Annotated in this window: 58 protein-coding genes (2 of these 58 running past the window's edge); 42 read left to right on the forward strand and 16 right to left on the reverse strand. The window is 46.0% G+C overall.

Annotated elements, in window-relative coordinates:
• The 16 genes from DESLBE_RS23775 to DESLBE_RS23850 form a co-directional block, all read left to right on the forward strand.
• Nucleotides 1–150, forward strand: the 3' end of a protein-coding gene (locus tag DESLBE_RS23775) for a DUF177 domain-containing protein (RefSeq protein WP_035214224.1). It extends 360 nt beyond the left edge of the window; 150 of the gene's 510 nt are visible here — the last part of the coding sequence; its start codon lies beyond the left edge, outside the window; the stop codon is at nt 148–150.
• A gap of 30 nt (nt 151–180) precedes the next feature.
• A complete protein-coding gene (gene rpmF, locus DESLBE_RS23780) occupies nt 181–360 on the forward strand; it encodes a 50S ribosomal protein L32 (RefSeq protein ID WP_005813398.1) in 180 nt (59 codons plus the stop codon).
• Between the two features lie 115 nt (nt 361–475).
• Entirely contained in the window at nt 476–760 is a 285-nt protein-coding gene (locus DESLBE_RS23785; protein ID WP_144678406.1) for a helix-turn-helix transcriptional regulator, read from the forward strand.
• A 178-nt stretch (nt 761–938) separates the two neighbouring features.
• Entirely contained in the window at nt 939–1,508 is a 570-nt protein-coding gene (gene fapR / locus DESLBE_RS23790) for a transcription factor FapR (protein WP_005813404.1), read from the forward strand.
• An 18-nt stretch (nt 1,509–1,526) separates the two neighbouring features.
• Nucleotides 1,527–2,531: a phosphate acyltransferase PlsX gene (gene plsX, locus DESLBE_RS23795; RefSeq protein ID WP_172625545.1), complete on the forward strand. Its 1,005-nt coding sequence runs from the start codon at nt 1,527–1,529 to the stop codon at nt 2,529–2,531.
• A gap of 40 nt (nt 2,532–2,571) precedes the next feature.
• Nucleotides 2,572–3,567, forward strand: coding sequence for a beta-ketoacyl-ACP synthase III (locus DESLBE_RS23800; RefSeq protein WP_018307025.1), 996 nt, complete (start codon nt 2,572–2,574; stop codon nt 3,565–3,567).
• 3 nt (nt 3,568–3,570) lie between these two features.
• On the forward strand, nt 3,571–4,518 hold the full coding sequence (gene fabK / locus DESLBE_RS23805; protein ID WP_144678408.1) for an enoyl-[acyl-carrier-protein] reductase FabK: 948 nt from the start codon (nt 3,571–3,573) through the stop codon (nt 4,516–4,518).
• 18 nt (nt 4,519–4,536) lie between these two features.
• Nucleotides 4,537–5,478: an ACP S-malonyltransferase gene (gene fabD, locus DESLBE_RS23810; RefSeq protein ID WP_144678409.1), complete on the forward strand. Its 942-nt coding sequence runs from the start codon at nt 4,537–4,539 to the stop codon at nt 5,476–5,478.
• A gap of 5 nt (nt 5,479–5,483) precedes the next feature.
• Nucleotides 5,484–6,227 (forward strand): 3-oxoacyl-[acyl-carrier-protein] reductase, encoded by a 744-nt coding sequence (gene fabG, locus DESLBE_RS23815; RefSeq protein WP_144678410.1) that lies wholly within the window; start codon nt 5,484–5,486, stop codon nt 6,225–6,227.
• Between the two features lie 38 nt (nt 6,228–6,265).
• Complete coding sequence (gene acpP, locus DESLBE_RS23820; RefSeq protein ID WP_005813415.1) at nt 6,266–6,493, forward strand: acyl carrier protein; 228 nt, start codon at nt 6,266–6,268, stop codon at nt 6,491–6,493.
• Nucleotides 6,494–6,737: 244 nt separating this feature from the next.
• Complete coding sequence (locus DESLBE_RS23825; RefSeq protein WP_144678411.1) at nt 6,738–7,682, forward strand: nitronate monooxygenase; 945 nt, start codon at nt 6,738–6,740, stop codon at nt 7,680–7,682.
• A 48-nt stretch (nt 7,683–7,730) separates the two neighbouring features.
• On the forward strand, nt 7,731–8,969 hold the full coding sequence (gene fabF, locus DESLBE_RS23830) for a beta-ketoacyl-ACP synthase II (protein WP_144678412.1): 1,239 nt from the start codon (nt 7,731–7,733) through the stop codon (nt 8,967–8,969).
• Between the two features lie 20 nt (nt 8,970–8,989).
• Nucleotides 8,990–9,778, forward strand: a complete 789-nt coding sequence (gene rnc / locus DESLBE_RS23835; protein ID WP_144678413.1) for a ribonuclease III — start codon at nt 8,990–8,992, stop codon at nt 9,776–9,778.
• Nucleotides 9,771–13,367, forward strand: a complete 3,597-nt coding sequence (smc, locus tag DESLBE_RS23840) for a chromosome segregation protein SMC (RefSeq protein ID WP_144678414.1) — start codon at nt 9,771–9,773, stop codon at nt 13,365–13,367. Before rnc ends, smc begins: the two co-directional genes overlap by 8 nt.
• 479 nt (nt 13,368–13,846) lie before the next feature.
• Nucleotides 13,847–14,404, forward strand: coding sequence for a sigma-70 family RNA polymerase sigma factor (locus tag DESLBE_RS23845; protein ID WP_011460496.1), 558 nt, complete (start codon nt 13,847–13,849; stop codon nt 14,402–14,404).
• A gap of 83 nt (nt 14,405–14,487) precedes the next feature.
• Nucleotides 14,488–15,357, forward strand: coding sequence for a DUF4367 domain-containing protein (locus DESLBE_RS23850; RefSeq protein WP_011460495.1), 870 nt, complete (start codon nt 14,488–14,490; stop codon nt 15,355–15,357).
• A gap of 113 nt (nt 15,358–15,470) precedes the next feature.
• On the opposite strand, the gene DESLBE_RS23855 is transcribed toward DESLBE_RS23850, so the two are convergent.
• From DESLBE_RS23855 to DESLBE_RS23865, 3 genes are all read right to left on the reverse strand, one after another.
• Nucleotides 15,471–15,905: a hypothetical protein gene (locus tag DESLBE_RS23855; protein ID WP_018307028.1), complete on the reverse strand. Its 435-nt coding sequence runs from the start codon at nt 15,903–15,905 to the stop codon at nt 15,471–15,473.
• A gap of 769 nt (nt 15,906–16,674) precedes the next feature.
• Nucleotides 16,675–16,992, reverse strand: coding sequence for a hypothetical protein (locus DESLBE_RS23860; protein WP_011460494.1), 318 nt, complete (start codon nt 16,990–16,992; stop codon nt 16,675–16,677).
• Between the two features lie 63 nt (nt 16,993–17,055).
• Nucleotides 17,056–17,460 (reverse strand): hypothetical protein, encoded by a 405-nt coding sequence (locus DESLBE_RS23865; protein WP_018307029.1) that lies wholly within the window; start codon nt 17,458–17,460, stop codon nt 17,056–17,058.
• 556 nt (nt 17,461–18,016) lie between these two features.
• On the opposite strand from DESLBE_RS23865, the gene DESLBE_RS23870 reads away from it, so the two are divergent.
• The 13 genes from DESLBE_RS23870 to DESLBE_RS27195 all read left to right on the forward strand — a co-directional run bounded on the left by DESLBE_RS23870 (nt 18,017) and on the right by DESLBE_RS27195 (nt 30,622).
• The gene (locus DESLBE_RS23870; protein WP_011460492.1) at nt 18,017–18,913 is read left to right on the forward strand and encodes a hypothetical protein; all 897 of its coding nucleotides are present in this window, start codon (nt 18,017–18,019) and stop codon (nt 18,911–18,913) included.
• Nucleotides 18,914–19,004: 91 nt separating this feature from the next.
• Entirely contained in the window at nt 19,005–20,279 is a 1,275-nt protein-coding gene (locus tag DESLBE_RS23875; protein WP_011460491.1) for a hypothetical protein, read from the forward strand.
• A 515-nt stretch (nt 20,280–20,794) separates the two neighbouring features.
• Nucleotides 20,795–22,117 carry a cell wall-binding repeat-containing protein gene (locus DESLBE_RS23880; RefSeq protein WP_144678415.1) on the forward strand — a complete coding sequence of 441 codons (1,323 nt, stop codon included), beginning with the start codon at nt 20,795–20,797 and terminating at the stop codon, nt 22,115–22,117.
• Nucleotides 22,118–22,124: 7 nt separating this feature from the next.
• A complete protein-coding gene (locus tag DESLBE_RS23885; protein ID WP_005813096.1) occupies nt 22,125–22,340 on the forward strand; it encodes a hypothetical protein in 216 nt (71 codons plus the stop codon).
• Between the two features lie 706 nt (nt 22,341–23,046).
• Nucleotides 23,047–23,499, forward strand: a complete 453-nt coding sequence (locus tag DESLBE_RS23890; protein WP_144678416.1) for a hypothetical protein — start codon at nt 23,047–23,049, stop codon at nt 23,497–23,499.
• A 37-nt stretch (nt 23,500–23,536) separates the two neighbouring features.
• Nucleotides 23,537–24,226 (forward strand): hypothetical protein, encoded by a 690-nt coding sequence (locus tag DESLBE_RS23895; RefSeq protein WP_005813101.1) that lies wholly within the window; start codon nt 23,537–23,539, stop codon nt 24,224–24,226.
• Nucleotides 24,227–24,269: 43 nt separating this feature from the next.
• A complete protein-coding gene (locus tag DESLBE_RS23900) occupies nt 24,270–24,473 on the forward strand; it encodes a hypothetical protein (RefSeq protein ID WP_282432853.1) in 204 nt (67 codons plus the stop codon).
• A gap of 96 nt (nt 24,474–24,569) precedes the next feature.
• Nucleotides 24,570–25,139: a sigma-70 family RNA polymerase sigma factor gene (locus DESLBE_RS23905; protein ID WP_005813105.1), complete on the forward strand. Its 570-nt coding sequence runs from the start codon at nt 24,570–24,572 to the stop codon at nt 25,137–25,139.
• The gene (locus DESLBE_RS23910; RefSeq protein ID WP_018307033.1) at nt 25,126–25,872 is read left to right on the forward strand and encodes a DUF4367 domain-containing protein; all 747 of its coding nucleotides are present in this window, start codon (nt 25,126–25,128) and stop codon (nt 25,870–25,872) included. The genes DESLBE_RS23905 and DESLBE_RS23910 overlap by 14 nt, the downstream gene beginning before the upstream one ends.
• A 171-nt stretch (nt 25,873–26,043) precedes the next feature.
• Complete coding sequence (locus tag DESLBE_RS23915) at nt 26,044–26,472, forward strand: hypothetical protein (protein WP_018210986.1); 429 nt, start codon at nt 26,044–26,046, stop codon at nt 26,470–26,472.
• Nucleotides 26,473–27,243: 771 nt separating this feature from the next.
• Entirely contained in the window at nt 27,244–28,182 is a 939-nt protein-coding gene (locus DESLBE_RS23920; RefSeq protein WP_018210985.1) for a hypothetical protein, read from the forward strand.
• Between the two features lie 1,284 nt (nt 28,183–29,466).
• The gene (locus DESLBE_RS23930) at nt 29,467–29,931 is read left to right on the forward strand and encodes a hypothetical protein (RefSeq protein ID WP_005813113.1); all 465 of its coding nucleotides are present in this window, start codon (nt 29,467–29,469) and stop codon (nt 29,929–29,931) included.
• Nucleotides 29,918–30,622, forward strand: coding sequence for an ATP-binding cassette domain-containing protein (locus DESLBE_RS27195; protein ID WP_243131373.1), 705 nt, complete (start codon nt 29,918–29,920; stop codon nt 30,620–30,622). Before DESLBE_RS23930 ends, DESLBE_RS27195 begins: the two co-directional genes overlap by 14 nt.
• A gap of 625 nt (nt 30,623–31,247) precedes the next feature.
• Here DESLBE_RS27195 and DESLBE_RS23940 read toward each other — a convergent pair.
• Entirely contained in the window at nt 31,248–31,934 is a 687-nt protein-coding gene (locus DESLBE_RS23940; protein ID WP_144678417.1) for a vitamin B12 dependent-methionine synthase activation domain-containing protein, read from the reverse strand.
• Between the two features lie 210 nt (nt 31,935–32,144).
• Here DESLBE_RS23940 and DESLBE_RS23945 point away from each other — a divergent pair, with 210 nt between their 5' ends.
• On the forward strand, nt 32,145–32,921 hold the full coding sequence (locus tag DESLBE_RS23945) for an alpha/beta hydrolase (protein ID WP_144678418.1): 777 nt from the start codon (nt 32,145–32,147) through the stop codon (nt 32,919–32,921).
• A gap of 208 nt (nt 32,922–33,129) precedes the next feature.
• Here DESLBE_RS23945 and DESLBE_RS23950 read toward each other — a convergent pair whose 3' ends face one another.
• The gene (locus tag DESLBE_RS23950; RefSeq protein WP_015944797.1) at nt 33,130–33,552 is read right to left on the reverse strand and encodes a type II toxin-antitoxin system HicB family antitoxin; all 423 of its coding nucleotides are present in this window, start codon (nt 33,550–33,552) and stop codon (nt 33,130–33,132) included.
• Nucleotides 33,553–34,017: 465 nt separating this feature from the next.
• Between DESLBE_RS23950 and DESLBE_RS26740 the strand changes: the two genes are divergently transcribed.
• From DESLBE_RS26740 to DESLBE_RS23975, 4 genes are all read left to right on the forward strand, one after another.
• A complete protein-coding gene (locus DESLBE_RS26740; RefSeq protein WP_172625495.1) occupies nt 34,018–34,194 on the forward strand; it encodes a hypothetical protein in 177 nt (58 codons plus the stop codon).
• Between the two features lie 229 nt (nt 34,195–34,423).
• Nucleotides 34,424–35,269 (forward strand): transporter substrate-binding domain-containing protein, encoded by an 846-nt coding sequence (locus DESLBE_RS23965; protein WP_144678420.1) that lies wholly within the window; start codon nt 34,424–34,426, stop codon nt 35,267–35,269.
• 188 nt (nt 35,270–35,457) lie between these two features.
• Nucleotides 35,458–36,246, forward strand: coding sequence for an amino acid ABC transporter permease (locus tag DESLBE_RS23970; RefSeq protein ID WP_144678421.1), 789 nt, complete (start codon nt 35,458–35,460; stop codon nt 36,244–36,246).
• Nucleotides 36,236–36,970: an amino acid ABC transporter ATP-binding protein gene (locus DESLBE_RS23975; RefSeq protein ID WP_005813132.1), complete on the forward strand. Its 735-nt coding sequence runs from the start codon at nt 36,236–36,238 to the stop codon at nt 36,968–36,970. The genes DESLBE_RS23970 and DESLBE_RS23975 overlap by 11 nt, the downstream gene beginning before the upstream one ends.
• Nucleotides 36,971–37,033: 63 nt before the next feature.
• Here DESLBE_RS23975 and DESLBE_RS23980 read toward each other — a convergent pair whose 3' ends face one another.
• The 5 genes from DESLBE_RS23980 to DESLBE_RS24000 all read right to left on the reverse strand — a co-directional run bounded on the left by DESLBE_RS23980 (nt 37,034) and on the right by DESLBE_RS24000 (nt 42,160).
• Nucleotides 37,034–37,819, reverse strand: coding sequence for a carbon monoxide dehydrogenase accessory protein CooC (locus tag DESLBE_RS23980; protein WP_144678422.1), 786 nt, complete (start codon nt 37,817–37,819; stop codon nt 37,034–37,036).
• Between the two features lie 25 nt (nt 37,820–37,844).
• Entirely contained in the window at nt 37,845–39,752 is a 1,908-nt protein-coding gene (gene cooS, locus DESLBE_RS23985) for an anaerobic carbon-monoxide dehydrogenase catalytic subunit (protein WP_144678423.1), read from the reverse strand.
• Nucleotides 39,753–39,798: 46 nt separating this feature from the next.
• Nucleotides 39,799–40,287 (reverse strand): 4Fe-4S dicluster domain-containing protein, encoded by a 489-nt coding sequence (locus DESLBE_RS23990; protein WP_005813138.1) that lies wholly within the window; start codon nt 40,285–40,287, stop codon nt 39,799–39,801.
• A 163-nt stretch (nt 40,288–40,450) separates the two neighbouring features.
• The gene (locus DESLBE_RS23995; RefSeq protein WP_015944790.1) at nt 40,451–41,131 is read right to left on the reverse strand and encodes a Crp/Fnr family transcriptional regulator; all 681 of its coding nucleotides are present in this window, start codon (nt 41,129–41,131) and stop codon (nt 40,451–40,453) included.
• 183 nt (nt 41,132–41,314) lie between these two features.
• Nucleotides 41,315–42,160: a DUF3102 domain-containing protein gene (locus DESLBE_RS24000; protein ID WP_005813141.1), complete on the reverse strand. Its 846-nt coding sequence runs from the start codon at nt 42,158–42,160 to the stop codon at nt 41,315–41,317.
• Between the two features lie 253 nt (nt 42,161–42,413).
• Here DESLBE_RS24000 and DESLBE_RS24005 point away from each other — a divergent pair, with 253 nt between their 5' ends.
• The 7 genes from DESLBE_RS24005 to DESLBE_RS24035 all read left to right on the forward strand — a co-directional run bounded on the left by DESLBE_RS24005 (nt 42,414) and on the right by DESLBE_RS24035 (nt 51,913).
• Nucleotides 42,414–42,788 (forward strand): BlaI/MecI/CopY family transcriptional regulator, encoded by a 375-nt coding sequence (locus DESLBE_RS24005; protein ID WP_144678424.1) that lies wholly within the window; start codon nt 42,414–42,416, stop codon nt 42,786–42,788.
• A 2-nt stretch (nt 42,789–42,790) separates the two neighbouring features.
• Nucleotides 42,791–44,638, forward strand: coding sequence for a M56 family metallopeptidase (locus DESLBE_RS24010; protein ID WP_144678425.1), 1,848 nt, complete (start codon nt 42,791–42,793; stop codon nt 44,636–44,638).
• 253 nt (nt 44,639–44,891) lie between these two features.
• Entirely contained in the window at nt 44,892–46,130 is a 1,239-nt protein-coding gene (locus tag DESLBE_RS24015; RefSeq protein ID WP_018307046.1) for an MFS transporter, read from the forward strand.
• A gap of 31 nt (nt 46,131–46,161) precedes the next feature.
• The gene (locus DESLBE_RS24020) at nt 46,162–46,938 is read left to right on the forward strand and encodes a zinc dependent phospholipase C family protein (protein WP_018307047.1); all 777 of its coding nucleotides are present in this window, start codon (nt 46,162–46,164) and stop codon (nt 46,936–46,938) included.
• 55 nt (nt 46,939–46,993) lie between these two features.
• Nucleotides 46,994–48,499 carry a methyl-accepting chemotaxis protein gene (locus DESLBE_RS24025; RefSeq protein WP_018307048.1) on the forward strand — a complete coding sequence of 502 codons (1,506 nt, stop codon included), beginning with the start codon at nt 46,994–46,996 and terminating at the stop codon, nt 48,497–48,499.
• Between the two features lie 230 nt (nt 48,500–48,729).
• Complete coding sequence (locus DESLBE_RS24030) at nt 48,730–49,599, forward strand: LysR family transcriptional regulator (RefSeq protein ID WP_011460468.1); 870 nt, start codon at nt 48,730–48,732, stop codon at nt 49,597–49,599.
• A 166-nt stretch (nt 49,600–49,765) separates the two neighbouring features.
• Nucleotides 49,766–51,913: an FAD-binding protein gene (locus tag DESLBE_RS24035; protein WP_015944783.1), complete on the forward strand. Its 2,148-nt coding sequence runs from the start codon at nt 49,766–49,768 to the stop codon at nt 51,911–51,913.
• Nucleotides 51,914–52,078: 165 nt separating this feature from the next.
• Here DESLBE_RS24035 and DESLBE_RS24040 read toward each other — a convergent pair whose 3' ends face one another.
• The 6 genes from DESLBE_RS24040 to DESLBE_RS24065 form a co-directional block, all read right to left on the reverse strand.
• Nucleotides 52,079–52,519 carry a C-GCAxxG-C-C family (seleno)protein gene (locus DESLBE_RS24040; RefSeq protein WP_005813157.1) on the reverse strand — a complete coding sequence of 147 codons (441 nt, stop codon included), beginning with the start codon at nt 52,517–52,519 and terminating at the stop codon, nt 52,079–52,081.
• Nucleotides 52,520–52,729: 210 nt separating this feature from the next.
• Nucleotides 52,730–53,104: a hypothetical protein gene (locus tag DESLBE_RS24045; RefSeq protein ID WP_015944782.1), complete on the reverse strand. Its 375-nt coding sequence runs from the start codon at nt 53,102–53,104 to the stop codon at nt 52,730–52,732.
• A 10-nt stretch (nt 53,105–53,114) separates the two neighbouring features.
• Nucleotides 53,115–53,318, reverse strand: coding sequence for a hypothetical protein (locus DESLBE_RS24050; protein WP_005813162.1), 204 nt, complete (start codon nt 53,316–53,318; stop codon nt 53,115–53,117).
• Between the two features lie 187 nt (nt 53,319–53,505).
• On the reverse strand, nt 53,506–54,066 hold the full coding sequence (locus tag DESLBE_RS24055) for a CDP-alcohol phosphatidyltransferase family protein (protein WP_072772713.1): 561 nt from the start codon (nt 54,064–54,066) through the stop codon (nt 53,506–53,508).
• A gap of 220 nt (nt 54,067–54,286) precedes the next feature.
• The gene (locus DESLBE_RS24060; protein ID WP_144678426.1) at nt 54,287–56,107 is read right to left on the reverse strand and encodes a carbon starvation protein A; all 1,821 of its coding nucleotides are present in this window, start codon (nt 56,105–56,107) and stop codon (nt 54,287–54,289) included.
• A gap of 265 nt (nt 56,108–56,372) precedes the next feature.
• Entirely contained in the window at nt 56,373–57,122 is a 750-nt protein-coding gene (locus tag DESLBE_RS24065) for a LytTR family transcriptional regulator DNA-binding domain-containing protein (protein WP_243131374.1), read from the reverse strand.
• A 190-nt stretch (nt 57,123–57,312) separates the two neighbouring features.
• On the opposite strand from DESLBE_RS24065, the gene DESLBE_RS24070 reads away from it, so the two are divergent.
• Nucleotides 57,313–57,671, forward strand: the 5' end (the start) of a protein-coding gene (locus DESLBE_RS24070; protein ID WP_243131375.1) for a LytS/YhcK type 5TM receptor domain-containing protein. It continues 1,420 nt past the right edge of the window; the window shows 359 of its 1,779 coding nt (coding positions 1–359); the start codon lies at nt 57,313–57,315; its stop codon lies beyond the right edge, outside the window.

A 57,671-nucleotide genomic window follows, 5' to 3' on the forward strand; every position in this document is an offset into this window, starting at 1 on the left:
GCCTTGCCCATGAGGTTTATCTGTTCTTCTGAGTGTCAAGGGTTGTGTCCTGTTTGCGGTGTGAATCTTAATGCAACTTCTTGTGCGTGCAGCCAAGATAAGGTTGATCCACGTTTTGCAGCCTTGGCCAACTGGCCTCGTGAAGATTGATCATTCGAAAGTTTAAAGGGGGTGTAATCAATGGGTGTTGCTCAACATCGCCAATCCAAATCCAGAGTACGTAAACGCCGGGCTATGTGGAAGTTAACTGCACCAAACCACATCGAATGCCCCCAATGCCATAAACCAAAAATGCCTCATCATGTTTGCCCAAGCTGCGGTTATTATAAAGCCAAAGAAGTTATTTCCATGGGTGAATAAGGTCAAGAGAAAGAAGCCGGAAGGGCTTCTTTTTTTTGTTTAAGTTTGTCCTGGCTATTTTCTTTGATTGGCGTTATCATATATGATAACATAATTATAAAAGGAGGGTGTGACAATGAGTAAAGCAGGTGCAGAGTTTTCCGAAGTGAAAGAACTTTTAATGAAGGACGAAGAATTCAAAGCAGAATACGAAAAGCTGAAATCGCGCTATGATGTTATTTCGCAAATCATTGAGGCGCGAACCAGTCAAAATATTACCCAGGAAGAATTGGCGCTTCGGGTTGGTACCCAGAAATCCAATATCAGCCGTCTGGAAAGCGGAACGTACAATCCATCATTGGACTTTCTGTTTAAGGTTGCACGCTCCCTTGGAAAAGAGGTACAGGTTACGTTGAAATAACAATATGAGAAGCATACAACTAAGGCATAGTCGTCTGACTGTGCTTTTTTGCATTCTCTGTCGTTTTCTTCTAAATTTTAGAGTATCCTGAGTCCTAAAGGGTTACTGCTTGTCATCAGAATCATCCTGATCTATAATATTAGTACCAGGTCGTAAAATAAGCAAAGTTGGTGGTATTATGACAAGACATCATAAACATGAACGCCATCAAGCGTTACGAGAGGAAATCGACAAGAATCCATTTTCTACAGATGAAGAGCTGGCCAGGCATTTTGGGGTAAGCGTCTCCACCATTCGTTTGGATCGGACGGAACTCAGTATTCCTGAGCTGCGGGAACGGACCAAGGCTGTGGCTCATGAAGCTTATGACACCTTGAAGTCTTTAGGCGAGGCTGAGCTGGTTGGGGAGCTCCGGGACCTCCATATTGGGGAATCAGGCTCCACCCTGCTCAAGATTGAAGAATCCATGGTGTTAAGCAAAGCACGGGTCACCCGGGGACATCATCTGTTCGCTCAGGCCAATTCCTTGGCCATTGCCCTGGTGGATGCGGAGATCGTGGTCACAGGAAGCGTAGATATGAAGTTCCTGCGTCCGGTCCGTTATGGAGAAACGGTCTTGGCTGAAGGAAAAGTCCTGCGCCGCAAAGGGAATAAATACTGGGTGGAGATTACAGCCCATGTCAACCAGGATCTTGTTTTGACCGGAACTTGGGTAGTATTTGCCGTGGAAAAGCCCTTGGAAGTGTAAGAAGGGGGAGTTAATGTGATGAGAATCGCTGTAGACGCCATGGGAGGGGATCATGCCCCGGCCGAGATCGTCAAAGGAGCACTGCGCAGTATTGAACAGTTTGATATAGAGGTCATTTTGGTCGGGCAGCCGGAGCGCATCAAAGAATATCTGCCTCAGGGTGAATTGCCGGCTAAGGTGCGCATCAAAGAAGCCACTGAGGTGGTGGAGATGGATGAGCACCCGGCCCAGGCCGTGCGCAGGAAAAAGGATTCCTCCATCGTGGTGGCCACCCGTTTGGTGAAAGAAGGAGAAGCGGATGCCCTGGTCAGCGCGGGAAGCACAGGGGCCCAAATGGCTGCCTCCTTGCTTGGTTTGGGCCGGATCAAAGGGATTGACCGCCCGGCCATCGTGACCGTGCTGCCCACCTTAGAAGGAGGAAAGCTCCTCCTTGATGTGGGAGCCAATCCCGATGCCAAACCGGAACATCTCCTCCAGTATGCCATGATGGGAAGCATTTATGCCGAGAGCATTCTGGGTATCCAAAACCCCAAAGTGGGGCTTTTAAATATTGGTACAGAAGAAAGCAAAGGCAATGAACTGACTCAGGCCACCTATCCCCTTCTCCAGAAGGCTCCCTTGAACTTTATCGGCAATGTGGAAGGCCGGGCCATACCTTATGGTCAGGCGGCGGATGTGGTGGTCTGTGAAGGCTTTGTAGGCAATGTGGTGCTCAAGACCACCGAAGGGCTGGCAGGAGCGTTATTTCAACTGATTAAAGAGAAGATAACCGCCACACCCCTGCGCAAACTGGGGGCTTTGGCCATTAAACCCGGCTTGAAAGAAATCGCTAAAATGATGGATTATGCAGAATATGGGGGAGCGCCTCTGCTGGGTGTGAATGGCATCAGCATCATTTCCCATGGCAGTTCCAACGAGAAAGCCATATTTAATGCCATCCGCGTCGCTAAAGAATGTGTGGAGAGCGGTTTCATTGAGGAGATTAAAAAAGAGCTGCCGCGATTTACCGCTGCACAGGAGTAGACTGTGATCGATTACTGTACTTAAGAAAGAAGGAAGCAGCATGGTTAGTGTTGGAATCGTGGGCACAGGTTCCTATGTACCCGATAAGGTCTTGACGAATTTTGATCTGGAGCAGATGGTGGACACCAATGATCAATGGATAGTGAGCAGAACGGGGATTAAGGAGCGGCATATTGCCGGGCCTGAGACTCCGGTATCCGAGCTTTGCTACCAGGCGGCGGTGCGAGCCTTAGCAGACGCCAAACTCGTTCCGGAAGAGCTGGACTTGGTGATCGTCGCCACCATAACTCCTGATTTTGTGTTTCCGGCGACAGCTTGCCTGGTGGCGGAACGTCTGGGAGCCAAAAAGGCGGCAGGTTTTGATCTGCAGGCCGCCTGCACGGGATTTTTGTACGGAGTAGCAACTGCCGCTCAATTTATTGCTTCCGGTATCTATAAAAATGCCCTGGTGATTGGCGGGGAAACCTTAAGCAAGATCTTAAACTGGGAAGATCGGGGGACCTGCATCCTGTTTGGAGACGGGGCCGGTGCGGCAGTGCTGCAGCCGGTGGAAGAGGGCTATGGCTTCCTGGGTTATGACCTGGGTATGGATGGTGCGGGGGGCAATCTTTTGACCATGCCGGGAGGGGGCTCCATGCACCCTGCTTCCGCAGAAACCGTGGCCAAAAAAATGCACACCATCCAGATGGCCGGCAGTGAAGTGTTCAAATTTGCCGTCCGCATCATGGGTGAAACTGCCTTAAAAGCTCTGGACAAGGCAGGTTTAGGGATTGGCGATGTGGATTGTCTGATTCCCCATCAGGCCAACACCCGCATTGTGGATGCGGCAGTCAAACGGCTGGGGATTGATGCCGGGAAAGTCGTGGTCAACCTGGACCGCTATGGGAATATGTCGGCGGCTTCCATCCCGGTGGCTCTGGATGAAGCAGCGCGGAGCGGCCGTTTAAACTATGGAGACATTATGGTCATGGTGGGCTTTGGCGGAGGCTTAACCTGGGGAGCCGCTGTTGTGAAGTGGTCCAAGAGAGGGGTTTAGTTAATGATTAAAACGAGACTTTGTGATCTCATCGGCATTGAGTATCCTGTTTTTCAAGGAGGCATGGCTTGGACTGCTACCGGTGAACTGGCGGCGGCGGTGTCGGAAGCGGGAGGATTAGGCATTATAGGTGCCGGCCAGGCTCCGGCGGATTGGCTGCGTCAGGAAATTCATAAGATTAAAAAGGTAACAGACAAACCTTATGGTGTCAATGTCATGCTCATGTCTCCTTTTGTCGAGGATGTCATGCAAGTGATTGTGGAGGAAAGGGTTCCCGTCATTACCACAGGGGCGGGCAATCCGGGAAAATACATCCCCATGCTCAAAGAGGTGGGGACGAAGATCATTCCGGTAGTGGCTTCGGTGGCGTTGGCCAGACGTCTGGAAAAAGCCGGAGTGGACGCTCTGATCGCTGAAGGTATGGAATCCGGCGGCCATATCGGCGAAATCAGCACCTTGCCTTTGGTGCCTCAGGTGGTGGATGCGGTAAGCATTCCTGTGATTGCCGCCGGGGGGATTTATGATGGACGGGGAATGGTGGCAGCCCTGGCTTTAGGGGCAGAGGGTGTGCAAATGGGAACCCGCTTCATGTGTGCTGAAGAATGCACCATTTCCCCGAAGGTTAAAGAAATGATCCTCAAGGCCAAGGATCGGGACACCGTGGTGACAGGACGCTCCACAGGCCATCCTGTCCGCTGCCTGGGCAATAAACTGACCAGGGAGTTTGAGCAGCTGGAGAAAGAGGGAACAGATCCGGAAGTCCTGGAAAAAATGGGTGCGGGCAAACTGCGTCTGGCCATGGTGGAGGGCGATACTCAGAATGGCTCCGTGATGTCCGGGCAAATCGCCGGAGCAGTCCAGAAAATCGAACCGGCGGCAAGCATCATTCAGGATGTAATGCAAGGAGCTGAGCAGGAGCTGGCCCGGCTCAGCCAGCGCTTTGGCAGATAGGGGAAAGGAGCAGCGGATTTGGCGAAAATAGCATGCATTTTCCCCGGTCAGGGCTCCCAATACGTAGGCATGGGCAAAGAACTTTTTGCCACCCCTGGGGGCCAGGAAGTGCTGACGATTGGACAGCGTGTTCTTGGGGAAGAATTTATAAGGATCCTCCTGGAAGGACCGGAGGAGGAATTGAAAAAAACCGCCCATACTCAGCCCGCCATCCTCTTGACCAGTATAGCGGCTTGGCGGGGGCTGCAGGAGACCGGGATTCGTCCTGATTACTTGGCCGGCCATAGTCTGGGCGAGTATTCAGCCTATACAGCGGCGGGGAGTCTTTCCCTTGAAGAGGCCTTAAGGGTTGTGCGCCGCCGGGGAGAACTGATGCAGGCGGCTGTTCCCGAAGGCAAGGGTGCCATGGCTGCCATTCTCGGCTTGGAGAATGTTAAGGTGGAGGAAGCCTGCCGCCAAGCACGGGAAGAAGGCGGTTGGATCGTTGGCCCGGCCAATTATAATTCTCCGGGGCAGGTCGTGATCTCCGGCGAGACCGATGGAGTGCAGAAAGCCTGCCACTATGCTAAAGACCTGGGGGCCAAACGAGCCCTGCCTTTGGCAGTCAGCGGTCCTTTTCACTCTCCCTTGATGGCGGAAGCCGGCAAGGAGCTGCGTCAGGTGCTGGAAGGGGTAGCTTGGCAGGACCCCAGTGTGCCTGTGCTTGCCAACATTGATGGGCAAGAAGTCAGGGAGCGCGGCATGATTGTGGAGAGTCTGGTGCGGCAAGTCAGCGGGGCTGTGCTTTGGGAGCAATCCATCCGCTATCTGGGCGAACAAGGGGTTGACACCTTTATCGAGCTGGGTCCGGGGAAGGTTTTAACAGGACTGGTTAAGAAAATTCTCCCCGGTGTGACCCTGATTAATGTAGAAGATTCTTCTTCTTTAGGAAAAGCTACTTGCATATTTAAAGGAGAGTAGATAAAATGTTGCTGAATAATAGCGTAGCCATTGTCACCGGAGGAAGCCGCGGCATTGGACGTGCCATTGCCTTGGAACTGGCTCGTGCCGGGGCTAAAGTGGTGGTGAACTATGCCGGACATGGGGAAAAGGCGGAAGAAACCCTGAGCCTGATTCAGGAAGCAGGTGGAGAGGCTTTGGCAGTTCAGGCTGATGTCAGCCAAGGTGAAGATGTGGAACGGCTGATTCAGACCACCCTTAAAACCTATGGCAAGATCGATATTCTGGTCAATAATGCCGGAATTACCCGTGACACCTTGCTGCTGCGGATGAAGGAAACAGATTGGGATGCGGTGCTGGATACCAATCTCAAAGGGGTTTTCTTATGCACGAAGGCGGTCAGCAAGTCCATGATGAAGCAACGCTCCGGAGTTATTATCAATATCTCCTCTGTGGTCGGTATTACCGGCAATGCGGGACAAGCGAATTACGCGGCGGCCAAAGCGGGAATCATCGGCTTTACCAAATCCATCGCCAAAGAGCTGGGCTCCCGTGGCATCCGGGTCAATGCGGTGGCTCCGGGGTATATTTCTACAGATATGACGGAATCCTTAGGAGAAGAGGTCCGGGAGCAGGTCATGACCCAGATTCCGCTGGGCAGAATGGGTCAGCCTGAAGATATAGCCAGGACGGTTGTCTTTTTGGCTTCACCGGCCGCTTCCTACATCACTGGGCAAACCTTGGCCGTAGACGGCGGCATGGCTATGTAATTTTTTCAGCGAACCTTGAGAGGAGGTGAACAGGCAGCATGAGCGTTTTTGACAAAGTGAAATCAATCGTAGTGGATCAACTTGGGGTAGAAGAAGATGAAATTACATTAGAAACCACCTTCGCAGATCTGAATGCGGATTCTCTGGATATCGTTGAACTTATTATGGCTCTTGAAGAAGAATTTGATCTCGATATTCCCGATGAGGATGCAGAGAAAATTCGTAATGTCGGTGATGCAGTAAATTACATCAAGGAAAACCAATAAGACTCAAGGTCCCCTAAGTACATAGAGAGTCCCGTAGAATACTGCGGGACTTTCTTTTAAAGCTCTCTTCCTGCCAATTCCCAAGGGTGAGTCAGAAGCTGATTTTAGTATCAGGTCCTAATTTACTGTCCCGGCGACAGCCTTGCCCCTGGCATTGAGAAGGTTAATATATAAGAATGAAATGAAGCATCACTGTGGAAAATATCGGTATCATAATGCTTTGGATTTGAATGGAGGAACTTAAGTGAAAATTCCAGAACTCCGCATCGCCCATCATATAGCTAAGATGCCTGTAATTCAAGGAGGAATGGCGGTTAGAATATCCATGGCTCCTTTAGCAGCGGCTGTTGCTGAGGAAGGTGGAATCGGCTTGATTGCCGGAAGTGGTTTGAGCGTTGAAGAATTAAAGCAGGAAATCAGAGAAGCCAGGAAGCGCACCAAGGGGATTATCGGGGTGAACATCATGTTTGCGGTGCGTGAGTTTGCTCAGCTTGTCAAAGCAGCCTTTGATGAAAAGATTGACCTGCTGGTTTCCGGGGCAGGTTTTTCCAGAGATATGTTCACCTGGGGCCAGGAAGCGGGAATCCCTGTGGTGCCCATCGTGTCTTCCGCCAAGCTGGCCCGCTTATCCGAAAAGCTCGGTGCGGCGGCGGTGATTGTGGAAGGACATGAAGCGGGCGGACATTTAGGGACCGAACGCCCGATGCGGGAGATTCTGCCTGAGGTTAAGGAAGCTGTGAAGATCCCCGTTATTGGCGCGGGGGGAGTCATGGATGGCCAAGATGTGGCGGAGGTTCTGCGCTTAGGGGCTGACGGAGTACAAATGGGCACCCGTTTTGCCCTCAGTACCGAGAGCAGCGCCGCTCCGGAATGGAAGCAGCATCTCCTCGATGCTCAGGCAGAGGATATGGTCATTGTCCATAGCCCCGTGGGTCTGCCGGGGCGGGGCATCCGCAATCCCTTTACCGAGGCCCTGGCGGCAGGGAAGAATGTCCGGCGGATCGGCTGCGACCAATGCCTCAAGCATTGTGAGCGGAATTTTTGCATCATGGAGCGTCTGATCAAGGCTCAGCAAGGGGATATGAAAGAAGGCCTTGTCTTCTCAGGAGCTCATTATTCCCGCATCAAAAAAGTTTTATCGGTCCATGAGATCTTTGAAGATATTCGTGAACAAATACTCCGGGTCTAGACAAGGATTGAGCTACTTTACTGACAGTGGGATTAAAGGAGGATAAAGATGGAAAAGCAACGAGCGGTTATTACAGGAATGGGTGTGGTATCCCCGGTTGGGAGTAACCTGGAAACATTCTGGAACAGCTTAATTACCGGACAATCAGGGATAGACTTTGTCACTCGTTTTGATGTGGGGGATATGCCCACAAAAGTAGCGGGGGAGATTAAGGATTTTGAGCCTACGGATTGGCTGGATCGTAAAGAAAGCCGCCATATGGATCGCTTTACCCAGTTGGCTATGGCTGCGGCTAAAATGGCCGTCCAGGATTCCGGGTTAAATCTGGACCAGGTCAATAAGGAAAGGGCCAGCTGTATTGTGGGAACCGGAGTAGGCGGGGTCACCACCCTGGAACAGCAGAAAGAAGTCCTCATGAATAAAGGGCCGGGAAGAATCAGCCCCTTCTTTATTCCTATGCTGATCTCCAATATGGCTGCCGGTCATATTTCTCTTGAATTCGGCCTTCAGGGCTCCAGCTTAAGTGTGGCCACCGCCTGCGCCTCGGCTACCAATGCCATCGGTGAGGCCATGCGCCTTATCGAGCATGGCTATGCCGATGTGGTGCTTTGCGGCGGCACGGAAGCACCTATTGTACCTTTGGCTTTTGCGGGCTTTTGTGCCATGAAAGCCATGTCCACGGAGAAGGAAAATCCCCGGGAAGCCTGCCGTCCTTTCGACGCCAGAAGGTCGGGGTTTGTCATGGGTGAAGGAGCGGGGATCCTGGTTTTAGAATCCCTGGAGCATGCCCAAAAGCGGCAGGCCAGGATTTACGCTGAGCTTTCCGGATATGGCAGCACCTGTGACGCCTATCATATCACCTCTCCGGCGCCGGGAGGAGCAGGAGCCATCCAATCCATGCAAATGGCCTTGGCAGGGGCTGAGGTGCGGCCGGAAGAAGTGGATTATATCAACGCCCATGGCACCGGAACCAATGCCAACGACTCGGCGGAGACCGCAGCGATTAAAGCCCTCTTCGGGGAAGCGGCGCCAAAGGTGGCCATCAGCTCCACCAAGTCCATGACCGGTCATTTGTTAGGAGCGGCAGGAGCTATCGAAGCCATCGCCTGCGCTTTAACCATTAAGCACAGCATGATTCCACCCACCATAAACTATGGAGAACCTGACCCGGAATGCGATTTGGATTATGTTCCCAATACCCCCCGGCCAAAAGAAGTTCAAGTTGCCTTATCAAATACCTTTGGTTTTGGAGGACATAATGCTACAATTGTATTAAAACGTTATTAGGTGAGTAAGGAGTATGAGCGGTGGAAAAAAAACATCAGGGTACAGCAAAAACAACTAAGCATAATCTGCAGGGGAATAAACGTCATAAGTATCATGCCGATACTTTGCAGCGGATTCCTACAGGAATAGGTTTAGCAAAACGGTTGGAGTTGGATGAGCCCCCCAATCGCTTGTTCACGACTGCTTTAACCCACCCCTCGTATTTGTTTGAGAATCCACAATCCGGTCTGGAGAACAACCAAAGGCTGGAGTTTCTGGGTGACGCCATTCTGGATTTCGTGGTAGCGGAGTACCTTTACCTGAGTTATCCGGAGCGGCCTGAAGGAGAATTGACGAAGATGCGGGCGGCGGTGGTTAATGAGAGCACCCTGGCCCGCACCGCCAAGAAGATCCGGCTGGGGGAAGAATTGCTCCTGGGTAAAGGAGAACAGGTCTCAGGGGGCAGGGAAAGGCCTTCCATCTTAGCCGATGCCTGGGAGGCTATCGTGGGGGCTGTCTATTTGCAGTATGGCTTCCAAGAAGCGAGGAGAGTGGTTCTGACCTTGCTGAAGGAAGAAATTGCCGAAGTAGCCCAAGGCAACTATGGCGATTATAAGACCATGCTCCAGGAAAAAGCCCAGCGGGAAGAGACGGAAGTAACCTATCGCATCCTGGCCGAGGAAGGCCCCGATCATAATAAGCGCTTTACAGCCGGGGTGTTCCTCCAGGGAAACCTGCGGGGCAAGGGCATCGGACGGACCAAAAAGGAAGCCGAACAACGGGCAGCCCAACAAGTTTTAGATGAGTTTGGAGGGGAGAACAATGGCTAAAGCCGATACTCTCCCTGTTTTCTTGAAATCCATTACAATCCAAGGGTTTAAGTCCTTTGCGGACAAAGTGAAGCTGGAATTAGGGCAGGGCTTGAGTGTGGTAGTGGGGCCCAATGGGAGCGGCAAAAGCAATGTGGCCGATGCCATCCGCTGGGTTCTGGGGGAACAGAGCGCCAAAAACCTCAGGGGCAGCAAGATGGAGGATGTCATTTTCTCCGGCAGCAGTGTGCGGCGCCCGGTGGGGATGGCCGAGGTCTCCTTATTTTTTGATAACTCCACGGGGATTTTTCCCCTGGAGTATCAGGAAGTGATCATCACCCGCAGAGTCTATCGGGACGGAGAGGGACAATATTTTATCAACCGCTCCTCCTGCCGCCTTAAGGATATCCATGAACTTTTTATGGATACCGGTGCGGGCAAAGAAGGGTTTTCCATTATTGGTCAAGGCCGGGTCGAGGAGATTCTCAATCTGCGCTCCGAAGAACGGCGCACCTTGATCGAAGAAGCTTCAGGAATAACCAAATACCGCATGCGCAAACGGGAAGCACTTAAGCGTTTGGATGAAACGGAACATAATTTAGAGCGGATCAGGGATATCCTGGCCGAGATCGAAGGGCAATTAGGACCTTTGGAAGAGCAAGCCACCATAGCCAGGGAAGCGGTGGAGTTGACCACGGAACAAAAAGCCCTGGAAATTGAGATAGTGGCCTTTGATTTAAAAGAAGTTCGCCATAAGCTGACAACCTCCGTTCAGGAAACGGAAGAACTTCAGTCGGCCATCGCTGCGGCGGTAGCGGATCTAAGCCAGAAGGAAAGCGAGATTCTCGGCAACAAAGTAAAGCTCAATCTTCTGGATGAGCAGATCCAGAAGCAGCAGGAAACCACCTACCAATTGGATCAAGCAGTCAACCAAATCGTTCAGGAGTTGCGGCTCCGCCAGGAGCGGGAAGGCTACCTCGGCGAGCAGATTAACCGTGTCACCACAGAACTCTCCAGCCATGAGGAGAAGGTTCGCCAGAGTACAGAACAGCTCAGAGCCTTGGAGGACAGAAAAGCCCTCTTACATAAGACCTTGGAACAGGCTAATCAGGCTTTGGCGGCGGATGAACAGCGCTTGGCTGAAGCTAAAGCCAGGAATGGCTTAGAGGAAATTGACATCCTCAGGGGCGGCCTCTCTCATCTGCAGAGCAAGCTGGCTGAATCTACCGCAGAATTAAGCCGCCTTACCCATCAGTTGGCTACCCTGAATTCAACCCATGAGCAATTGATTAAAGAAAAAAAGGATAAAGAAGCAGCCCTGCTCTCTCATGAGCAGCAGGAGACCCAGGTTCAGGAGCAGCTTAAAGCCCAGGAAGGGCTGCAGACGGATATCCGGCACCAGACGGAGAGGGCCCATCAGGAGATAGCCCAGCTCCGCGAGCAGAGCAGAGCAGGGCAGAGAGAGCTCCAGGAGCTGAACCGGGACCTGGAGAAAAAATCAGCCCGCTATCATGCCCTGAAGAACCTGGAAGACTCCCTGGAAGGCTATCAACGGGGTGTCCGGGAGCTGATGCTGGCCAAGAAAAAAAACCAGCCTTCCTGCGGGGACCTCTGCGGCACCCTGGCGGATCTCCTTCAGGTTGAAGAGCGTTATGAGGTCGCCATCGAGGTGGCCCTGGGGGCAGGCATTCAAAATATCGTTACGGAAACGGAACGAGGCGCCAAGGAAGCCGTTCACTATCTGAAAAGCCACAATCTGGGCCGGGCTACTTTTTTACCCCTGGATGTGATTCAAGGGGGCAAGGCCACTGTGGCCAAAGAGGCCGCCCAGGACCCCGGCTTTATCGGCGTGGCGGTGGATCTTATCACCTTCGCCGAAAAATACCGCAAGGCTTTTGAATCCCAATTGGGGAGAACCCTCATCGTCACGGATATGGAGGCGGCCACCCGGGTGGCCAGAGCCTCGGGATATCGCGCCCGCATCGTGACCCTGGAAGGGGATCAGGTTCACCCTGGCGGCTCCCTGACCGGGGGAAGCCTGCAAAGAAAAGGCTCCAATCTCTTGGGACGTTCCCGGGAAATCCAGGAACTCCGGCAGGAGTGCGAAGAGAGACGTACCCAGCAAAAGGAACTGGAGCTCAAAGCAGGGGCTCTCAGCATCCAGATCCAAAAAGGTGAGGAAAACCTTAAGCATCTGATGGCTGAAGAGCAGGAGCTTAAATCCGCTCTGGCCGTGTTAAGAACTCAGGAGCTTAATCTCCGGGCCCAGGCCCAAAGGATTCGTGATGAAATAACCGCCGTAACCATCCGTGTGGCCGGGATAGAGCAGGAACGGGGTGAGCTGCAAAGCCATAAGGCCCTGGAGGCAGAAGAGCAAAGCAAGCTTACAGACAGCATCCAAGAGGCTCAGGAAGCCTTGGCCCGGCAGGAAGAAAAGAATCGCCAGGCCAGCCAGGAGATGGAACAGCTTCAGGAAAGACTGACCCAAACCAAGGTGCAGGCGGCTAAGTGGGAGCAGGAGCTCAAGCAGGCTGTGGAGCGCCTGGTCCAGGATCAGGCCCTGCTGGGGGAGAATAAGCATCTCCTGGAGCGCAAGCGCAAGGACTTGCAGGATTTAGAAGAGAGCAAAGCCCGTCTGGCCTTCGAGCAGGGGGACTGGGAGAGCCGCCGCAGGGAAGCAGGAGAGCAGCAGCAGCAAGCCCAGGAGGTCCTCATCGCTTTGCGCAAAGAGCGGGAGGTCCTATCCAAGGAGCTGATGGATCAGGAAGGTCTCGCCCAAAAGAAAAGGCAGGAACAGCAGACCCTGGAACAAAAGCTGCATAACCTGGAGCTGAAGACGGCCCGCTGGGATGCCGAATGGGAAACCGGCTCCAAGCGTTTGCTGGAAGAATTCGATATGACCTGGGATGAGGCTCAAGCCTACCAAAGTGAAAGAAACCGTACCGAGCTGGCGGCCAGAGTCCAGGAGATTAAACTGCGGATGGAGCTGCTGGGCCCTGTGAACCAGGCGGCCATTGAAGAATATCCGAAGCTCCAGGAGCGCTACGATTTTCTATCGGTGCAAAAGCAGGATCTGGAGGAGGCCAATGAATCCCTCCAGCAACTCATTGCCGAACTGGATAAGACCATGTCGGAACGTTTTGAAGAAGGGTTTATAGCGGTCAACGAAGCCTTTAAAGTAGTCTTCAAAGAGCTGTTCAACGGAGGCTATGCAGAACTTCGCTTAGTAGACCCGGCCAATCTTCTGGATACGGGGGTAGAGATCATCGCCCAGCCCCCGGGAAAAAAGCCCCAGCTGCTGTCTCTCCTTTCCGGAGGAGAGCGTGCTCTGACAGCCATCGGACTGCTCTTCGCCCTGCTTAAGGTGAAGCCCAGCCCCTTCTGTGTCCTTGATGAAATCGAGGCTTCCCTGGATGACGCTAATGTCAACCGCTTTGCCCAATACATTCACCGCTTATCAGACTCCACCCAGTTCCTGGTCATCTCGCACCGCAAAGGAACCATGGAAGCAGCCGATGTCCTCTATGGCATCACCATGGAGGAGTCGGGTGTATCTAAGCTTCTGTCCGTTCAGCTGGAAGGACAGGACAAGGATACCAGGACAGCTTGAGAGGATTGCGGGAGTTGGGATGGGTTTAGATAGGCCTGATGATTGTCTTTAGTTGGAGATATTAAGGGATAGATTTAAGTTGAAAAGGATGCTTCTCTTTTAAAGAGGGCATCTTTTGGTTTTTTAAAGATAATAAAATATATGTAATGTAACCTGAGTCGCATTATTATCGGTATTGCCGCTAGAGCATGAGATAATGAGGCTGATGTAATCGGCCTTACTGCATAAGTATGAGTTTTTATTGTCATGATTCAGCAATCTGTTAAAATGAGTTGAAAAAGTATTCTGTTTGTTTCAATTAAGCCGATCTTCCACTTATTATTGACATTTTTTCACAAGAAGGAATTGATAAAAATTGGGAGAAATATTATAAAAATAGAGATATTTAAAATTAAAATGAGGAAATATGAACCTGGAAAAGAACTTACAGCTATTCAAATGATTAGAGAGCACACAAGTACACGGAGGAGGGGTAGATTTTGTGGCCATGGAACCGCTTAAAGGATGAGACTTTCTACGAGGATTTATGTTATAAATACTATGAGCGGATTTATCTATACTGCTTAAGGAGAGTTAAAGGGCAGGAGGAACTCTTAGATCTGGTAGAGGAGTGCACCCAAAATACATTTTTGGAAGCAAGGAAGCAGCTTGCAAAATTAGTAAACCATCCGAATGTGGAAGGATGGTTATATACTACGGCACGGAATCTGGTCAATAACTCCTTTAGAAGTATGTACACCAAGAATAAATATGAAATCAGTATGGATAATGATCATATCTTGGAAGCTTGGGCGCGGATGGACAACGAATTGGAGGAACTCTTCAATGGCACTGCCGATTTGGACAAACTTTGCGAAGAGATTTTAGAGGGACTTCAAGCCGATGAGTATGAGCTTTATCGTGATTACTTTAAAAATAATATGTCCGTTTCAGAGCTTGCCGGGAAACATGAGATTTCCGCCACAGCAATGACGACCCGGATTTATCGGCTAAAAAAGAAAATTAAAAAAAGTGTTCGTATTCATTTTGAAAAGTGAACTAAAATTTTGTAGTCACTGTGATTTAATACAGTCTTTGTAATGTATATAAATGGAAGGTTGAAAAAGAAAGGGAGAAAATTATGGCTAAAGAACGGGATTCCCTTGATGTTATTAGTGATAAAGAAATTATCAGGAAGATACTCTCCGAAAAGGAAAGTGACGTTCTTGAAAAAGAAAAGCTATATCGTATTTTATATGAGGCATCGGCGGTGGATGAGGTCAGTATGGACACGGATTTGATCGACGAATGTATAAAGGCCATTAACTTGATTGAAGGAAAAGAAGAATATCTTTCCGAAGAGAAAATGAAAACCATGCGCCAGAATGTCGATCAAGCTTATAAGGAATGGCAGAGCAGCCAGCATAAAACCTTAGTGGGAAAAAGGATCGCTCAGGTTGCCGCAGCCTTTATTTTGATTTTTTTCACATCCTCTACAGTGGCCAGTGCTTTGGGCTATAATCTTTTCCAATCTGTAGTGAATTGGGGGAAAGATACGTTTAACTTATCGACTCAAAGTCAGCCGGTAGAAGAAGGTAATTCCAATGTCGCCGAGATGAAAACCTATAGCAGCATTCAGGAGGTTATTAAGGATATCCCGGTAAAGCCGCTCTTGCCTCAATGGGTTCCGGAGGGATTTGTCTTTAAGTATGGCGAGACTTTTAAATTACAGAATCACAGCAAGGCGTTATTATACTTTCAGGAAGATTCAGGCAAGGTTATTGTTTTTGACCTGAGTATCTACGTCGAAGGGGAGCAAGCAGTTGCGGACACTAACTTTGAGAAGGACGAAAATCTGGTAGAAGTTTATGAAAAAGATAATATAAAACACTACATTCTTCGCAACCTCGGTCAAACTCAGGCGATTTGGAGCCACAATAATACTGTCTATAATATTAGCGGCGATATCTCAGCGGATGAGCTAATTAAAATTGTTGACTCAATGAATTAATATGATTTTAGAAATCTAATTGAGAAAAGCAGGAGCGGTTGATATGCTTCTGCTTTTCTCATGGTTCCGTATAAACCTCGTTTTTGGGTTTTGAAAATAGCTAACTTATTCTATTAGTTGGCAGTCACTGGTTGGGAGGTAACGATCTTTGTCTCCTCCCCTCCTGCATTGGCAACGTAAAACTCAACATAGCTTCGATATTGTGTTCCAGGAGTTCCGTTATAATAACAGGCATAAGCATAAGTGCCGGTATTATAGAGGTAATCGTCTTTTGCGATGGTGTGGATAGACTGCCAGTAGCCATTTCTTAGCGTTTGAACTTCTATGGTTTTGACCCCAAGCTGATCAACGATTCTTGTAGCACCCAGTATATTTTCCAGATAGAGCTTTCCATTTCCTTGGGCTTGTACGATGGCGCTTGTTGAACGGATGTATAAACTTGCCTGAGGAGTATGAGCATTATTCCCAGCTGCGTAGGAAGTAAAGGGGGCCATCGTACAAAGTATTACGGAGAGAAACACAACAATAAGCTTTTTCATTAGTAACATGATTTTAACCTCCAGATATTCTTTTGTAAACATAGTCTGTTTTCGTAGAGAGAATTTCTTCACTCAGGTTTGAGGCTGCCCGCCGGGTGGGCAAAGTATCACGCTCCTTCTGGAATTTATTCCATCAATTTAGAAATCAAATGAAGTAAAAGTTTAGCTGGGCTAGCATTCTATCTGTAGCTTTTTGCAGTTACTTCTCTACTGTATACATTACCTAAGAAACGCAAAATCACATTTTTTTTAAAAGATTATTTTCATTAACCTTAGCCATCGATCATAATGAGCTAATTGCTACAGAAGAACCCTTTCGACCGTTTCCCGTACTGTTAGTTTAATTTCCACAAGTGTTAATGGATGCTATTCGCGGCGTTGAATCTATGAATTAATATTCTGTAAAAGTGTGGAAAAACGCTGTAATTTGTTGAAATATGTTTGAAAGTTTTAATGCTCATATAGATGTGATTTTGTTCATCTTATGTAATGTATAAGGTAAAGGAGATATTTATTGTTCAAGGAAAGGGCTCCCATTCAGTCAACCTTTCTGTATCTTACATCCTAAAGTCTCGTGATTTTATATCTAGGTCGGAAGTTTGACGCCCATAGCATCATAGACAGCCTGTTGCTTGCCGGTAATCTCTCCGAATATAAGCTCGGTTACCCGGTTGTTGGTACAACTCAATGATATCCAGCTCGTTCAGCAGTTCCTGCATACTATACTTTGAATTGAGTTTCTTTTCATCCATTACTTTCTTTATGTAGCACAGATAGATCAGGGCAACGAACTGTAAAAACCACGATCCACGAAGAGCTTTATCTTATCCAGTTTAAGAAATGTGATATCCTTCAGATGGCTTGCTATGGTTTTGACATCGGATACATTGTCCGGCAGTTTTCTGTAATAAGCAGGAAGGCCTGACTGTTCCCCCAGCAGCAGGGCCAGATTAGTTTGGGGGAGACGGTCACCTTCTTTATTCTTTCCGTATTTGACCTGTCTGATCAGCTCCGAGCAGGATGAAATGCTTGTGATGTCAAAGGCCAGAAACTCCGTTTCCAGGCGACGTCCGGCCTGCAGGCTGAAGAATTTCATCTTTTCTGCCTCGCCAATAGAAGCCAGGAGTTCACTGCTTCTCTGGGAAGGAATATCCCTGCCTTAAGGATGTCTGTGAGTACGGTTCCACTTCTGGAACCGGTACAGAGGGCGGCTTTCCAGGATCAGATAATAGATGATGGAGAGCATCTGTTTATAAGAACCCGGGAGGCATAGCTTAAGATCATGAGTAATGCCGGTCATCTCACCAATCTGGTCAAGGAGATAAACCGCCCCATAGAACTGACGGAGACGCTTATCCACAGGAACGGAGCCTGGCTGCATAGTTTCTTTAGCCTTTTTCAGTTCCTGCTGTAAGAGATACTTTTTATTAGGTATGAATTCACCCTTTACATTCTTGCCAATATAAATACGCTTGTGAGCGCCACGCTTTTTCTGGGTATCCCAGTAAGGCAGATCCTCGTAAACGTATTCTGTTCTGTTAATGATCTGTGTTCCTCTGGTCAATACAACACCCTCCATAGATATATTTATATCTATGTTCGGATGATGTCTACTCTTTCTATTAGTGATTATTAAACGGTTTCTGCAATCCTATATAGATATAAATCTCCGGGATTACAGTTTCCAACAAATTGTTGGAAACTCAATCTAAAATGAAGGAAGATCGAAGGGGGGATAGACATTATTAAATCAAAGCAGCATTACTTAAAAAAGTGAAGGGAGGTGTGAAGATGAGGGACACCAGCCTGCCAGGGCGGGTTCTATGAACTTACGAACTGGAAGGACTGGAGTAAGTAAGATATTTCCTTGCGGATAGGCAGGACGAAGGAATTGAGGGCAACGACCGTGTTAGACATAGGAGATTTGCTGCCGTGAGAATTGTGGTTTCCTGCATGGCCAAACATTGTAAGAATCTCGACGCTTAGTTTTGCCTACCTATTTTTCTCTGAATTAGTACTTGATAGTTTTCCTATCCGTTACAGGATCACTGAATGTGCGAAATGCTGTGAAAACAGAAGAAAATTGATTAAATCCTAAGATTATTTAAGGAGGATATAGCATGAAAAGAAAACTTATTGCGGCTTTAACAATTCTTACAATGATTTTATGTTCAGCATCTTATGTATTAGCGACAGATGATAAGAGCATTGACAAGAATGATCTCCAAGCAAATGATCCTCAAGCAATAGAAGAACAAATCGCGCAAGAAAAGGACTTTTATCTTTGGCAAATAGATGCATTAATTGATAGTGGCTATACGTACGATGAGATATCCAAAATGACAATCGAGGAAGTAGATAAGATTTTAACAAAAGATCTTAACGAAGAAGAATTGGCAAGATATAATGCCGCCAAGGAACCTGGGGTAAAGGCGATAGCCGCAACAGCACCTGCTGGTTATACTCGTGTTGCAATTGTTCCAGATGGGGGTGGAACAGATGAATACTTTCACCCATCAGTCAATACTACTGATAGTACAATAGCCGGTATTGTCGCAGATGCAAAATTAGGTTGTAAGAAAATCTTCGATACGACTTATAATTACCCCAGTATCACTTATGCAAATTATTTGTCTGGTGAGTGGGGTGAGGACCCTGGAAGAGAAAATTGGTGTCACGAAGGTATTGATATCGCGCATAAAGTCTACACAACAGCCGCCGCTTATTCACCAAGAGGAAATGGCGTTGTAACTTTATCCAGTACCAGCGGGAAGTATGTCAACATATGGTTTCCATCGTTAGGGGTTACCATGAATTTTCAGCATTTGAATGACATTGATGGTACAGGAGCTTTACTCGAAGGTGAGCCGGTTGATCTGATGCAATTCCTAGGGAGGCAGAACACAACAGATGCGCATGTACATGTACAAACGTGTACACACTACAAATGCACTCAAGTCCATAGTGGCCGAGAATTGAATTACGAATGCGTCAAACCGTATGCTTATATCAAATAAATAATCCTCTAGGCTAATAGCTGTTGGCTTTTCAACAGCTATTAGCCTGTAATATAATGATTGTAACGCGATTGAATAAAGGGAGGATACTATGAGAAGAGCATATAGCTTCTTTATTATAATACTTCTGGTAATGGGATTAACTGCTTGCGGAAATCAAGCGGCAATGAAAGAAAATAATACAAACCCAAAGGAGAAAAAGATTTCTTTTGACCCCGGACAATCTTTTGTAATGAATAAGTGTTTATGGTATGATGATGCCAATGTTTTGCTTGTTTTTGGCAACAATGAAAAAGACGAGCAATCAAAAATAATTTCTTACAATTTATATTCCCAAACCAGTAAAGTTTTATTTGAAGGCCAATATTCCACGAATTATACGGATCAAGTATTAATCAATGATCAGAACATCGGGTATCATAATTTGGAAAAGGCTTTGATCTATGACAAGAACAGTCTGGAAAAAGTTGATGAATATAAAAAAAAGATTGAAGATCAATTTACATGTTATTCTCCTAATATGGAATATTTAGCAGAAGTTCGGAAAGATGGGCTTTATATCACAAACAATGTGTTGAATGATCCCAAAGCGATAGAAAAACAAATCGCACAGGAAAAGAACTTTTACCTTTGGCAAATAGATGCATTAATTGATAGTGGCTATGTCTATGATGAGATATCCAAAATGACAGTCGAGGAAGTAGATAAGATTTTAACAAAAGGCCTTGGGGAGGATGAGCTGGCAAGCTATAATGCTGCTAAGGAATCCGAGGCAAAGGCGGCAACTGCAACACCACCTGCCGGGTATACTAAGGAAAGTAAAAGAATCGATATTGCATCCCCAAACTATATCAGTTTATCTTGGTCTGAAGACAACGCCAAGTTAGTGTACATTACAAATAATTACAGCGATATTTGTATCTTAAATAGAGATTCAATGGAAAAACAAACATTAACCGGAGGAAAGGATTTTCAGTATCCTGATGGATTCGTCCAATTAATGTGGTGTGGTTTTTTGCCTAACAATAACGATATTCTTGTCAACATACTGGGCGAAAGTAATGATACCATTGCTATCCTTAACAGCGCCGGAGCCAAAGCCCCGAAATTCATTTCGGAGAATGGAAGAATCACTGTAATGGATATCTCCGATCGTCTAATTATGTACGCTTTAAATGAAAATAATTCAACGGAGGAAAAGCTTATCTGCTACGATTATTTAATCGATAAGCAAAATATTGTCTATAACACAACGGATTCAATTGTTTCGGCTGGTTTTTCGTCTGATCAAAATAGCATTTTTCTGTCGACTCTTCCCCGAAAAGGCAAAAACGAGCATCAGTTATATACTTTTAAAATAAATTAGATTTAGAATATAAGGTATATACGGCATTCCGAAGGAAGTAGTAAGGAAGACTATTTAAAAATCGAAGATGAAATCTTCGATGATTTATCTTTAGATAAGATATACGAAAGTGCAAAGGGTCACTGGCAGAACAGGGAGTGAAGCTGCACGGGAGCTTCCTTAGGAACCTCCCTGGGGCCCGACCCCTCATAATTCGACAGCTGGAAGGCCAGGACAAGGATGCCTAGACAGCTTGAGAGAATTGCGAAAGTTGGGATGGGTTTAGATAGGCCTAATGATTGTCGTTAATGGAGATGTCATGGAATAAAGTTAAGTTGAAAAGGATGCTTCCCTTTTAAAGGGAGGCATCCTTTGGCTTTTAGCTACTTCTTAAATCTTTTCGTATTACAATTCCTTCTGGAGTTGTCTATTTCTTATTTGCCAGATTTTGTTGATATTGATAAATGAAGGCATTTTGATATATTTGGAGAATTTAAATTATAAATGAAGGAGAATTAATTATAAGGAGTAGAGTCATGATGAAAAAGCTAATATTCCTTTTGGTGGTATTTTTATTATTTTCTTTTTCCACCACTGCTCTAGCATCTACCCAAAAATTATTAGGTATTGATAGATATGAAACATCGGCACAAATAGCATTAAATGGCTGGAACCGCTCTATGTTTGCAATATTAGTTCCGGGCGATAATTTTCCAGATGCTATAAGTGCCGCTCCTTTAGCAAAATACTATTCAGCACCAATTCTATTGACCAAAAAAGATTATATTCCAACAGATATTTTAAATGCCATTAAGCAACTAGAAATAACTGATATGATTATAGTCGGTGGAACTGGCGTAATTACGACATCCGTAGAAAGTGAACTAATCTCCTTAGGTATAAGAACTAGTCGAATAGATGGTCGTGACCGATATGAAACCAGCGTTAATATTGCTAAACATTTTAAAATCAGCAATAAAAATGATATTAGCGAAATCGCAATTGTAACCGGAGAAGATTTCGCAGATGCTTTGTCGATAGCTCCTATTGCTGCAAATAAGCATATGCCAATACTATTGGTTCAGCATAATAAGATTCCTGATGATGTAAAGGAATTTTTAGATACATGTAAACCGACTAAAACTTACGTTGTGGGTGCCGGATCTTCGCTGGATAAATCATTATTAGATGAGCTTCCCAATGTTGAGCAAATAAATGGAATGGATAAATATCAGAGAAACCTGGCTGTTATTGATAAATTCAAAAGCGAATTGGATTTAGATTCCATCTACTTAACTACTGGGGAAGATTATGCAGATGGACTATCCGGTGCTGCTTTAGCAAGTATACGTTATAACCCAATAGTTTTGGTTGGTGAAAATGCCAAAGCACCAAAAGACTATTTAGATAATAATTCAATTACCAACTACAATCTTGTTGTTCTTGGCGGTAGGGTAAATAATATGGAATTAGTCAGCTCTCCAATTATTGATTTTGAAGAAAAGAAAATAAGCGATGCAGCTAAAATAAACTTTAATGATATTACGAAAATAGTATTTTATGATGGAAGGGGTGGATTAAATAAACCCTTAATCATTGACGATGAACAAAATATTAAGGAGTTTATTAGTTACTTGGATGCTTATGTTATAAAAAAAACGTCTGATCCCAATATGGTAGGATGGATACACGAGGCTGTGTTTTATGATAAAAATAACGTCAGAATAATGGATGTTACTTTTAGGAATCCCATAGAAATCAATAAGCAATACTATGATGTTGTAAAAGGTGATTTAGATACTAATAAGATTGATGCCTTTCTTAAGTCAGTTGAACCATCTTGGAGAAATTCCAGATAATTAAACTTTGAGCCGCTTAAATAGGGGCCACTGGAATGCCGAATGGGAAACCGGCTCCAAACGGTTGCTGGAAGAATTCGCCCTGACCTGGGATGAGGCTCAAACTTACCAAAGTGAAAGAAGCCGTGCCGAGCTGGCGGCCAGGGTGCAGGAGATTAAACTGCGGATTGAGCTGCTGGGCCCTGTGAACCAGGCGACCATTGAAGAATATCCGAAGCTCTAGGAGCGCTACGATTTTCTATCGGTGCAAAAGCAGGATTTGGAGGAGTCCGGTGTATCTAAGCTGCTGTCAGTTCAGCTGGAAGGCCAGGACAAGGATACGCGGACGGCTTGAGAGGACAATACATCCTTCGGAAAAGAGGTAATAAAATAAATTGTTTTGGAGCTTCTCGGTTGAGAAGCTTTTTCTTTTTGAAAAATATTCTTATTTTTTTATTTTTTGTAACCAAAGTTTGTTTTCAATTGTCTAACTTATGAGAGAGATATTTTAAGAGGATGATTTATGAGAAGATGGCCAGTCCAATGGGAATTGGTATATGCTCCAGTCTTACATACACGGCCAATAACGTATCATATACGGCAAGTAATTAGTATATTTTTGACGTTGGATGGCTTTTGCCATTTAATAATTTAATATAGGAAGCCGCCGGCTGACACTGATGCCAGAAAGGGGGGGAGTAGAGGCTCTAATGTGTCTCTTAAAAAGATCAAATTTGGGACTGAAATTAAGGAATTATTGTTCAATGGGTTCAGTAAATAATGGGGGTGATGTTGCAGGAGTACAGAATGGCGAAAGAGTTATGGATTCAGACTCAAGCTAAGTTTGACACCAAAGGGTTCCAAGGGGGCTGTTTCAATGTACTAAAGATAATTGTGAAGTTGGTGGATTGGAGAGTAGCTCAATAATTAGACTTAAGGGTGATTATGCAGTGAAAAAGATAGTATTGGTTATTGCTTTAGTAATCACTTTATTTAGCGCAAAAACGGCACTTGGGTTAATTTATCCGGATAGCTGGTATGATGCACGTTCTTGGACATGGGAATATAATGCCCCTGCAACATCAACTTATAATTGTCTAGCCTATGCCTTAGATATCACATCGACTTGGGTATGGCCTTGGGGAAGCACACATCCAACTTCTTCCCAAGTTGATGCGTATTTGGCTTATCTAGGTTACACAGGTTATAATTGGGGATATCCAATTCAACCCAAAATTATATCGTATGGAACATCTTCAGCCGTTACCCATTTTAGCAAAGTCCCACCCGGAGCTTCTGGTTATTGCATAGCAAAATGGGGAGATCTTGAACGTTTTAAACATTATTCATGGGATCCATATTATACAAGTTTTTATGGTGCGCCGGTGAAGACTTATCAATAGATGTTCTTAAGATTACAACGTTAGAAGGAGTGATAAAGTGAAAAAGAAAGTAGTAATCGTAATCGTATTTTCAGTTTTATTGGTTCCTTTACTTATCCTTAACACGGTTCATCAGGCCAGCGCTTCGGTAAAGGTTGAAACAAATATGACGGAGATTATGAAAAATATAGATATTGCGGCCAAAAATAACCCGGAGGCGGCAATGAGTTCTAACCCGTATGATTATACAGCAAATAACCCCTATTTTGATAATATTGTCGATTTAGGGTCAGTTGCCTTACCCGCCATACGTCAGAAAATAAAAAACAGCAGCAACAATGGATTGGAAGAGTACATCCTGGCCATTGCTGCAGAAAAAATCGCTAAAGTAGATCTAAAAGATGATCAAAGTCTTTGGACAACCGCCAAGGAATGGGTTACACAGTGGGATAATCACCTTAAAACAGTTGAACACAATGTAGATAAGATTACTTCATCAGCAGATACTGATGAAGAAAAAACAAAACAACTTGTTAAGCTGGGGACTCCGGCAATACCGTTTATCATGGATAAAATAGAAAACGGTCAAATTGAGGCAGCACCGGCTCTTGAAATTCTGTTAACAGGGAACGCCTCTGTGAATGATGAACTTGGCAAAATAACGAATTGGCAAATCTGGGCCAAAGAGAACAAAGATAACTTTGATGATTTGCGAAGCCTTGTCGAAGAGGCTAATACCAATGAATAGATGAGGGGAGCTTCCTTCAGAACCTCCCCTGAGGTCTGCTTCTCTGGATGATGCCAATGCCAGCCGCTTTGCCCAATATATCCACTACTTGGCAGACTCCACCCAGTTCCTGGTCATCTCTCACCGCAAAGGAACCATGGAAGCAGCCGATGTTCTCTATGGCATCACCATGGAGGAGTCGGGTGTATCTAAGCTACTCTCTGCTAAGTTGAAAAGGATGCTCTCTTTTAACGAGGGCATCCTTTGAGTTTTAGCCTAGTCAAAAGACGAAGCTTTTGTTATCATAATTTGTAAGATAACCCAAAAGTTCCTGCTTTTTACGAGAGAGAGGAGGCGTTGACAAATGGGGTTTTGGAGAAACCGGAATACAGAGTTTGATTTATTCGAAATTTTGTATAGGCAGCAGCACACGAAGTTTTGTGCTCTGGCCTTTTCCATAACGAAAGATAGAGAACTGAGTCGAGATGCGGTTCAACAGGCTTTTTTAAAAATGTATCGAAAAAGAGATCAACTTAAAGATAAAGGAAAATTCTCCGCCTGGGCTGCCACAATAGTGGTCAATGAAGCCAAAAATCTGCTCAAATCAGCCAATCGCTTCAATGTTGTTCCCCTAGCTGAAATAACGGACGACATGAAGGCCAGCCAAACCGCCGATTCTTTTGAATATGCCTTCGTCATAAAAGATCAAGTGAAACGTATCCTCAATGTTCTGCCGGCTGATGATGCGGAAATTTTGGTTTTAAGGTATTACTCGGACTTGACGGTAGAAGAGATAGCCACTATTTTAAATCTAACAGGAGCGAATGTAAAAATCCGTTTGCATAGGGCAAGGGCCCACTTCAGAGAAGCGGTGGTTCTTGAGGAAGTCGCGGAGGACCTGGGTTATGGGGGGAAGTTCAATGAAATTAAGTGATGAAGAGCTTGACAAGTTAATCAAGGAACGGATAACTTGGGAATTGGAGCAATTACCAGCCCCTTCAGTCGATGAGGAATGGCTTGAGTTTAAACGTCTTGTTTTAAAAGAGCAAAGAAGCCGCCGTATTCGAAACTCCCTTGCTGCTACTGCGGCGGTCGCTATGCTATTACTGGGTTCCCTGGCGTTAGTTAAGCCGAATCAAGTGTATGCTTTGGGTGAACGTTTTTTACAAATGTTAACGCATATGGTGGGTGAGACTACTCAAAATAAAACGGAGACGGTAAATAATGATTCCTCCGGCATGAAACCTCCTGAGGTTAACAATCTCGGTGAACTTGTAGAACAAGAGACTACATTGGAAGAGGCTCAAAAGAAGGTTAATTTTCCTATTGTTGAACCTAAGTATTTACCGCCGGGTGCCAAGATTGAGAAAATTATTTTGACTAACCTTAGTGCCGATGTTAACCGGATCACTATTAATTACATCCTTAAGGAGCGGTTAATCGTATTCACTCAGCAAAATATGACTGCATCAGTTTCTCAGGGGACGTTGTCCGACACGGATGATTCGGTTTCTCAAGCTATTACTATAAATGGAGCATCGGCAACCCTTTTACAAGAGAAGAATGATATGAATGTTTTATCGTGGTATCAACGGGGGCTTTTATTAAAACTAAGGGGACAGCTACCGTTGGCAGAGATCATAAAAATCGCAGAATCCGTAAGTTGAATGGGCAATACATCCTGCGGAAAAAGAGGTAATAAAATAATTGTTTTGGAGGCTTCTCGGTGAGAAGCTTTTTCTTTTCAAAAAATTTTTAACTTTTTTTGATTTTTTTGTAACCAAAGCTTGTTTTCAATTGTCTAACTTATGAGAGACATTATACGAGGAGGATGATTCATGAGAAAATGGTTAATCGTGTTCTTATCCCTGCTGCTTCTCTTAAGCCCCTTAACCGCCTTGGGAGCAACGAACCAGGTTACGAGCAGTGAGATGGTACAGCCCTATGCCTATCAACTGATTGCAGACGGGGGATGCCAGCTGTCGAACAACGGGAACGGAAATATCAGTATTTCCGGGGATACCTCAACGTATTATCCGGTCACTGAAGTTGGCTTAACCTTGAACCTTCAGTATTTATCCAATGGAAATTGGTATACGCTCCAGTCTTATAGCTACACGGCCAATAACACATCATATAAGTCGGGAGGGCAAAAGCTCAGTGTATCGCGAGGGTATTATTACCGAGTGTTGGCAGAGCATACTGCTTATAACGGGTCAACTTATGAAACAGGGTTTTCTTATACTGAAGCTGTTTATGTTCAATAGAGGGTAGCGGTTAAGGTACATAGCAAGTAATTATTGCCTTCTGACTATTTGGATGGCTTTTGCCATTTAATATAGAAAGCCGTCAGATCCGGCAAAGATAGTAGGTGATCTAATGGCATCTCCTATGCAAAGTGTAAGTGTTTTCTTGCTACACCTACTGGGGATATTTGCAAAGGAAGATTTGAGGAAAGGAGTATTTTATTCAATTCCCAAATGTCCGAGGAAAGGTATTTCTTTTAGTCAATCTTTCCTTTTGGAGTCGTAACCCTTCAAAGTTTTATAATATTAAATTTTGCGAGTAAGTTCCCAGAAAAGAGATGAAAGAACTAAACTCTTGGAAGATTCGAATAATGACTCAAGCGTAAGCACTAGCAACTTGCCAAGTTAATTGACTTTGCCGCCGTGTAATATCTTTTAGATCTAGAAAATTTTGCCGTCTTCAAGCTTCTGGGAGGTTGTGTTAATGAGGTAATGGTTGTCACTTTTGATGTGGGCGAAGTTAAGGAGATTTTGTAAGGCAGGTGCTTATTAGTCTTAGCGTCGAGTTTTTAGAGGAGCGGCGCCCATGTGGAAGGTTGATCGGATGGGAACACTTTTTTCCACAATATTATCACTATAGTTTCATGGAAAGGTGGTAAATACATGATTAGGAAATATAACTTGTTGTCTATATTAATATTAAGCGCGTCTTTAGTTTTCAGTTCCCTGGTATATACATTTCCAGTCTCCGCTTCGCAAAACCCAATAATTGTCTTCCAAGAGGGTAGGTTAATGAAAACGGTTACAGAAGACACTGAGGAAAATGGAAAGAGATTTAGAAATATCAAGCAAGGGTTTAAAGCGAAATCTACCATCACAATAAAAGATGGTGCGATAAAAGGGCAAATAAAAGATCTTGAGGATTCGCTGAAAACCTATATCATTGATGGTAAAATCGATGCTGGAGATCCCAGTAAGTATGAAGGCACGGTTACAAATGATCCAGAAACAACATTCGTTGCATTCTTAACTGAAGGCACTGAAAATGGGGACTCAAAATTAATAGTCAATCTTACAAAAGGTGATAGGAACATTTCATATGTATTTGATGGAAACACCGGAAAGGAAATGAAGCAGGAACTCCCTAATGTTGAGGTGACTTCAGATTACTATGAATCTTTGCTTGAACGTAATTATTTTGGGGGATATATCGCTGTCCAAGGAGAGGCAAATATGAACAGTGGAGATTCAAGCTTTCACCGAATTAGGATGTTTACTGATCAAGCTGATGTGGAAATTGATACAGGTTTACGCTATGCGTTTGTAGAGGGTTGGACAGTTGAAGCGGTTCCCGGCAGCTATTCAGAATATGGGATTAATTATCCTACTGATGGGACGTCGAGCTTTACTTTACCTTGGTACGCTCCTTATATCGGTGTTCAAACAGTGAGTGTTAATACTTCATCAGTTGACGCAAATGATTATGGGAGTTATATTGGTTGGAACTTCTGGTGGAGCTCATTAAAATCTCATAATGATGATTGGTATGCTCCCCGTACATCAACGGAAAAGGGTTATGTTGTTAAAGCTTTATTCGATACTAGCACCAACGCTACTGGCATTATAAGGCCAACGGTTCGTCAACTGATCCAATACTATGCGTTTGATACTGAAGGATGGATGTATCCAGAATACTATTATTCAACCACATTTCCTATATACATTAATTAAATAAAAAGTATCACAATAAGGGCAACAAAATACTCAGTGCTTATTATACTAGGCAAAGTCTCTTTGATATGGGGTATACTTTTGGGTCGAAGAGATTTTGCCGCCCTCAAGCTTTTAGGTATAGCAGCCATGTCAATGGGATAATGGATAACACATCCTCACTTGCAATTCTGGTGTCCTTCGCATCACTTTTGAGTACGGTGAGCCTGTAATCAATGAAGCAAGAGATATTTACGCTGCAGGTATTTGTCTGTCTTAATTTTATCCAGGGTCGATGGTCTTGGGAACGTCGATTTCAAAGGAGTTTTAATCATGAAAAATAGCAAAAATGTAGTGAGGTAGTTTAATGCATCAAGGCTGAGAGAGCTACTTTTTTTTGTTCACGCATTTTGCCGCGCAAAAATCCTTGCAAAACGGGATTGATTTAATCCTTCTTGCGCGTTGTAATTGTAAGAATAAAGGGTCATCACAATGGTATGGTAAAATTCTTTTCCAATGCGTGTGTCATGTTTCAAGATTTCGCTTTAGTTCCTTGGAATTTTCAGGAATGATTGACCGAGAGTTCGGCTGTAAAGGCCTTGGCGGACAATCACTGGTCAAAAATAATACTAAATCTTTTTATGGAGGATAGTACAATTCTAGAGCGAACCAAACAGTATTCTACGGAGATAGCAAAACCAATATTGTGACTATTAATTTTATATTAAGGAACCGAAAGAGATAAACTCTAGAGCAAATTGATACCTGTTATCTTGTTTTGAGCAATTATCTAAGAATGTATTTATACATTTTAGAATCGGCAGGTAGTTCATATGCGTGAGGTAGATTCGTTTACTGTTATAGTAAATGCTGCTTACTGTGTCTGTTCTAAGGTTTTGAGTTTAACCATTATGGATAGGCTCCCTGTATCAATGTTGCAAGAGAGGAATCCATAAGAGTATTACCATACCATTTTTCTCAACTTGTGCAGAGTTTTTTAGCCTTATTAAAATGGGAAGGCTATATCATAGAACTTACATGAATATAATGAAAGAAGGGGATGACATATTTTTAGTGCATCGAATGTTTTAGTTTAGTAGGTGCTTGTCAAGGGATAGGGGTTCAGGGCTGGCCTCTAAGAGATTTGTTAAAAAAGAAGTAATTCACTGATTCATAGGAACTGCTAGCTCTAGAATATTTGTTCTATCAAGAAAAGATCAATATCTACTTTATGTAAAACTATTTGAAGAGCAATATCAGTGCTTATGTGCTTACCATATGAGATTATGAATGAGGTGAATTGTGATGAAGAATATTCCATTTCCTAAAAAGATAATCCTTGTAATGGGAGTAATAATTATACTGTCTTTGAGTCTATTCTATATTGAAAACTATAACATAAAAACTTCCAATGGAATTGATCCGACTTTGGTAAACCCAAGATTTATTTCAGCTATTGGGCTCAAAGACCCTGCAACATTTGAACCAAAAGTTCTTAGAAATGAAGAAAGTATCAATAAATTTATATTATCAATGTACCAATTAAAAGAAATACAGAACCCTATTCCGGAAGAACAATTAACAGGTGATATAAAAAAAATTGTTCTTCATCGAGAACATTCACTTCTAAAAGCTAGTGGGGATCATACTATGTTTATATTTATTGATTTAGGTGTGATCCTATTTGCCGACAAACAATATGAAGTATCTGAAGAATTTGTTAGTTTGATAGAAGAGCTTGAACAGAATTTTACGGATGGATGGTGGTAATGTTCGAGGAAAGGCCTTCCATTCGGTCGACCTTTCCCCTCGGGGGCGTACCCTTCCAAAATTCGACAAGTCAAATTTTGCGAATAGAAGAGCAAAGCAAGCTTACAGACAGCATCCAAGAGGCTCAGGAAGCCTTGGCCCGAACTCCACCCAGTTCCTGGTCATCTCTCAATGCAAAGGAACCATGGAAGCGGCCGATGTCCTCTATGGCATCACCATGGAGGCATCCTTTGGTTTTTTAAAGACAAATATATGTAACCTAAGTCGCATTAGTATTGGTGTACTGTTAGTTTCACTTTTCAGAATTCTGCGCTTCTCAAAGACTACAGCTTTTATGAAAATATTGAATTGCCCCTTCTTCAGCGGAAAATATCGGCTAAACAAAAAAGGAAAAATTATGAATTACTCCTCAAAACTTGAAATAAATGGTATTCTTCGGGAAAAACCTCAGGAAACATCGAGTGGTCAACAACAACGGGAGGCCATCGCCAGAGCCTTGGTATGCGAATCAGAAGTCATTTTGGCTGATGAGCCAACCGGCGCGTTAGATCAAAAAACGGGAGAAAATCTGCTGTTGCTATTAAAACAGATTAATCAGGAAGGGAAAACAATTTTGATCGTGACCCACGACAGCAAAACGGTAAACTATGCGAATAAGATAATAGCAATTAATGACGGCGAAATTGTTTGATGCTACTTTATTGAATCGGCGTCTGTTTATTATTGGAGTGGATGGGCAGAGGCAGCAGTTGGTAGAAGCGCTGTCTAAGTGATTGGCCCTAATAGATTGAAGGTGATTGTTCATTGGAGCAGCTTAAAAAAGACATTGTTGTTACCTTATGCATTTCAGTAACGATTGGGCATACCGGGGAGACAATTCTTTGCTTATGTTGAATTTCGAATGGAATTTTGTATTCCCCCTAAAGGAAAATGTGATTGTTTTATTTTCGAATTCTATGTTTGTGGCGCTGGCGGAAAAGGCAGCTTGAGTCCGTATTCACTATACAATAACTGGAAATGGATACTTATTAGAGATAGTGAGCAGGTAATTGGAAAATAGATGATTCGGGATATTAGAGCATTTAAAGCTATTGAGAATTTGAAATGAGTTTTTTATTGCTGGAAGACATTGCCTTGGTTCGGTGCGTTGGATTTGCTTAGCACCGGCATCACCTATGGCATCTGCTTGCCTGGGACACTTTATGCAAAGGAACCATGGAAGCAGCCGATGTTCTCTATGGCATCACCATGGAGGAATCGGACGTCTCCCAAAAAGTATTAAGCCCCTCCGATGCGAGGGGCTTGAGCTAACAGCATTACTTTAATTGATACCTTTCTGCATACAAATTTTGCTCATAAGGAGCTCGCCGTCCGGGACACTTCTCTCTGGGACAAAGCTGACAATTCTCGTAGCTTCCTTCCTTAGAAAAGCGGAAACCGGATACTGTTTTGATAGGGCTCATGAGGAAGCTTTCTTTCAGTTCCACCCCGATTAAGCTTTTGACGTCACCTAAAAGTTGGAATAAAGGTGCTTGTTCTTTGAGCGGCCAATCTTCAAGAGAACCGGGGTTCATATTGACGGCATGGCCTAAATTATATTCTTCTGCAATTTGGGCGAAAAATCCCATCCGGGCGGAACGCATAACTGCTTCCATAATCCCATCGGCACAATAGGATTCAAACATATGATGAAAGGTTTTTGCCCATCCTTCAAGCTCTTCTCCGCAAGTGATCACATAAGGGACGACTTTAAAGGTTTCCGCCAGGTTGACCTGCAATACTCTGCTGGTGAACTTAATCCCATCCACGACGACAAAATCCTCTCCTTTGGATTCTATATAGGCCAATCGGTAGGCAGCCTTGGGCTTGCCGATTGTCAATGCTTGCTCAATCATGTTTTCTACATCCTCGACATAAGGTTTGCCCGGCTTGATATGTAAATGTGTAAATAGCCAATCCCGATCGATAGTAAAAGGAATAGCCGTCATTACTTTGGTATTCATTTATTACCCTCCTTAATTAAAATGGATTACTTTAATTATGGCATAACAGGAATTTTCTCACAATCATAACCACTATGTCATTTTTTATGCCCAAAAGGGGAAGTTATACCCCCTGATGGTTTTTGCTCCTTAGATTCATGCTATAATCTATAATGAGAATATTTTGAAAAATATCATTGCTTTTAAAACCTTTAAAACAGGAGGGGGAACATGCCTTATATTAAAATCCAAGGGAAAAATATTTTTTTCCGGCAAAACGATAAAGCTATATCCCACAGACCGACCATCTTATGTGTGCATGGTGCCGGGGGAACTGGAGAAAAATGGGCAAATCAACTATCCGGGCTCAGGGATTATCATCTTATTGCTCTCGACCTTCCTGGACATGGGCTTTCGGAAGGAGAAGCGGTTGATTCCATACAGAGTTATAAGGAAAGCATCTGGGAATTTGTCCAAGCTATGAAGTTAACATCTTTTGTCATTGCGGGGCATTCCATGGGCGGCGCGATTGCCCTGCAGTTTGCTTTGGACTATCCGGAGTGGTTAAAGGGCCTGATTACTGTTGGCAGCGGCGGCAGGTTGAGGGTGAACCCTGTGATGCTGGAAAGCTTGTCACGGGGAGAGCATCCACTGGAGAGTATTCGATTCAGCTATTCTCCTAAGGCTGCTGCAAAGATTCTGGAAGATGCTGCTGAAGAAATGAAAGCTGTGTCAACTCAGGTTTTAGGGGCGGATTTCCAAGCTTGCGATAATTTTAATGTAATAGATAGTGTCCAGCAGATTAATCTGCCTACTTTAGTTATTTGCGGGCAGGAGGATAGAATGACGCCGGTTAAGTATTCCGAATATCTTGCTCAGCAAATACCCCAGGCATCACTTGTGCTCATTCCGGAGGCGGGTCATATGGCTATGATCGAACAGCCGGAAGCTGTCAATAAGGCGATCACGGAATTCATGATGGATAGCTTGAATCCCGCCCAAAGATAGGGATAAGGTAGATAGAAGGATACTCCTCTTTTTGTAAAGAGAGGTATCCTTTGATTTTTTCAAGCAATATAGCTTTGCCCCTCAAATTCGTCTTATCTATGCGGAATAACAGAGAGAAGCGGCATGAAAATGACAACATCAGCTATGATGAGTCCTGTGGAAGTAAGCAGTAATACATTGATGGCAAAAAAACAGCCACTAAGGCTGCTTAAGGTTGCATTTTAGATTCGTTAATACCGAGAGCGTCTTTAATTGATGTTTGAAGGAGCTGCGAGAAATTTAGACCTGCTTCCTCCCCGGCATCCCGTAACCATTTAGGTAAAGTGCAGTTTTTAGTTACGGATTTATTTTTAGCTTCATTGCGATAAGGAGGTAAATATACTTCTATGAATACAATGCGATCACTGGCATCATACAAGGTAATATCTTCTGGAGCAGAAGGGATAGGGAGAGGTAGAGCTTGTTCTTCTTTTTCTATGACTAAATTGGCAAGCATTTCTTTAGCCCTTCGGATCCCATCGGTTATATCTAAACTTAAGATGGCGGTGCCGGGGAAATCAGGAAAATACATACCAAGGCCTTCATCGTCAGCTTTTTCGACAACAATGGGATAAATTAAATGATTGGTCAAAGTTATCAACTCCTTTGGGAATTTTATATTTATTAGTCGCTTGCATCTAGGATTAGAATTTAACTCCTGATGAGCGTTCGATACTATTAAGTGTTCCTTTCGGGATGACCTGACCGCTATGATGGTAACTTATATCTGCATATTTGGTCGGATCATTTTTGTGTATGTATCATTGGTGACTTGTACCTTTGCCATGGTTTGGGGATTTGATAAAACCTTCTTCTTTTAGTTTTTCAAGAACTTTTCTTACAGTAATTTGCTTCCCCAACCGAATGCCTCCCTTGCTAACATCAGAATAACACGTGTTATATATGCGTGTCAATGGTGCGCGTGAAGGTTTAATTTCATAGGGGCCTTAAGAAATCAAAGGGTTCCTCAATAGTTCATCCTGAAAAAGGGAATAGAAGGAAGTTGTCGAAAACTATGCTATAACGCCATTGTTTTTTATATAGTGGAGGGATGAACATGAAACGGCTTATAATCTACCTGCTTTATGGGACAGGACTTTTGCTCCTCATTTATCTGGGGGTTCATCACTATGAAGCGCTGCGCTTGACGGCAGGCAGAAGTTTTGATCAGACTCCGCTCGTCAGGTTCGTGGCTTTCTTCGCCATAGTGTTTGGGGCTGAGTTGAGTCCATGAAGAGTGGGAACTCTTGAGTATCTTAACCAGAGGAGGTCCGGTCATTCAATAATCTTTTTCAATCTGTGGCTGAATGAGGAAAGATACGTTAATTTATTGACTCAAAGTCATCTTGGAGAAAGTAATTCCAATGTCATCGAAAGAGCTCGGCATTGCTCGCTTTCTTTTGATATCTGCCAAAACAAATGGTATACTTAGGAAAAAGAATACAGCTAAGAGGAGCGGGAAGATGAAAAAGAATTACCTTCTGCTGCTAACGGCGGCTTTGCTGATAAGTTCAATTTTATTGGGGTGCAGCAAGAGCCAGGCACCGGCAAACCAGCCGTCCCAAGCAGGCAATGACGCCACGGCGGCGCAAGAGCTCATAGTGGGTATGGAACTGGCCTATCCGCCTTTTGAGATGACCGATGAAAAAGGGAACCCGACAGGTGTCAGTGTTGATTTTGCCAAAGACTTAGGCGTAGCTTTGGGCCGACCGGTTAAAATCGAAAACATGGCGTTCAGCGGTCTTATACCGGCTTTGCAAACGAAGAAAATTGATATGGTTATTTCTTCAATGACGATTACGGACGAACGGAAAAAAACCGTTGCTTTTTCTGATCCCTATGCCAAAGCTTGGCTGGCCTTGTTGATCAATGAGAAATCTTCGGTGAAAGAGGTTAAGGATCTCAATGCGCCGGGGCGTAAGGTGGCCGTCAAGAATGGTACGACAGGGCATATTTATGCCCAAGCCAATCTGCCGCAAGCAGAAATCATGGTTTTTGAGAAAGAAAGCGCTTGTATTCTCGAAGTCGGCCAAGGGAAAGCCGATGCTTTTATCTATGATACCTTGAGCATCTACAGAGCCTGGAAACAGAATGAAAAGACGACCCGTGCCAATTTGAATCCATTCCAGGATAAAGTTGAAGAATGGGGCGTGGCCTTGCGTCAGGATGATAAGGAATTGACGGCTAAGGTCAATCAATTCATCGGCGAGTACAAGAAGAACGGCGGCTTCACAAGACTAGCGGAAAGATATTTGCCTCAAGAGAAAAAAGACTTCGCTGCTCTGGGCGTGAAATTTTTCTTCGATTGAGCTTTTGCCTGCTTACTTAAAGTCATGGATTGCCGTGCAAACTCCGTGCCGCAGCATTGCGGCGCGGAGTTCTCGATTTTGCGGTAAGGATAATAGTCAAAACGAATAGAATGAATACAAGATAAATAAAAAGACGAATAGAAGATGAGTAGAAGACGAGTTGAAGCGGGAGAGGAGGGAATCCTGGATTGAACCTGCCGAATTTATTGTGGAAAAATGAAGAATCTCATCATCCCACTCGTGTGCAGCAAGCCTTCAATATCGCACTGGTCAGCGCCTTTATGCTGGGCGTCCTGCTTTGGGCTTTTTACAGCCTCGACTATACGCTGCGGCTGGACACCGTTTATCTGTATAGGGCCAAGTTTATCGACGGCTTCCTGATGACGATCATTATTGCTTTTTTTTCCCTGATCTTAAGCCTGATCATCGGGAGCTTCTTGGCGTTTGCCGGAAAATCAAGATTTTTGCCTTTGCATTATTTTAGTAAGGCCTATGTCGAAATCATCAGAGGAACTCCGCTGCTGGTCCAGATTTATGTGTTTTTTTATATTATTGCTACCGCGATGCACCTCAGTAATCGTTATGTCCTGGGGGTCATCATTTTATCGGTTTTTTCCGGGGCGTATATCTGTGAAATTATCCGGGCAGGGATTGAGAGCATCGAAGCGTCTCAGATCGAAACTGCGCGATCACTTGGCTTCACATCATACCAACGCTATCGTTATATCATCATTCCCCAGGTGTTCAAAAGGATCTTACCGCCCTTGGCCGGCCAGCTGGTGTCATTGATCAAGGACTCTTCACTTTTGTCGGTAATTGCCGTCAGCGAGCTGACCAAGAACGTTCAGGAGGTCGATTCATTCACCTTTGCCACCTTTGAGAACTACATTGTGCTGGCGCTTTTATACATGATCCTGACCGTGCCGATTTCCTATATCTCGAAGGTTTTGGAAAGGAAATTCAATTATGAAGCTTAAAATCAGCAATCTGGAAAAAGCTTTTGCCGGCAAAACAGTGCTTAAAGATATCAATATCGATTTGGAGCATTTTCGCTCCCTGGCGATTATCGGTCCTTCAGGAGGGGGCAAATCCACACTTTTGCGGATGATCGCCGGTTTGCAAAGACCCGATCGTGGGGAAATTCACATTAATGGGGAAAGAATCGACTATTCGGAAACACTTTTGCACGAATACCGCAAAACGATTGGCGTAGTCTTTCAGTCTTACAATCTATTTCCCCACCTGACAGCCCTGGATAATATCACCCTGCCTTTGACGGTTGTTCATAAATTCAGCAAAGAGAAAGCCGAAATAATCGCTTTGGATCTGCTGGATCGGTTCCAATTAAAAGTGCATATGGATAAGAAACCTCATCAACTGTCGGGAGGGCAGCAGCAGCGCATTGCGGTAGCCAGGGCCTTGTCCATTGAATCCCGTTTTTTGCTCTTTGATGAACCGACCTCGGCCCTCGATCCGGAGCTGACCAGCGAGGTTCTGGACATGATTAAAGAGCTGCAGGAGCAGGACAAAGATTTAATTCTTGTGACTCATGAGATGGGGTTCGCCCGCCAGTCCTGCGATTATGTGCTTTTTATTGCCGATGGTCAAATTATCGAACATGGCCCCAGTGCGAAGATTTTTAAAGAGCCGCAAAGCCTGGAGCTGAAGAATTTTCTTAATAAGATTTTAGAATGGAGATAAGACAGAGTCCTGAAGGCCACCTCCGGCCATTCAGGACTCTGTTTGCTTATGAGGGCTTATAGTTTACTCATCCATTGAACTGATCAACTGAATCAAGTTCTCTTTTATCTTCCTGATCTCCGCCACCGGCTCCCCGCCCAGATCAAAGAGGGCTTTTCCTTCCAAGTCAGCATCCATAATCTCTCTGCTGAAAGTGACATGGCCCAGCAGGGGAAAATCGCTCAGAGCCTCCCCCACGAACTCCAAATCTTCAGCGCTCCTTACTTTGCTGGCCACCACAAAAACCCTTTGAATCCCCAGATCACGGGCCAGCTCCTGAATTTGCCGTGCCGTCTGCACACTCCGCCGTCCCGGCTCGACTACCACGATCAAGGCGTCCACCGCGCCTGCCGTTCCCCGGCCCAAATGCTCGATGCCGGCTTCCATGTCCATGATGACCACTTCGTCTCTTTGCACCAGAAGGTGCTGCATCAGCCGCTTGATCAGGGTGTGCTCCAGGCAGACGCACCCTGAGCCGCCCTGTTCCACCGTCCCCATCAAAAGCAGCTTAACCCCTTCATGCTCCACGCAAAACTGCTCCGGCAAATCGTCCACCTTCGGGTTGAGGATGAAAAAAGTGCCATAGCCGCCATCGGCCCCCGTCCTCTCCTCAGCCAGTGCCTTCATCTTGGCGAAGGGAGTGATTCCCCGGTAGTTCTCCTCAGGAATGCCCAGAGCAGAAGCCAGATTAGCATCAGGGTCTGCATCCACCGCCAATACCCGGTAACCGTCAGCTGCCAATAGGCGGGCCAAGGTTCCGGAAAGGGTCGTCTTGCCGACCCCGCCTTTGCCTGTCACTGCTATTTTCATCGCTCTAACCCCCTGTTTGTTGTTTCTATAGATTTAATCCCGCCCGTTTCTCCTGAATCACGGCGAATAACTTCTTGACCGCCTCTTCGGGATCGGTCTCAACGATAAAATAGCCCCCGGTAATATCTTTGATCTTCTCCGTCAACACTTCCGTTACCACCTGGGACCCCAGGACTTGAGGGACAGTTCCCAGATGAGTGGGCAGGCCTAAGGCTACGGCCCAGGTGCCGATGGCTACTGCCTTTTCCGACATAGCTTCAGGAGCGGAGGCCACCAGCGGCAAGCGATCCAGATCGACTCCCAGCTTTTGTGCGATGGCCACAGCCACGGAAACGGCACGGGTATTGTCTACACATGATCCCATGTGGAGAACCAGGGGCAGTGGCCCATTCAAACCATTGGCCTGGCCGATGGCCGTCAGGACAGCCTTCAACCCGTCCCCTGCATAGGCCAGGGTTGCTTCCTGGGTCATCAGTCCATGCTTGGCCAAAGCACCGGCTCCACAGCCTGTCGCTAAAAGAAGAACATTGTGGGCTGCCAGCCCCTTGGCCAGTTCAACAAAGCTTCGATCCTGAAGGATGTTGGTGCTGTTGCAGCCGGCAAACAGGCAGATCCCTTGAATATTGCCATTCACGATATTGTCCAATAAAGGTTGAAGAGGATCGTGGGCATCAAGCTGGCTCAAGGCCCCGATCACCGCTTCGGCGCTGAAACCGACGATAGCTTTTTCCTTAACCTGAGGGATATTCACCCGCTTGGGATCCCGGCGCTGGTAGGCATCCACAGCCAGTTCCAGAATTTTTCTGGCCGACTCCACCGCATTTTCCTTATCAAATTGAACATGGGTAGCACCGGGGATTTTGGTGGTAGACATAGTCGTAATGAGCTCAGTATGGAAACATTGGGCAATCGCTCCCAGGGAAGGCATAATACATTGAACATCCACCACCATGGCTTCCAAAGCTCCTGTTAGAATAGGCATCTCCTGAGAAAGATAGTTGGTCGCCAGGGGCACTCCATGGCGTACCATCACTTCATTCCCGGTACAGCATACACCAACGATGTTAAATCCGCCCGGTGCTCCGGCTTGCTTAGCCAGGTCATTCAGCATCGCCGCCGCATCGCACACCACCTCACTGAGCAAGGGATTATGCCCATGGACGGCAATATTGATGGCATCCTCCTTAATGACCCCCAGATTGGCCTCGGTCACCGTGGGTGCAGGAGTTCCAAAGAGAGCATCGGAAAGCTCGGTGGAAAGATACATTCCTGTGTAATCGGCCACCGCTCCCTTTACTCCTCCCAGCAGAATATTCACCGGATCGGCATCACACCCCACATGAGTCCGGCTCATAATCTCAGCGACGGCAGCATCGATATTGTGAGGCATGACATCCCATTGTTTTAATTTGGCCGCCCGCTCTTGTGTCATGGTCAATTCCGCCCAACGGCAGGGAATTTTAGAATCCTGGCGGGAGTAATCCTCCAGGGACGCGTCAGCTACTTCTTTGGTCAATTCGCGAATACTTTTCCCTTCCCAATCGATCCCCAGCCTTTGAGCTATTCTTTTCAGCTTTTCTTCGTCTTTGATTGTATAGGCAGAGGCATTTCCTTTGCCGACCTCCCGCATGGTCAGGGCAATATGGCGGCCGTGGTCGGAGTGAGCTGCTGCTCCGGCAGCAATACCGCGGATCAAATTGCGGGCCACGATGGTATGGGCATCGGCGCCGCAAATACCCCGTTGGGCTCCCTTGCCAAAGGGATCGACCCGGCAGGGGCCTTTCCAGCAAATGCGGCAGCAAATCCCCATTTTGCCAAAACCGCACTGAGGCTGCTGATCTTTATGGCGATCCCAAACGGTTTGGATCTTGTCTTTTTCCGCCACAGGCAACAGTTTCTGGACTGCTTCATCAATGGAAAATCTTAAACTCATGATCCGTCCTCCTTTAGTCTACAACACTCTGCATTCGCTATCCCTTTCAGAGACTGAGCGAAAGGACTTTTGTCGGGCAGGCCTGAATACAAGCGCAGCCTTCTGCTTTAATTTCTTTATTCCGGCTAAAACACAGGTCACATTTGAGGGCTTTGGTCCGGTTGCTCTTTTTTCCATCCGCTCTTTCCACCATTTCCGTGGTCATGGTGATTGAACCGAAAGGGCAGGCCCTGGCACAAAGCTTACAACCAATACAAGTTTCCCGGTTAAGCTTGACGAGCCCCTCTTCTTGATACAGTGATCCGTTCGGGCAAACTTTAACACATGGGGCATCCTCACATTGCCGGCATTGAGTGAGCGCCACCGTAGTTCCTTGCTGCACTACACTTACTCTTGGCTTAAGCTTCATTTGGCCAGCCGCCGCTCCTTCGATCTCATATCCGGCATGGGCCAGGCCACAAGCCAGTTCACAGCTTTTGCAGCTTAAACAACGGCTGAGATCAGCATGGATGAAACGGTTCTTTCCCTTAGACATAAAGCACACCTCCTCATCTCCGCCCCTTCATCACTGGAAAGAGCAAATTATGTCGGTTTCATCGTAGCATGCAGGATTGCAGAATTATGTCAATTAGTTGACAAAAGAGAGCGAATTTTCGCTCTCCTTTGTCTATAAAAACTATTTTATTGGCGGCTTGGTTTTATTTCAGCTGATCATTCTTATCGAGCATCTTCTTTAACATGTCCATGTCTTTAATAATAAGGGTTCTCCTATTCACTTTCAGCAAGAGGCCGTTCTTGTAAAAATCATTGAGCAGAAAGGATACGGTCTGGCGGCTTGTTCCTAATATAGTTGAGATATCCTCCACATTTAATCCCAACTCCAGCTGAATTCCCTCAGCCACCTGACACCCTTTATCTTTGGCCGCATTGATTAAAAATTCGGCTAATCGGGTGTGGGCTTCCTGAAAGACCAAGCCATTGATAATAGTAATAGAGTTTTTCAAAAGATCTCCCAATACTTTAATCATGATCAGAGAGAATTGAGGATAGCGGGTGATCATCTCGCCAAACTTTTTCGTCTTGGCCACCAACAGTACGGTGTCATTATCCAAAGCCTGGGTAAAGGCTCTGGTATGCATGGAGAAGATATCTCCTGGTTCTAAAATAGATAGGGTAAACTCCTTATCTTCATAAGATAAAAAAACCCGCACCCGCCCTTTTTTAACGAGCATGACTAAATTCTCTTCGTGATTGGGCAGAGAGATGATCTGCTTCTTTTGGAAAGTCCGCTCCTGAAATATGGATAGAAGGTCACTGTATTCCGGTGACCCCAAGGCCTCGATCAAATCAATATCGGTCAATTTCATTCTGGCAGGCATGATGCTCCACCTTTCACTGTTATGTATGAATTTCTTTTTAATTTCCCCTATTATAACCAGCACCCTATGAACATACAAGCCCTCTCATGATTCGACAGATCAGACAAATAAGCAGCCATAAAACGAAAAGCGAGTCCAGGTTTTACACCAAAGGACTCGCTTTCCTTGCACTGCACGTATCCATCAATTTCCCACTTTCTCCTCCAGACATTTCAACAGAAACTTCCGCAGAGTTTTCCGATACTCCCCATATACATCCTTATCAATCATAAGCAGCAGGTTCAGCTCATAAGTCAGTTCTTTGAATGCCCTTTCCAGAGCTTCAAATTTAAAAGCAACTTTATGGGTAGCGTTCTTAATTTGAGCGGCAGTAAGGTCAGCCCTCAGCTTTTGATTGCTCTTGAAGAGCGGCTTTTCTTTGAGCTTGCTGTTCTCAGCCTTCCTTTTCTCCACATCCTGCTCCAGATTTTGTTTTTCCTTCTCCAGTTCCCCAGCCTTGGCCTTCAGGTCGTCACGTTCTTTTTTCAGCTCACTGTTTTCCGCCTTTTCGCCCTCCAGAGCTTTCTGCAGCTCCTTGTTTTCCTGCTCAGTCTCCTCTTTTTCCCGCCGGGCCTGCTCCCGCTCCTTGATGGCCCTCTGCAGCTGGCGTACGGACATATTTTCGATATCCAGTTCGGCAATGAACTCTACCCGCTCTTCTTCCGGAACATCCAGCAGAGTCAGTGCCTGGGAGTAGGATAAAATCTTCAACGTTGATGATTTTGCTTTTTCCTCCCCTGGGGAGTCCCCCCTGGTCTGCCCGTACTCCCGGGCGACTTTTATATATCTCTCTGCCGTAAGCTGGGAATAACTCACATACTCCTGCAGCCATTTTCCCCATTCTCCGTGAGGAAGAAGCGCCTTGGCCTCCATCAGCCGCCGGCCTATCTCCACAGCACAGGATAACTGGATTCTCCCGCTGGACTCTTTATAGTTGTTGATCTCCGCCGCGATGATCTGCGGAGTGCGTTCCTTTACCAAATCATTCATGACAATTCCTTCCCGGTTTTTAATATAGTATATGGACTTGACATGACAGGTGTGACAACTTATAACACCGGCAAAGGGATTATAAAAAAATAAAAATTAAATGCTGAAGAGGCAGGGAATGGGGAAATATAGGCGGATTTTCAGGATTGACTTATATTTCTTACACATGTAATATATAATTATCTTACAAATGTAAGAAATACCGTGATGTAGTGGTAGTCTATTTTGGAATACAGCGTTGGAGGTGCTTATCTTGAAGACAATCCCCCAAATCTCTGAAGCGGAACTGGAAGTCATGAAAATACTATGGGAATTAAAGAGCTGCACCAGCACCCAGATCATAGAAAGATTAGCGGAAGTATCGGACTGGAAACCCAAGACCATCCATACCCTGATTACCCGGCTGGTCTCCAAAGAGGCGGTCAGCGCCGTCAAAATCGATGGTAAATCCTATCTCTATTCGCCTGGTGTCAGTGAAGAGGAATATAAACGCTATGCCAATCAATCCTTTTTGCATAAGCTCTATAACGGTTCACTCAATCTCATGCTGGCCAGCTTCATTAAAGAGCAGCATCTATCCAAAAGCGAGATAGAAGAGCTTAAAAAAATGTTGGATGAGGAGATGTAGACATGGAAGCTGTCTTTAAGATAGTTTTAACCACATCTTTCTATGCCGGCATTGTCGGGATGGTCATACTCCTTGTTAAAAATCTGTTGCAAGATAAGCTCAATCCCCGCTGGCATTATTGGCTGTGGATAGTCCTTCTGGTCAAGTTAATCATCCCCTTCGGCCCGGAAAGCGCCTTCAGTTTATATAACATTCTTGAACCCCTGTCCCAGGAAATCAAATTTTCCTCTGTGCCGGAAACAGTCGGCGATGCAGGCATCTATTCACCGGAGGGGACTCAAGCCGGGGATGAACGGCCTGGGCTGCCGGCCCAAGAGCCCGTTGCTTCAGCCCAAAATCTCCGTACATATGTGGCAGACGCGCTCCCGATTATTTGGCTTTCAGGGTTGCTTTTGATGTTTGTCTGGCTGCTCTATGCCGGTTTTTCCTTTGCCGGAAAGCTAAAGACCCATGCTCAGCCGGCATCCCCTGCTGTTCAGGCCCTACTAGAGGAATGCAAAACAAGGGCTGAAGTAAAAGGGGAGATCGCTGTCTTTATTCAGGATATCGTCAAAGTACCTTCCTTGGTCGGCATGTTCAAGCCAAGGATCTTACTGACTCCGGATACATTACGCCTGAAAGAACAGGATATTTCCTATATCCTGCTGCATGAACTCAGCCATTACAGGAGAAAGGATCTATGGGTTAACTATCTGCTGCTTATCCTGCAAATCATTCATTGGTTTAATCCTGTGATCTGGTACTGCTTTAGGCGTATCCGCCAGGACATGGAAGTTGCGGCAGATGAGGGGGTTTTAAGCTTACTGAAGGTAAGCGAGCATAAAGAGTATGGGAAAGCCCTGCTGGCGGTGCTGGAAACGATCAATACAAAAACGCGATTAATGCCGAGATTAATCGGTATGGTCGATGAACGGAAAAATATCGAGAGAAGGATCAGGATGATTAAAATGGCTGATTTTTTTAAGAGCAGGAGGAAAAGGGTTATTCTCACCGGCATTTTCTGTGTGGTGATTTTAGGTGGCCTTTTATGGACATCGGCTTCGGCCCGGGTGACATCTGATGAGGGCGGTGAGGATACCGATGCCATCTCCCAAAATTCAGCGGCTCAGCCCGTGACCGGTCAATCCATCGAAGAAGCTGTAAGTCTCGCTGTTAAAGAAAAAGGGAAGGGATACCTTGAGGGAGAGGCCCTGACCGAAGGCCACAAGATACTCGAAGTCGAAGAAAAGGACGGGACAGTGATTGCTTACACCGTAGCCAGTATCGGCTGGTTTGGTTTTGAAAATGGTATCTTTACCGGCGTCAGCGGCAGCGGAGCCATTCCCACCGTGATGACCTTTGCCAAAGATGCGAATGGAGAATACAGCCTGCTGGAATATAAGGAAGCTGAGGATGGGGGTGGATATGGGGACTCCATTAAAAGGAATTTCCCGCAAAGATTATGGGATAGCATATTCTCCGGCGAACATTATCCGGAATTAGTGGCGCAGAAAGAAGCACAGGCCAGGCAGTATCTGCAGAGTATCGGCAGGGATGCCCAAGTCAGCCAAGGATATGTGGAGAAAAAACTGGTTGATATTAATGTAGAGGCTTCCAATAGACTGTTTGCCGAGCTTACCAAAGGGGATGCCGAGCTGAACCGGTTCCCTTACTGGATCGGGACGAAAGAATACCTTGATCAGGGAGAGCGGTTTATCTACGAAACTTCTCAGGGTAAAACCAGTGACGGGTACCTGATAACCTTTCGCAAGAGTAAAGATGGCAGGATAGAGCGGGAGTATCAGTATAAAATTGTCGGGAACGAACTGACACTGGTCTTTTTGCAGAGTACCCCGGAACTTAAGCCATAGTCTATTCCCCGGAAGCCCTTGTGCCCTATTTGAACAACACAATCCTATAACCCGTTTTCGTTAGCTTTCCTCGTCTAATGAAGTGATTAAAGGAAAAACTCAGATATCCACAGGATGTTTGAGTTTTTTCTGATATTTTACCTTAAATTAACCTGCTCCTAATCAAAACTTAGCGGTAGTGCGCTATAATCAGTCAATACTATTGTTTCTAAGCGACTTGACCCGAACTGAAATTACAGGGGAGAAATTGCCCATGAACAAGCTGGAGAGGAATTGGATACTTTATGATGTGGGGAACTCGGCCTTTGTCTTGCTGACATCCACAATTATTCCGATCTATTTTAAAAATCTAGCAGCTGCAGACGGGCTCAGCAATGCTGCGTCTACAGCGTATTGGGGCTATGCATCCAGCATCTCCACCATGATCATTGCTATTGTCGGTCCTATCCTGGGCACCGTAGGAGATGTGCGCGGCTACAAGAAAACGCTTTTTCTGATATTTATGGCAATCGGTGCCGCCGGCTGCCTGGCTCTGGCTTTGCCGGTAGGTTGGTTGGCTTTTCTTGGTTTGTATATCATTGGCAAGTCCGGTTTCTCCGGCAGCCTGATTTTTTATGACGCTATGCTGTCGGATATCACTTCTGAAGAAAGGGTGGATCGTGTCAGTTCTCATGGTTATGCCTGGGGCTATATCGGCAGCTGTATTCCCTTTGTGATCTGCCTCGGGTTGATTCTGACTGCCGATGGAACGGGCTTAGGTGCGGCTGCCGCCACACAGCTGGCCTTCCTGATCACGGCTTTATGGTGGATTCTCTGCACCGTGCCGCTCATGGGCAGCTACCGTCAGGTCTACGCTTTGGAAAGCGGCGGCCGGCCTGTTCGTGAAAGTTTATCCCGGTTATGGCATACCCTTACCCATATGCAAAAGCATAAACGTGTCTTTACATTTCTGATCGCCTTCTTTCTCTATATCGACGGGGTTTATACCATTATTGCCATGGCGGCTTCCTATGGAAAAGATGTGGGCATTTCCGATCATAACCTGCTGCTGGCTTTACTGCTTACTCAAGTTGTGGCCTTTCCCTTTGCCATTCTCTTTGCGCGCCTGACGAAGAAAATTGAGGCAACACGATTGATTTCTGCTTCGATTATTGGCTATCTGGCCATCACCTTGTTTGCCCTTCAGCTGGATAGGGCCTGGGAATTCTGGCTGCTGGCAGTCTGTGTGGCTGTCTTTCAAGGGGGAATTCAAGCTCTGTCCCGTTCTTATTTTGCGCGGATCGTACCTAAGGAAAAGGCCAATGAATTTTTTGGAATTTTTGATATCTTTGGCAAAGGCGCTGCCTTTTTCGGTATGCTCTTGATAAGTGTCATCACCCAAATCACCGGCCATTCCCGTTTTGGCGTGCTGGGGCTGGCGGTTTTGTTTGGAGTGGGGCTCTGGGCACTGCGCCATCATGTCCGTGAGAGCAAAAATGCCCAGGAGTTTTAGCGAATACTATCGTTCAGAAAGAAGGGAACCTATGCCGGCTTGCCTGACCCATTACCAGTTTGGCCAGGAGATCCTGGACCGACTTGACCCGGAATTAAAATCATGTGCTCTTGCTTATAAAGGGGAATTTGATGTAGGCCTTCAAGGGCCGGATATTTTTTTCTTCTATAAGCCTTACCGCAAAACCAGGATTGCAGCTTATGGGAATGCTTGCCATGACCAGCCGGCCCTTGAAATGTTCAGACCGATTTTGAAAAAGGTGCATCATAAAGGGCCATTGGCCCATATGATGGGCTTGATTTGTCACTATATTCTTGACGCAAACTGTCACCCCTATGTTTACAAACACAGTTCGGACATGTTCGAGCATCACTTGATGGAAGCTGCTTATGACCGGCATATTCTCACCCGGTCCGGACGTGAGCAGGCGCGGCATCTCACAATCCCGTCCTCCGGATTGGATTTTCAGGCCATGGCTGAACTTTGGCCCGGCATGAGCACAGCAACGATCAAAAAATGTGTAACATCTCAACGGAATTATATCTGGCTGCTGGATCAGCCAAGAATTTTGAGTGTTTGCCAGGCTATTGCCGGCAGCCGCGGGAAATTTACGGCCATGTCCCTGCCGGATGAGCTATCCTGGATTCAGGAAAAGTATGCCCGCAACTTAGATGTACTGTACAGTAAAGCACTTGAGGAAGGTCCGGAGAAAATTCGTCAGGCTTGGGCGCAGATGGGCGCAAGGAATATAGACTTATCTGGGTTTGAATTGAATTATAAGGGAGAGGCTGTTTTTGAAGGCGCTTAAAAGAGGGAAAACGACTAAAAGAGCAAGAAGGACTAAGCACGAGGAGATGGAAGTTATGGAGAACAGTTCAATTCTGAAATCCAATGTCCAACGAGTCAATCGATTCAATGTCATCCTTATCTGGATTATATCCACCCTGCTCTCAGGGCAATCTTTTCTGACCATGGGTACGGTTTATGGCGTAAACGTATTGGCCTGCACCTTTGGAGCAGCGCTTGTGGCAACCCTGGCGCTGCTTTTCAATTTAAAATTCAACAGACATGAGAATATTACGGCACTTATCATTAGTTTTTCCATCGTAGTATCGGCCGCTTATCTGGGGCATATGACTCAAGGGTCAACTACGGCAACTATTTTCATTGTCTATTTAGGTTCATTGGCCATGATCGCCATGTATTTCCGAGTGAGGCTGCTCCTTACCTATGCAGTGCTGTTAAACTTGTTTCTCAGCGTTTTTTATTTTATCGATCCCCAGGGCTTGCTCGGACCAAATCATGCTGTGATGGAGTTTGCCCGCAGGGTAGCGGTTATGGATTTGATCATCATTATTTTCTTTTTCCTTACCAAATGGGGGAATGAATATATCATGGCTTCCTATGCCAAAGAACAGGACGCTCAGGAATTATTGCTGAAATTAACAGCGGCCATGGGCAGGATCGACCAGGATACTTCTGTATTAAATGACAGTATCAGCGAGTCTTATACATATGTTCAGGACATTGAGCAAATGAGCAAACAGACCACAATGGCCGTTGAAGAAATCGCTAAAGGCGTGGGCGAGAACTCTGTGAGTACGGGGAAAATTGTCGATCAGACCAATGAGGCTGTGGCCATTATCGAAGAGACCAGGAAATTATCCACTGAAACAACGAAAGAAGCCCATATGATGAAAGATGTTGTTGTGAAAAATGCTTATGGCATCAAGGAAATGGTTGAGCAGATGAATACCATCGATACGGCGATCGGAGCAACGTTGGTCAACGTATCTGAGTTGCAGGAGCACATGACCAAAATTAACAATGCCCTTGCCAATATCACGACCATTGCAGCTCAAACCAACCTGCTTGCTTTGAATGCTGCGATTGAGGCTGCCAGAGCCGGTGAGGCGGGTAAAGGGTTCTCCGTAGTGGCCAATGAAGTCAGTAAACTTGCCGAAATGAGCGCTACTACCGTCAAGGAAATATTTGAAATCATCGAATTGGTTCAAATGACGACAGCGGCATCCTTGGCGAAGGCTACCCATGGTAAACATGCCGTTGATGCCGGAACAGAAGTCATAGCCCAGATTCAGGAAAGATTTGAGCATCTTGAAGAATCTGCCGAATCCATTGCCGACAGCGTTAAGGAAGAAGATGCTATGATCAGTGCTCTGGCCGCTGCTTTCGCAGAGATCAAAGGACAGCTTGAGAATATATCCACAGTTTCGGAACAGCAGTCTGCTTCGACGGAAGAAATCTTAGCTTCCATTGAGAACCAGAACAGCAAAATCAGTGAAGTCACTCATGCTATGACTTCAATCAGTGAACTCAGCCATAACCTCAGGAGCATACTCAATGCTTAGAAGATGGCTCCAGAGGCTTTAATAACCCTGAAGCTGCCGAAGATACTTCCCTTATAGCTGTATTTATACTTGTCTCACGACACTGTGTCCATCAGGAATGAGCAGATAGCCGCTGCCTTGAACAAATATGCTATAATAAATGTGCATAAGAGAACAAAAGGAAACGGCAGGATTAACTGACGAGGCTGTTCAACTTTTGGAGATCGGAAAGCTGAGAGAAGGAAGCTACTATGGATATTCAGCAGCTGCGTTATTTTGTGGCGGTAGCACAATACGGTAAGGTGAAGGACGCGGCCGATGCCATGTTCATCAGCCGCCAGGCGGTAAGCAAAGCCCTGGCACAGCTGGAGAACGAACTGGGCCAGCTCTTGTTTCAGCGTACCCATAACGGCATCATGCTCAATGAGCGGGGACAACGTTTTGTAGACCGGGCGGAGGTATTGGTACGCGAGTTTGACGTTCTGAATGCGGATATGCGGAAAGATGAGCAGGTTTGCCGTGTGCGCATCTGTTTTCCCTTCACGACATACCATTATTTCTGGAATGTACTTGAGCCTTTTCTGGTCAAAAATGAGGACCGGCTGAGGGTGGATGTCATCAACTGCCTGGATGCCCAGTGCCACATGATGTTTGAAAACAGCCTGGTAGATATGGCTGTCTCCTTTTTGCGTTTTGGCCCGGGAACTGACGACCAGCTGGTGGCCACTTCTCCGATCTTATTTGCTGTGAATGAAAAGAATCCACTGGCTGGTAAGGTTTCTTTAGCCCTGGGTGATCTCGCTCACGTTCCGCTCATTTACTATATGAACGGCTATGAGGACAGCTTTTGGCTGGATAAAAATTGCCGGAAAGGCGATTATGAGGTTAATGATATCCTGCTGGCCTTTGATCTTGTGCGTCAGAACAAAGGAATTTTCGCAGTGCCGGAGCTGGCTGTTCTCCAACCGATGCAGGGTATCGTCTTTTTACCGTATCACGGCCCCAGCGACTACGATAACTTTTACTGTGCCGTTACCGAGCAGGCCGTCCGTGATAAAAGGCGGCGGCAGGCCTGCTTTAATCTGCGGGAAGCGTTGCTTCAAGCCGGCAGCGAAAAATAATCAAGGTGGTTTTTAAAAGATCGCTGCGCAACGTTTGGTTGCTCGGCGGTCTTTTATGTTGCTTTTTTCACAAGAAACTTTGTGATATATAAGACATAGGGGTTCAAGAACTTTGCCCCTGGGTAAAAGTAGGAGAAAGAATACGGAAGAAGAGAGGTAGAAGCAGATGAGTAAGCAATTTTCACGGCGTGATTTCCTTAAGGGCGCGGCCGCTGCCGGCGCCGGTGCCATGACGATGGGGCTGACCGCTTGCAGTCCGGCAGCGGCAGGCAACAGTCCCAGCGGTGCCGGCACTGCCGACAACATGGTGTTGTCTGATCAGACATACCGCAACCTGAAGTGGAAGTTTGAAGTGATGCCTGAGGAATACCCTATTCCCGAAGAGAAAATCACCAAGACCGTTACTCATGATATTATCATTATCGGCTCCGGCATGTCCGGCTTGTGCACCGCTGTTTCCACTAAGGAGAGCGGCGCGGATGTTCGTGTCATTTCCGCGGGTAAGCGTCCCATCAGCCGCGGCGGCTCCAACCACGCCATCGGTTCCAAAAAGCAGAAGGAGCTGGGCATCGACTATACGCCCGACACGGCAAGCGGCCGCCATGCCGCCAAGGTGGAAAAGCACTCTGCAGCCTGCTACATCGACGAACGCAAGTGGTCTACCTGGATCAATAACTCCGGTCCCGCAATGGATTGGATGATCGATAAAATGGCCTCTAAAGGGCTGAAAGTCTGCCTGGAGCCGGGCTATGTGGACCCGGACGGTATTCTGACCGTTCCGGCTGCCTCCCACAGCTTCTACAACGAAGAAGTTCCCTTTGGTATGCTGTTTGGCGCCCCTCTGTGCGCCCAGGCCTACGCCGATATCTTCAAAGACATGGGGGGCGAGATCGATTTTCAGACCCGGGCACTCTACCTTATTCGTGATGATAATAACACCGGCCGGGTTTCTGCTGTTGTAGCGCAGAACCTGGAGACTGGGGAATATATCAAATACAGTGCCAACAGGGCAGTGGTTCTGGCCACCGGAGATTTCTCCAAGGACCCCGATATGATGGCCAAGTATTCCCCTTGGGCCTGGAATCTCTACCGTAACAGCATCGATACTACTAAAGTGGATTACGATGTAGCGCTGGCTTTTAACGGACTGTACCCAGGGGATGGCCACAAAATGGGTTTGTGGATCGGTGCGGGTTGGCAGAAGACCTATCCCAATGCTCCGATGATCAATTGCGGCGCACCGGGCCCTAAAGTCAACTCTATTGACAATTTCTGGGGCATCAACCTTACCAGCGACGGCAAGCGCTACCACAACGAAGTGACGAACTTCTCCTATGGTGCCATCGCCATCCTGCAGCTGCCCGACCATATTGCTTACTCAGTGTGGGATTCCCGCTATGCCTATATCCAGGACATCTGGGAAACTTTCGGCTGTTCAGTGAACAATGAAAACGGCATCCTGGGCGCCACACCGGAGCAGATGATCGCCGGCTGGGAAGCCGATGTGGAAGCAGGCACCTGCTGGAAAGCGAACACCATTGAGGAATTGGTGGACAAGATGGGATTTAAAGGAGAAGCCCGGGCCAATGCCATTGAATCCATCAACAATTACACCAAGTACGCCGAGCAGGGCAGGGATGAAGAATACCATGTCAATCCCTCCGTACTTCACCCTATTAAAACGCAGCCCTTTTATGCGGCCCGCACCCATTTTGGCAAGGATGCCATGACCTTCCTGTGTGTTACAGGCGGTTTGCGCACTAACGAATATATGCAGGTGTGTGAAGATGACGACACCCCAATCGATGGGCTGTTCAACACCGGTATCATGGTCGGTGACTATTATGCAGGCACCTATAATTTCGTTATGCCCGGGCAGAACCTTGGCGGTGTATGCAATTGCTTGTCTTACATTCTGGGCCGGCGTTTAGCCGATCAAAACTTCAAATTCAGAAGCGGCAAGATCCAGCGCGTCAGCACTCCGGAAGATGAATCTGCTCAGAATGACGGATCATCCATGGCTTCTTTGGGTGGTGGGGATGCATCTTACAACGACGGTGTCTATACCGGAACTGGTTCCGGGGGGATGGGCGGCGATGTCAAAGTGGAAGTGACCATTGAGAACGGCAAACTGGCTTCGCTCACCTATACCGACAACGAGACCCCTGAAATCGGTGGCAAGGCTCTGCCCACACTGGTAGAGCAGGCTGTTTCCGCTAACGCCGCCACTGTGGATTCCGTCTCAGGTGCCACGATGACCAGCACCGCCTTTAAAGCTGCTCTGGCCGATGCACTGACAAAGGCGGCGAAGTAAGCGCTCTGTGGAGGAGCACGTGGCTCAATCCTCAAACCAGCCTTTTCTGTTGAGCAAAGTTCATCGGAAACGATAGAATAGAAAAGCGGCAGACAGCCGCTTTTTTCATTCTGGATTTTGCTCAAGTAAAAAATTAGGTTTGCCAACTGATCCCATCTGGGTCACTCAATCTGTCAGGAGGTTCTTTTCCTGAAGGAATTCCATCAGTAATTTTCCGGTCCCCCCCGTTATTTTGAGACAGTTTCGCAAGTGCTCCGGAGTATCAAAAGGGTAAGGATTAAGTGCCCGGCAACATGTTGTTCCAAATTTCGATTCAAAAAGATCATGGAACTCTTTAGTAAGTTCATAAGAGGGCTCTCTGCTTTCTTCAGTACGGGTACGCCCTTTTAATATCCCGAGTACCATAGTCGAACCAGCCAATGCTCCACACATACATCCGGCATGGCCTAATCCTCCGCCAAAACCTGTTGCCAATTTCAATACCTCCGGACTCATGGGACTATTGCACATTTCATTAAAAGCCTTGAAGATCGATTCAGCACAGTTAAAACCTTGTTTGAAATTGTCTCCAGTCCGATTACGGGCTTCTAAAGCTAAATCCTCCATCCCTTACCACTCCCCTCTATTTTTATATTGATACTCCTATATTACTCTGAATATTCAGATAAGTACAGCAAACTATTGCAGAGTTCAGGTGCCAAAGGCATGATAAATGAGTAAGACGGGCCGAGGGGAAAAGCCTTCCATCCGGTCAGCCTTTCCCCTCGGGAACATGCCCTTCCAAAATTCGACAACATCGAATTTTGCGAATCCTAATTATCGTGAAGAATTCCTGTGAATATATTCGATTTCATTCAACAACATATCGAAATCCGTTACGTGAATTTTCCCAAGAATATCTTCTTTTTTAACCGAACCCATAAGTTCTTGCCTCGTAACGTGTATTAATTTAAACCCAAGCCCCCATGAAGGTTTCAAAAAACCTGATCTTCGCCAATTTAAAATAGGTATTTTGAATTGATCAAAATATTTAGGAGGATCATTGGGAGGAATACTTGTAGTAGATACTAAGATGAAAAGGTCTTCGCCTTCCTGCATCATGATTATGGCGGGTCTTCTCTTGGATTCCTCTGGTACATCGTCGAACCCAACATCAAAATAAAAGACATCGCCTAAACTAAACCAGTGCATCTAAGCCCTTTTACTCTCCCTCATTGACAATATATCTGTGGTCTTTATTCTTTCTATCGAACAGAAATTTCCCATCCTTAATTGCCACTGGTCGAACAGAGATTTCCTTTAATTTCTGTGATGACAGTGATGTTTTTCTATATCCCTGGTCTTTTACAGCACCGTTCATGTTCTCGTCCTCCTCATTTGACAATCTTTCTTCCTTATTATCCATATCATACCACCTTCGATAGGTTTGTTCAATAATTAGTATGCCCACAAAAGATCAAATAGAAGAGAACAATCCCTAAGATGCGTTCAGAGGCTTTTTATAGCTGCATAGTTATCAAATATAGTGCTGTATCGGCGAACGAGTGCAACCCTTTACGGCATTCCCTGTATTGTTATAAAAAGACAGTAATTCACTTTTTCCCCTCGAACCAGCCTTTTCTGTTGAGCAAAAGTTCATCTGATGTCAGATGGATGAGAAGTTCCTCCAGCGCCGAAATGCTCGCTAAAACACAGATAATGTACATCAATACCTCTGAATGTGAAAAAGAAAGCAGTAATGGGAATAGAAATAAGAGCAAACCTGTAGCTTTATTGCCATAGGTATGAAGACTTGCCAAACTGTTATATTTTATCCGGGCAACCATCATTGCCGCCAAGCGAATGACACCGATAAAAATAACCCACAGGAGAATAGCTGTCCCCGGGTTGAGGATTGGCAAAAGTATAACGAGCAATACCCCGGCCATGACCAGGTCGGCCAAGGAATCAATCTTTGCCCCAAGGGTGCTTGTGGTTCCTGTCTTCCTGGCAATAAAACCATCAAGCATATCGCTGAGTCCGCAGGCAATATACATGACGTAAAAGCTCAGGCTCAATGGCTCCAGGAAAAGCAAACCCAAGGAAAGGAATATCCTGCTTAATGACAGCCAATTGGGTATTGATTTCAGCATCCGTTCATCGCTAGAGTTCATCAAACCACCCCTTAAGTGTATTATGATGTATATAATACACTGTTGCAAATCCATTAATAGTTATGATTGCTTTCATTTATAGCAGTCCTGTGCCTTGCAGCTTTATTACAGAGTAATCATCAGGCAAAGACGCGGGACATCTGGTTCTCTCTCACGATTACATAAACAGGCGGCAGTTTAGACCGAGGTCTTCAGCTGCCGCCTGTTCAGCTCAATAGAGTTATTTGGCTGTCAGTTCACTGACCAGCTTGTTGTGAGCTGCCTGCTTTTCAGCAAGGCCTTTCTTATCGCTGATGATTTTTGACCATTTAATAAAGGCGTCAATCACAATGACTATGAAAAGCCCGGCCAGTACGATGGAAATAATAGAATTGACGGTCTTGCCCCCGGGTATATAGACCTGGGTCAGATTAAAATAGGAAGCATATAAGGTTGTGATCGAGAGGAAGACAAAGGGAATGAAAGTCGCTAAAGCGTAAGATATTCTCCCGGTATTTTTGAGGATAAGCGTTGTTCCAACGACTAAGCCCAGGGAAGCAAGGAGCTGATTGGAGACACCGAAGAGGGGCCAGACCGTGGAGATATCTCCTCCGTAAAGCAAGTAACCCCAGGCAAAAGAGACCAGTGCCGCAGAAATCAGTGCTCCCGGCATCCAATTCACTTGCTTAAAAGGTTTATAAATCGCTCCAATCATATCCTGAACCACATAACGGGCGGAACGGGTTCCGGCATCCACCGCTGTTAGAATGAATACCGCTTCAAACATGATGGCAAACTGATACCAATAGGCGATCAGATGATTCAAACCGGGAATATTGCTGAAGACATAGGACATGCCCACGGCCAGGGAAACGGCTCCGCCGGGACGCCCCGCCAATTCTTCACCAATCAGTTGGGAAAGCATGGGCAGTTTATCGACAGCCATCCCCAGCTTGGCAAAAACCTCAGGAGAAGTGTTGATGGCAAAGTAATCACCGACAGGAAGCGCTGAAGCAGCGATTAAAGCCATGATGGCCACAAAAGACTCAACAAGCATCCCGCCAAAACCGACGATTTTAATATCCCTCTCATTATCCAGGATTTTGGGAGTCGTTCCGGCGGCAATGGTGCTGTGGAACCCGGAAATTGCCCCACAGGCGATGGTGATGAACACAAAGGGCCAAACCTTGCCGGCGATGATGGGGCCGCCTCCATTGATGAATTCAGTGACAGCCGGCATTTCCAGAACCGGGTTAACAATAATAATTCCTAAAGCCAGCGCTCCGATGGTACCGATTTTCAGATAGGAACTCAGGTAATCCCGAGGAGCAAGGAGGAGCCAGACCGGCAAAGCGGCGGCGAAGAAAGCATAAACGGGGAGCCCCAGCTTGATCACGGTTTCACTGTAGTTGAAAAACACACCAAGGGCCGAACCTTTCACATAGGGTCCGAAAAAAACAGCCAAAAGGATTAGAACGACACCGATGAAAGAGGCTTCACCAAGTTTTCCGGGGCGAAGATAACGCATATAAATTCCGATAAAAATGGCAATGGGGATGGTCATGGTTACAGTAAATGTCCCCCAGGGATTGTGTTTGAGGGCGTGGACGATGACAATAGAAAGCCCGGCCATGGTGATCAGCAAAACGAATAAGACCGCGATCCCAGCAGCAACCCCGGTAATAGGGCCGATTTCTTTCTTGGAGATTTGTGCCAAAGATTCTCCATTGTGACGTATTGAAGCAAAGAGGACCACCATATCATGGACCGCGCCTCCCAGCACCCCGCCGATCAGAATCCAAAGAGCACCGGGGAGGAAGCCAAATTGGGCTGCCAGAACCGGACCGACCAAGGGCCCCGCTGCGGCAATAGCGGCAAAGTGGTGGCCGAAGGTTACCCAGCGGTTGGTGGGAACAAAGTCATGGCCATCCTCGAGGCGCCTGGCTGGTGTGGGAAGATTGGGGTTGACTGCCAGAACTTTAGCAGCCAGGAACGTTCCATAGAGTCTGTACCCCAACACCAGTACACATGCTGCAGCAATAAGCAGATAAAGGGCATGCATTTTTTTCACTCCTTCTCTTTCTCAGTTTGTTTCGCTAATTGCGACAACATTAGTATACTTGCCGTCCTCTATTTCGGATGAATTGCTGCAAAAAACATAAGAAACAGTGTTTAACAAGCAGGATTTCCTGTTTGACCTGAGGGCAGAGCATGGCGGCAGGATCTCCTGGCATTGGTTCGAAGTCAAAAAGCAGTAAAAATAAAAACGATTCCAATCCTCTGTCAAGGATTAGAATCGTCAAAAGCTGGGCGGAAGTAAAGACCGGCTAAAAATTCAAGCGCTGGCGTACCTCTTTCAGATAAGTCCGGCTCACTGGAACAGAAGAGGCCTTGTCATCGGCCATCAGCAGATTATAGGTTCCGTTAAACCAGGGGATCACCTCGCGGACCTTGTCCGGATTGACCAGATAACTTTTGTGGGTGCGTAAAAAGCCCAGCTTATCTTCCAGTTCACAGAGATTATAGTTGGTTTTGTATTCTTCGCTGCAGGTCATGATCATGACATGGCGCGCAGTGATAGAACAGAAGATGATTTCCTGAGGATTCAGCAATAGAATCCGTTCGTTCAGCTCTACCGGTATTTTCGCGTCCCGGGGCTTCTCCAGCAGAGCCAGAATGCGGTTCAGAGAATCGGCAGCAGGCCGGCTGAGGAGGCGTCGGATTTTTTCCATGGTCATCTGCAGGCGTTCTTCATCAAAAGGCTTGAGGATGTAATCCACCGCATTGACCTGAAAGGCTTCCAGTGCATGCTGATCATAGGCTGTGGCAAAAATAATGATGGGAAGCTCTGAAGGCTTGAGCATGGTCAGCAGTTCCCGGCATACGGCGAGTCCGGTCATATCCGGCATCTGAATATCGAGAAAAACAACCTGGGGCCTCAGCTTAAGTATTTTCCGGAGGGCTTCCTGACCATTGTCGGCCGTATCATCGATAACCACCCCTGGTACCCGTTCCAGCAGAAAGATCAATTCATCCCTGGCCGGAGCCTCGTCATCCACAACAAGTACATGGATCATTCTTCGGTCACCTCGCCGTTTTCTAATATTGTCTATTCTCTGATTATGACTTATTCTATTAAATAAAGAGCGCCTGAGTCAACCGCTGAATCATCGGATTGGCGGCGAAAATTGGTTGCCTCCTGAAATCATCAACCGGTGCCTCAGTGGTCAATTGCTGAACGAACCGGCAGAAAGGAGCGTACTGACTGTGTATCTGCTGTTTCTCATGATTGAACATATAGGACTGATTGTGGCGATCGCCTTTATCCTGACGCGCTTCAGTATGTTCCGCGACCTGATGGACCATAAGCATGATTCCTGGACTCTGGTCAAGCTTGCTATTCTGTTTGGCTTGTTTGGAATTATCGGAACCTATACGGGAATTTCTGTCCAGATTAAATCCGATGCTCTTTTCTGGATTCCCCGTGTTGACACGATGGCTTTTGATGAAGCTCTGGCCAACTCGCGGGTTGTCGGTGTGGTCATCGGAGGGTTGTTGGGAGGCCCCTGGGTAGGCTTGGGAGCAGGGGTCATTGCCGGTCTGCACCGGATTACCCTGGGTGGATT

This window comes from Desulfitobacterium sp. LBE, from assembly GCF_007830365.1.
GTDB lineage: Bacteria > Bacillota > Desulfitobacteriia > Desulfitobacteriales > Desulfitobacteriaceae > Desulfitobacterium > Desulfitobacterium hafniense.

Coding starts and splice junctions, on each gene's coding strand:
- rpmF (WP_005813398.1), top strand. CDS start 181: ATGGGTGTTGCTCAACATCGCCAATCCAAATCCAGAGTACGTAAACGC.
- DESLBE_RS23785 (WP_144678406.1), top strand. CDS start 476: ATGAGTAAAGCAGGTGCAGAGTTTTCCGAAGTGAAAGAACTTTTAATG.
- fapR (WP_005813404.1), top strand. CDS start 939: ATGACAAGACATCATAAACATGAACGCCATCAAGCGTTACGAGAGGAA.
- plsX (WP_172625545.1), top strand. CDS start 1,527: ATGAGAATCGCTGTAGACGCCATGGGAGGGGATCATGCCCCGGCCGAG.
- DESLBE_RS23800 (WP_018307025.1), top strand. CDS start 2,572: ATGGTTAGTGTTGGAATCGTGGGCACAGGTTCCTATGTACCCGATAAG.
- fabK (WP_144678408.1), top strand. CDS start 3,571: ATGATTAAAACGAGACTTTGTGATCTCATCGGCATTGAGTATCCTGTT.
- fabG (WP_144678410.1), top strand. CDS start 5,484: ATGTTGCTGAATAATAGCGTAGCCATTGTCACCGGAGGAAGCCGCGGC.
- acpP (WP_005813415.1), top strand. CDS start 6,266: ATGAGCGTTTTTGACAAAGTGAAATCAATCGTAGTGGATCAACTTGGG.
- fabF (WP_144678412.1), top strand. CDS start 7,731: ATGGAAAAGCAACGAGCGGTTATTACAGGAATGGGTGTGGTATCCCCG.
- smc (WP_144678414.1), top strand. CDS start 9,771: ATGGCTAAAGCCGATACTCTCCCTGTTTTCTTGAAATCCATTACAATC.
- DESLBE_RS23850 (WP_011460495.1), top strand. CDS start 14,488: ATGGCTAAAGAACGGGATTCCCTTGATGTTATTAGTGATAAAGAAATT.
- DESLBE_RS23855 (WP_018307028.1), bottom strand. CDS start 15,905: ATGTTACTAATGAAAAAGCTTATTGTTGTGTTTCTCTCCGTAATACTT.
- DESLBE_RS23860 (WP_011460494.1), bottom strand. CDS start 16,992: ATGAAATTCTTCAGCCTGCAGGCCGGACGTCGCCTGGAAACGGAGTTT.
- DESLBE_RS23870 (WP_011460492.1), top strand. CDS start 18,017: ATGAAAAGAAAACTTATTGCGGCTTTAACAATTCTTACAATGATTTTA.
- DESLBE_RS23875 (WP_011460491.1), top strand. CDS start 19,005: ATGAGAAGAGCATATAGCTTCTTTATTATAATACTTCTGGTAATGGGA.
- DESLBE_RS23880 (WP_144678415.1), top strand. CDS start 20,795: ATGATGAAAAAGCTAATATTCCTTTTGGTGGTATTTTTATTATTTTCT.
- DESLBE_RS23905 (WP_005813105.1), top strand. CDS start 24,570: ATGGGGTTTTGGAGAAACCGGAATACAGAGTTTGATTTATTCGAAATT.
- DESLBE_RS23910 (WP_018307033.1), top strand. CDS start 25,126: ATGAAATTAAGTGATGAAGAGCTTGACAAGTTAATCAAGGAACGGATA.
- DESLBE_RS23915 (WP_018210986.1), top strand. CDS start 26,044: ATGAGAAAATGGTTAATCGTGTTCTTATCCCTGCTGCTTCTCTTAAGC.
- DESLBE_RS23920 (WP_018210985.1), top strand. CDS start 27,244: ATGAAAACGGTTACAGAAGACACTGAGGAAAATGGAAAGAGATTTAGA.
- DESLBE_RS23930 (WP_005813113.1), top strand. CDS start 29,467: ATGAAGAATATTCCATTTCCTAAAAAGATAATCCTTGTAATGGGAGTA.
- DESLBE_RS27195 (WP_243131373.1), top strand. CDS start 29,918: ATGGATGGTGGTAATGTTCGAGGAAAGGCCTTCCATTCGGTCGACCTT.
- DESLBE_RS23940 (WP_144678417.1), bottom strand. CDS start 31,934: ATGAATACCAAAGTAATGACGGCTATTCCTTTTACTATCGATCGGGAT.
- DESLBE_RS23945 (WP_144678418.1), top strand. CDS start 32,145: ATGCCTTATATTAAAATCCAAGGGAAAAATATTTTTTTCCGGCAAAAC.
- DESLBE_RS26740 (WP_172625495.1), top strand. CDS start 34,018: ATGAAACGGCTTATAATCTACCTGCTTTATGGGACAGGACTTTTGCTC.
- DESLBE_RS23965 (WP_144678420.1), top strand. CDS start 34,424: ATGAAAAAGAATTACCTTCTGCTGCTAACGGCGGCTTTGCTGATAAGT.
- DESLBE_RS23975 (WP_005813132.1), top strand. CDS start 36,236: ATGAAGCTTAAAATCAGCAATCTGGAAAAAGCTTTTGCCGGCAAAACA.
- DESLBE_RS23980 (WP_144678422.1), bottom strand. CDS start 37,819: ATGAAAATAGCAGTGACAGGCAAAGGCGGGGTCGGCAAGACGACCCTT.
- cooS (WP_144678423.1), bottom strand. CDS start 39,752: ATGAGTTTAAGATTTTCCATTGATGAAGCAGTCCAGAAACTGTTGCCT.
- DESLBE_RS23990 (WP_005813138.1), bottom strand. CDS start 40,287: ATGTCTAAGGGAAAGAACCGTTTCATCCATGCTGATCTCAGCCGTTGT.
- DESLBE_RS23995 (WP_015944790.1), bottom strand. CDS start 41,131: ATGCCTGCCAGAATGAAATTGACCGATATTGATTTGATCGAGGCCTTG.
- DESLBE_RS24000 (WP_005813141.1), bottom strand. CDS start 42,160: ATGAATGATTTGGTAAAGGAACGCACTCCGCAGATCATCGCGGCGGAG.
- DESLBE_RS24010 (WP_144678425.1), top strand. CDS start 42,791: ATGGAAGCTGTCTTTAAGATAGTTTTAACCACATCTTTCTATGCCGGC.
- DESLBE_RS24015 (WP_018307046.1), top strand. CDS start 44,892: ATGAACAAGCTGGAGAGGAATTGGATACTTTATGATGTGGGGAACTCG.
- DESLBE_RS24020 (WP_018307047.1), top strand. CDS start 46,162: ATGCCGGCTTGCCTGACCCATTACCAGTTTGGCCAGGAGATCCTGGAC.
- DESLBE_RS24025 (WP_018307048.1), top strand. CDS start 46,994: ATGGAGAACAGTTCAATTCTGAAATCCAATGTCCAACGAGTCAATCGA.
- DESLBE_RS24030 (WP_011460468.1), top strand. CDS start 48,730: ATGGATATTCAGCAGCTGCGTTATTTTGTGGCGGTAGCACAATACGGT.
- DESLBE_RS24035 (WP_015944783.1), top strand. CDS start 49,766: ATGAGTAAGCAATTTTCACGGCGTGATTTCCTTAAGGGCGCGGCCGCT.
- DESLBE_RS24040 (WP_005813157.1), bottom strand. CDS start 52,519: ATGGAGGATTTAGCTTTAGAAGCCCGTAATCGGACTGGAGACAATTTC.
- DESLBE_RS24045 (WP_015944782.1), bottom strand. CDS start 53,104: ATGCACTGGTTTAGTTTAGGCGATGTCTTTTATTTTGATGTTGGGTTC.
- DESLBE_RS24050 (WP_005813162.1), bottom strand. CDS start 53,318: ATGGATAATAAGGAAGAAAGATTGTCAAATGAGGAGGACGAGAACATG.
- DESLBE_RS24055 (WP_072772713.1), bottom strand. CDS start 54,066: ATGAACTCTAGCGATGAACGGATGCTGAAATCAATACCCAATTGGCTG.
- DESLBE_RS24060 (WP_144678426.1), bottom strand. CDS start 56,107: ATGCATGCCCTTTATCTGCTTATTGCTGCAGCATGTGTACTGGTGTTG.
- DESLBE_RS24065 (WP_243131374.1), bottom strand. CDS start 57,122: ATGATCCATGTACTTGTTGTGGATGACGAGGCTCCGGCCAGGGATGAA.